The organism is Thiohalocapsa sp., assembly GCF_022340605.1.
Classification (GTDB): domain Bacteria; phylum Pseudomonadota; class Gammaproteobacteria; order Chromatiales; family Chromatiaceae; genus Thiohalocapsa.
The window spans coordinates 1-47,786 of the sequence record NZ_JAJDNQ010000123.1; the positions used below are offsets into that span (position 1 = coordinate 1).

General features: G+C 66.5%; 41 protein-coding genes and 1 pseudogene. 18 read left to right on the forward strand and 24 right to left on the reverse strand.

Annotated features, from left to right (window positions below):
* Nucleotides 1-42: 42 nt before the first annotated feature.
* Together LJE69_RS15785 and LJE69_RS15790 are read right to left on the reverse strand one after the other, a co-directional pair.
* Nucleotides 43-654 (reverse strand): SDR family NAD(P)-dependent oxidoreductase, encoded by a 612-nt coding sequence (locus LJE69_RS15785; RefSeq protein WP_296926848.1) that lies wholly within the window; start codon nucleotides 652-654, stop codon nucleotides 43-45.
* Nucleotides 655-1,197: 543 nt separating this feature from the next.
* A complete protein-coding gene (locus tag LJE69_RS15790) occupies nucleotides 1,198-1,953 on the reverse strand; it encodes a bifunctional DNA primase/polymerase (RefSeq protein WP_296926850.1) in 756 nt (251 codons plus the stop codon).
* 688 nt (nucleotides 1,954-2,641) lie between these two features.
* Here LJE69_RS15790 and LJE69_RS15795 point away from each other — a divergent pair.
* Entirely contained in the window at nucleotides 2,642-2,815 is a 174-nt protein-coding gene (locus LJE69_RS15795; RefSeq protein WP_296926852.1) for a helix-turn-helix transcriptional regulator, read from the forward strand.
* A 129-nt stretch (nucleotides 2,816-2,944) separates the two neighbouring features.
* Nucleotides 2,945-3,388 (forward strand): surface-adhesin E family protein, encoded by a 444-nt coding sequence (locus LJE69_RS21025; RefSeq protein WP_367114691.1) that lies wholly within the window; start codon nucleotides 2,945-2,947, stop codon nucleotides 3,386-3,388.
* Nucleotides 3,389-3,532: 144 nt separating this feature from the next.
* Here the strand turns inward: LJE69_RS21025 and LJE69_RS15800 are convergent, their stop codons facing one another.
* Nucleotides 3,533-4,108, reverse strand: coding sequence for an ankyrin repeat domain-containing protein (locus LJE69_RS15800; RefSeq protein ID WP_296926855.1), 576 nt, complete (start codon nucleotides 4,106-4,108; stop codon nucleotides 3,533-3,535).
* A 697-nt stretch (nucleotides 4,109-4,805) separates the two neighbouring features.
* On the reverse strand, nucleotides 4,806-5,396 hold the full coding sequence (locus tag LJE69_RS15805; RefSeq protein ID WP_296926857.1) for a DUF333 domain-containing protein: 591 nt from the start codon (nucleotides 5,394-5,396) through the stop codon (nucleotides 4,806-4,808).
* Between the two features lie 194 nt (nucleotides 5,397-5,590).
* Here LJE69_RS15805 and LJE69_RS15810 point away from each other — a divergent pair, with 194 nt between their 5' ends.
* The 4 genes from LJE69_RS15810 (at nucleotide 5,591) to LJE69_RS15825 (ending at nucleotide 10,193) form a co-directional block, all read left to right on the forward strand.
* Nucleotides 5,591-6,196, forward strand: coding sequence for a hypothetical protein (locus LJE69_RS15810; RefSeq protein WP_296926859.1), 606 nt, complete (start codon nucleotides 5,591-5,593; stop codon nucleotides 6,194-6,196).
* A gap of 797 nt (nucleotides 6,197-6,993) precedes the next feature.
* Nucleotides 6,994-7,383: a hypothetical protein gene (locus tag LJE69_RS15815; RefSeq protein WP_296926861.1), complete on the forward strand. Its 390-nt coding sequence runs from the start codon at nucleotides 6,994-6,996 to the stop codon at nucleotides 7,381-7,383.
* 884 nt (nucleotides 7,384-8,267) lie between these two features.
* Entirely contained in the window at nucleotides 8,268-8,921 is a 654-nt protein-coding gene (locus LJE69_RS15820) for a response regulator transcription factor (protein ID WP_296926863.1), read from the forward strand.
* A gap of 210 nt (nucleotides 8,922-9,131) precedes the next feature.
* Entirely contained in the window at nucleotides 9,132-10,193 is a 1,062-nt protein-coding gene (locus LJE69_RS15825; RefSeq protein WP_296926865.1) for a nitrilase-related carbon-nitrogen hydrolase, read from the forward strand.
* 236 nt (nucleotides 10,194-10,429) lie between these two features.
* Here the strand turns inward: LJE69_RS15825 and LJE69_RS15830 are convergent, their stop codons facing one another.
* The gene (locus tag LJE69_RS15830; protein ID WP_296926867.1) at nucleotides 10,430-11,974 is read right to left on the reverse strand and encodes an MFS transporter; all 1,545 of its coding nucleotides are present in this window, start codon (nucleotides 11,972-11,974) and stop codon (nucleotides 10,430-10,432) included.
* A 331-nt stretch (nucleotides 11,975-12,305) separates the two neighbouring features.
* Nucleotides 12,306-13,196 carry a phosphoribulokinase gene (locus LJE69_RS15835; RefSeq protein WP_296926869.1) on the reverse strand — a complete coding sequence of 297 codons (891 nt, stop codon included), beginning with the start codon at nucleotides 13,194-13,196 and terminating at the stop codon, nucleotides 12,306-12,308.
* Nucleotides 13,197-13,445: 249 nt separating this feature from the next.
* Between LJE69_RS15835 and LJE69_RS15840 the strand changes: the two genes are divergently transcribed.
* Nucleotides 13,446-15,602, forward strand: coding sequence for an ATP-binding protein (locus LJE69_RS15840; protein WP_296926872.1), 2,157 nt, complete (start codon nucleotides 13,446-13,448; stop codon nucleotides 15,600-15,602).
* A 100-nt stretch (nucleotides 15,603-15,702) separates the two neighbouring features.
* Here the strand turns inward: LJE69_RS15840 and LJE69_RS15845 are convergent, their stop codons facing one another.
* From LJE69_RS15845 to rsxA, 8 genes are all read right to left on the reverse strand, one after another.
* Complete coding sequence (locus LJE69_RS15845) at nucleotides 15,703-16,044, reverse strand: hypothetical protein (RefSeq protein WP_296926873.1); 342 nt, start codon at nucleotides 16,042-16,044, stop codon at nucleotides 15,703-15,705.
* On the reverse strand, nucleotides 16,041-16,373 hold the full coding sequence (locus LJE69_RS15850) for a hypothetical protein (protein WP_296926875.1): 333 nt from the start codon (nucleotides 16,371-16,373) through the stop codon (nucleotides 16,041-16,043). Before LJE69_RS15850 ends, LJE69_RS15845 begins: the two co-directional genes overlap by 4 nt.
* Before the next feature lie 46 nt (nucleotides 16,374-16,419).
* Nucleotides 16,420-17,133: an electron transport complex subunit E gene (locus LJE69_RS15855; RefSeq protein WP_296926877.1), complete on the reverse strand. Its 714-nt coding sequence runs from the start codon at nucleotides 17,131-17,133 to the stop codon at nucleotides 16,420-16,422.
* A complete protein-coding gene (gene rsxG / locus LJE69_RS15860; protein WP_367114692.1) occupies nucleotides 17,133-17,894 on the reverse strand; it encodes an electron transport complex subunit RsxG in 762 nt (253 codons plus the stop codon). The genes LJE69_RS15855 and rsxG overlap by 1 nt, the downstream gene beginning before the upstream one ends.
* Before the next feature lie 20 nt (nucleotides 17,895-17,914).
* Entirely contained in the window at nucleotides 17,915-18,973 is a 1,059-nt protein-coding gene (gene rsxD / locus LJE69_RS15865; protein ID WP_296926879.1) for an electron transport complex subunit RsxD, read from the reverse strand.
* A complete protein-coding gene (gene rsxC, locus LJE69_RS15870; RefSeq protein ID WP_296926881.1) occupies nucleotides 18,973-20,751 on the reverse strand; it encodes an electron transport complex subunit RsxC in 1,779 nt (592 codons plus the stop codon). Before rsxC ends, rsxD begins: the two co-directional genes overlap by 1 nt.
* 173 nt (nucleotides 20,752-20,924) lie before the next feature.
* Nucleotides 20,925-21,524: an electron transport complex subunit RsxB gene (rsxB, locus tag LJE69_RS15875; RefSeq protein WP_296926883.1), complete on the reverse strand. Its 600-nt coding sequence runs from the start codon at nucleotides 21,522-21,524 to the stop codon at nucleotides 20,925-20,927.
* Between the two features lie 123 nt (nucleotides 21,525-21,647).
* Nucleotides 21,648-22,229: an electron transport complex subunit RsxA gene (rsxA, locus tag LJE69_RS15880; protein ID WP_296926885.1), complete on the reverse strand. Its 582-nt coding sequence runs from the start codon at nucleotides 22,227-22,229 to the stop codon at nucleotides 21,648-21,650.
* 478 nt (nucleotides 22,230-22,707) lie between these two features.
* Here rsxA and thiM point away from each other — a divergent pair, with 478 nt between their 5' ends.
* From thiM to thiD, 3 genes are read left to right on the forward strand one after another with little or no spacing between them, the layout of a single operon-like run.
* On the forward strand, nucleotides 22,708-23,592 hold the full coding sequence (thiM, locus tag LJE69_RS15885; protein WP_296926887.1) for a hydroxyethylthiazole kinase: 885 nt from the start codon (nucleotides 22,708-22,710) through the stop codon (nucleotides 23,590-23,592).
* An 8-nt stretch (nucleotides 23,593-23,600) separates the two neighbouring features.
* The gene (gene thiE / locus LJE69_RS15890) at nucleotides 23,601-24,251 is read left to right on the forward strand and encodes a thiamine phosphate synthase (protein ID WP_296926890.1); all 651 of its coding nucleotides are present in this window, start codon (nucleotides 23,601-23,603) and stop codon (nucleotides 24,249-24,251) included.
* Nucleotides 24,248-25,072 (forward strand): bifunctional hydroxymethylpyrimidine kinase/phosphomethylpyrimidine kinase, encoded by an 825-nt coding sequence (gene thiD, locus LJE69_RS15895; RefSeq protein ID WP_296926892.1) that lies wholly within the window; start codon nucleotides 24,248-24,250, stop codon nucleotides 25,070-25,072. The genes thiE and thiD overlap by 4 nt, the downstream gene beginning before the upstream one ends.
* A 182-nt stretch (nucleotides 25,073-25,254) precedes the next feature.
* Here the strand turns inward: thiD and LJE69_RS15900 are convergent, their stop codons facing one another.
* Nucleotides 25,255-28,905 (reverse strand): sulfite exporter TauE/SafE family protein, encoded by a 3,651-nt coding sequence (locus tag LJE69_RS15900; RefSeq protein ID WP_296926894.1) that lies wholly within the window; start codon nucleotides 28,903-28,905, stop codon nucleotides 25,255-25,257.
* A gap of 383 nt (nucleotides 28,906-29,288) precedes the next feature.
* Between LJE69_RS15900 and putP the strand changes: the two genes are divergently transcribed.
* Nucleotides 29,289-30,818, forward strand: coding sequence for a sodium/proline symporter PutP (putP, locus tag LJE69_RS15905; protein ID WP_296926896.1), 1,530 nt, complete (start codon nucleotides 29,289-29,291; stop codon nucleotides 30,816-30,818).
* A 202-nt stretch (nucleotides 30,819-31,020) separates the two neighbouring features.
* Here putP and LJE69_RS15910 read toward each other — a convergent pair whose 3' ends face one another.
* Nucleotides 31,021-31,512, reverse strand: a complete 492-nt coding sequence (locus LJE69_RS15910; protein ID WP_296926898.1) for a rhodanese-like domain-containing protein — start codon at nucleotides 31,510-31,512, stop codon at nucleotides 31,021-31,023.
* On the opposite strand from LJE69_RS15910, the gene LJE69_RS15915 reads away from it, so the two are divergent.
* Nucleotides 31,499-31,819 carry a hypothetical protein gene (locus tag LJE69_RS15915; RefSeq protein WP_296926900.1) on the forward strand — a complete coding sequence of 107 codons (321 nt, stop codon included), beginning with the start codon at nucleotides 31,499-31,501 and terminating at the stop codon, nucleotides 31,817-31,819. The genes LJE69_RS15910 and LJE69_RS15915 overlap by 14 nt on opposite strands.
* A gap of 21 nt (nucleotides 31,820-31,840) precedes the next feature.
* Here LJE69_RS15915 and LJE69_RS15920 read toward each other — a convergent pair whose 3' ends face one another.
* Entirely contained in the window at nucleotides 31,841-33,007 is a 1,167-nt protein-coding gene (locus LJE69_RS15920; RefSeq protein ID WP_296926903.1) for a tetratricopeptide repeat protein, read from the reverse strand.
* Between the two features lie 581 nt (nucleotides 33,008-33,588).
* The gene (locus LJE69_RS15925; protein WP_367114693.1) at nucleotides 33,589-34,110 is read right to left on the reverse strand and encodes a tetratricopeptide repeat protein; all 522 of its coding nucleotides are present in this window, start codon (nucleotides 34,108-34,110) and stop codon (nucleotides 33,589-33,591) included.
* Here LJE69_RS15925 and LJE69_RS15930 point away from each other — a divergent pair.
* Nucleotides 34,003-34,419 (forward strand): hypothetical protein, encoded by a 417-nt coding sequence (locus LJE69_RS15930; RefSeq protein WP_296926905.1) that lies wholly within the window; start codon nucleotides 34,003-34,005, stop codon nucleotides 34,417-34,419. The two genes, LJE69_RS15925 and LJE69_RS15930, sit on opposite strands and share 108 nt — an antisense overlap.
* A gap of 595 nt (nucleotides 34,420-35,014) precedes the next feature.
* On the opposite strand, the gene fba is transcribed toward LJE69_RS15930, so the two are convergent.
* From fba to LJE69_RS15960, 6 genes are all read right to left on the reverse strand, one after another.
* Nucleotides 35,015-36,079: a class II fructose-bisphosphate aldolase gene (gene fba, locus LJE69_RS15935; protein ID WP_296926907.1), complete on the reverse strand. Its 1,065-nt coding sequence runs from the start codon at nucleotides 36,077-36,079 to the stop codon at nucleotides 35,015-35,017.
* Between the two features lie 48 nt (nucleotides 36,080-36,127).
* On the reverse strand, nucleotides 36,128-37,570 hold the full coding sequence (gene pyk, locus LJE69_RS15940) for a pyruvate kinase (protein ID WP_296926909.1): 1,443 nt from the start codon (nucleotides 37,568-37,570) through the stop codon (nucleotides 36,128-36,130).
* A gap of 155 nt (nucleotides 37,571-37,725) precedes the next feature.
* Complete coding sequence (locus LJE69_RS15945; protein WP_296926911.1) at nucleotides 37,726-38,907, reverse strand: phosphoglycerate kinase; 1,182 nt, start codon at nucleotides 38,905-38,907, stop codon at nucleotides 37,726-37,728.
* Between the two features lie 301 nt (nucleotides 38,908-39,208).
* A complete protein-coding gene (gene gap, locus LJE69_RS15950; protein ID WP_296926914.1) occupies nucleotides 39,209-40,210 on the reverse strand; it encodes a type I glyceraldehyde-3-phosphate dehydrogenase in 1,002 nt (333 codons plus the stop codon).
* Between the two features lie 133 nt (nucleotides 40,211-40,343).
* Nucleotides 40,344-42,356 (reverse strand): transketolase, encoded by a 2,013-nt coding sequence (gene tkt, locus LJE69_RS15955; protein WP_296926916.1) that lies wholly within the window; start codon nucleotides 42,354-42,356, stop codon nucleotides 40,344-40,346.
* A gap of 579 nt (nucleotides 42,357-42,935) precedes the next feature.
* Complete coding sequence (locus tag LJE69_RS15960; protein ID WP_296926918.1) at nucleotides 42,936-43,493, reverse strand: thioredoxin family protein; 558 nt, start codon at nucleotides 43,491-43,493, stop codon at nucleotides 42,936-42,938.
* 221 nt (nucleotides 43,494-43,714) lie between these two features.
* Here LJE69_RS15960 and metK point away from each other — a divergent pair, with 221 nt between their 5' ends.
* The 5 genes and pseudogenes from metK to LJE69_RS15985 form a co-directional block, all read left to right on the forward strand.
* The gene (gene metK, locus LJE69_RS15965) at nucleotides 43,715-44,884 is read left to right on the forward strand and encodes a methionine adenosyltransferase (RefSeq protein WP_296926921.1); all 1,170 of its coding nucleotides are present in this window, start codon (nucleotides 43,715-43,717) and stop codon (nucleotides 44,882-44,884) included.
* 557 nt (nucleotides 44,885-45,441) lie between these two features.
* Nucleotides 45,442-45,591: pseudogene (locus tag LJE69_RS15970) on the forward strand (type II toxin-antitoxin system prevent-host-death family antitoxin); the annotation flags it as partial.
* A gap of 136 nt (nucleotides 45,592-45,727) precedes the next feature.
* Nucleotides 45,728-46,192, forward strand: coding sequence for a PIN domain-containing protein (locus LJE69_RS15975; RefSeq protein WP_296926923.1), 465 nt, complete (start codon nucleotides 45,728-45,730; stop codon nucleotides 46,190-46,192).
* Between the two features lie 388 nt (nucleotides 46,193-46,580).
* Nucleotides 46,581-47,075, forward strand: a complete 495-nt coding sequence (locus LJE69_RS15980) for a transposase (RefSeq protein WP_296926930.1) — start codon at nucleotides 46,581-46,583, stop codon at nucleotides 47,073-47,075.
* A gap of 142 nt (nucleotides 47,076-47,217) precedes the next feature.
* Nucleotides 47,218-47,786 (forward strand): Uma2 family endonuclease (locus LJE69_RS15985; RefSeq protein WP_296926926.1); only part of this gene is annotated, 569 nt, incomplete at its 3' end.

The window sequence follows — 47,786 nt, forward strand, 5'->3', positions numbered from 1 at the left end:
TGATTTTCAGAAGCTCCCGACGTCGGGCGCCAGGAGGGAGGGCTAAACGGTTACGTCGGGGTCCAGGCACTGCGCCCGTCGCAGACCGAGCGTATCGCGTGCCCGCTCACTCCAGATGACGCCGTCGATGACCAGATGCGCCACATGGATACCCTGCGGACCCAGTTCCCGTGCCAGGCCGCGCAGCGCGAACTTCGCCGAGCCGAAGGCCGAGAAGGTGGCGCCGGCCTTGACCGAGGCGGTGGCACCGATGAACAGGAAGAAACCCCGTTGCCTCTCGAGCATGCCCGGGAGGACCCGTTGCGCTCCGTGCACGGCCCCGAGACACATGGTTCGCCAGAGCGATTCGAAAGTGCTCGGATCGGTGTCCGCGAAGGCGCTCATGTGAAAAGGCGCGGCGTTGTGCACGTAGACGCCCGCGGGTCCCCAGTGCGCCTCGACCTGCCGGATTGCCGCGTCCACCTGCGCGGCGTCGGTGACGTCACAGCTAAACGTCCGGAACCGATCCGGACCGAGCTCGGCGGTCAAATCCGGGGTCGCCGTTGTTCGGCGGGCCAATCCGGCCACGCGATATCCCGCTTCTGCAAGGTGGCGGCACAACGCCTGGCCCAGTCCCGGGCCGACGCCGGCGACGATGGCGGTGTCTGAATGCACTGTCATGTTGCTCCTCCGGCGGGCGCCGAGCCATGATCTGCCAAGTGACGGGAGGCGGCGCTGGTCCCGCGGGAATGGTCACCTCGTCGTCGGTCTGAGATTACGCTTAGCACAGGTTCCGCAGGCTGGCCGACAGACCTGCTGAACGGCCGCGACGCACGTCGAATCGGGCGCTTCGCCCTGCATCCTGCCGATGCAGACCTCGACGATACTCGCCGAGACACTGCTCTCCCAGGGACAGGCGCAGGCCCGCACTGGCCTAGCCCCGGGAGATCCGCCCGAGCAGATCGCAGCAGAAAGCGACTCGTGGACCGGCGATACGGTGCTTGTCGGCCACCTCCCCCATCTCGGACGGCTCGCAGCGCTTCTGCTCGCCGCGGCCCCCGATCTGCCGCTGCCCGCCTTCCAACCGGGGAGCGTGGCCTGCCTGGAAAGGGACGGTGACGGTCGCTGGGGGTTGGCCTGAATGGTTCGGCCGCAACTTATTGCACCGGATCGGGACTGAGGAGCCCGTTCCCTCAACACCGCGCAGGCGCGTCCGGGCTATTCGCCCTCACCCCGTTGATGGAGGCGCGTGATCGACTCGACGGTTCGCACCACCTCTTCCGGCTCCAACGGCGGACGGCAGCACGTCGCGTTCCATGTGAGCAAGAGTTCCGTTGCGATCTCTGGATCCACGCCGCGCCACAGCAAGTGTCCGGCCAGAGACGCGATCGTGTTGTTGCGCTCACCCGCTTCGACACCCTCCCGTAGCAGGTGACGCCAGTGAGACAACGGGTGTCCACGACGGCTCTGTAACTCAGAAGCCTCGACGAGCCAATCCGGAAGCTGGGCCAGCCGGCAGACCTCGGGGGAACGCTCCCAGCGATAGGCCTCGCCGCTGGCATGGACCGAGGGTGGAGCAACCACGTAACCGCCGTCGCCGCGCAGATCGACACCCGGCGCAATGCCGACCCGGTTGTGCACGACATCGCCAGCATGATAGAAGTAGAGGTGCCGCCCGCCGCCGCCGGTTCGGACCTCGACGGTTTCGGCGATGGCCCCACGGCGCCGCTCCAATGCCTCGAGGCCGGCATCCCCGCCGTGGCGCGGGTCGAGGTCCAGCACGACGAGACCGGAGACGGCGCCTGTGACAATGGCGAGGTTGGCGCCGGGCCATTGGCGGAACCACTCGGCCACTTCCGTCGCATGCGGCTGCCGATGCTGGTAGACCTGCCAATGCAGCAGGGGACGCTTGCCGCGGGACTCGATGGGTATGACCGACCAACCCAGCCGGCGATAATCGAGAGCGGCCTTCATGAGGAGGCCGCTTGCAGATCCGCTACGTTGCCGCTTGCGCCACAATTGCTGCTGAGACCCTTGTGTTGCCTACCTAACTTTGACCCCTTTGACGGCGGCCGGAAGGAAAGCGCACGCCGGGCAAGGTAGCCACTGCGACACAGCCTGCGTGCCCTCCCCGGTCCATACGGATGCAGGAATGTTCCAGATTGGCTCCGGCCTTGCTCGTTGCGCGCCAACTACATGTCACCAAGGATGTGCGTTCGAACCGCCTTTGTACCATCCTCGGCAACAATGGATAGCGCCGCCGTCTGCATAATCGCCGTTGCTTCGACCGCGTCCCAGTGCTCCAGAGAGCGCCCCCGTTCCGCCAGCAGGCGGCGGATCTTCTTTACAGAGAACCGCGCTCCGCGCCTTTCCGAAGGCCTGGTGTCGCATCCGCACTACGCCTGGTTCGATTGGGGCGCGGGTTTCCGCAACGCACCCGGCACAAGCGCCTCCCGACGCGTAGGATTCTAGCCAAAGCTCTTCCACCGCGGCCGAACACGCGGCGCCCGCGCCTCACACCAGCTTTGCGGTCAGCTTCCACCGCGTCATTCACACGACAAGCCCGTTGGGTAATCTCTTCGCGAAGACCGGGACCGCTTGTGGTCATCCGCAAGCCCTTCCTGGCTGGCATCGGCAACGCCACCCGCCGATAATCCGTACCATGAACGAGATCAGGATCATCCACCAACGCCTGCGCCAAGCGCGACTACCCGCCAAGATGACGCAGCAGCAATTGGGCGAGCGGATCGACCGCACCCAGTCTCACTCCAGCTGCTACGAGACCGGAGAGCGCACGCCGACCCTCGAGTCACGACCCGACTGGTCGCCGCCGTGAGCGCCACGATCCATCGGCAGTGCGGCGAGCATCGCGTGCATGGGCAGTTGCCAGCGGACATGCTCGGCAGCACAATCCGCCGGCTCCGTCGATGACCGATTGACGACCTCATCCACACCAGGAACAAAGATGTTCAGGACACTCCACGCAATTCCAACCGTGATAGCTACGGGCGCTCTACTGCTCAGCGCGTGTTCCAAGCTTCCCGGAGAAAACCCCTCCGCGACAACCACCACCCACCGGCCCCCGTCGGAATGGACGTATGTCACCAGCAGTGCAAAGGGGAACGACTACTTCGTGGACTTTGCTACGCGCCGCCGTATCACTGACCGTAAGCTATCGATATTGATCAAGATCAATTATGGTCACGAGAATTCCGTTAGCCCTCGTTCCGCTCGGGTGCGAGAGGAATTTGACTGCGCCAATAGCGAAAGCCGGATACTCTACAGCGCATTCTTCACTGAATCGGACCTTCGCGGAGAAACCACCAGTTCCGGACAGGCACTCGGCCCTTGGAGACCAGCCAGAACCGGTAACGCTAGACAGGCCCTGCTCGGCGCGGTATGCGAATAGACTTTCTTCTGCCGCTACTGTCGCCGGAAACCACTTATCGGCGATCCCGGCCAAGACTCTAGCGGCACCTCAATAGCCGGCCACCCTCACCGACGGGAAGCGCAGACAAATCCGGGCTTCCGCAGGAACGATTAGCCCCCAGCGTCATCGTTGTCGGCCCGCACAGATATCGGCCAAAGCCAGCGCATTATGGTTACTGAGCGCCTGGATCACGGACTCATTATCTTGCAAGACTGGCGCGTCTTTACCCGTATCTTTCCGGGGGAACGCTCTCGCAACATCCATGGCGGAGCGATACTTCTCTGGTTCGGCACACACGCTGTCGGCCACCCCGGGCAGGACATTTGCCTCGGCGCCAAAATTCAGCAGCATGACCACCAGATCCGGATCGTTCTTCGCAACGGCCAAGAGCAAGGGCGTTGCATCAGCGCCCGGTTCATGCAAATTTGGATCGGCACCGAAATTCAAGAGCGTCTGCACCATTTCATGTCCGATGCGCTCCGGCACGCCTTGCACTGCCACAACCAGCGGATAACAGTTACCGCCGCCACAGTTTTCCGCGTGATTCGGATCGACACCCATTTCCAGCATGCTGCGCACAACACTGATACGATTTTGCTCCAGCGCAGTCAACAGCGCCGTACTTTCTGCCGAACACACACCTGCGCCGCCGAAGCACGCCAACACCGCCATCAAGAACGTCGTAAACGTGGTACGCATTATCCATTCCTCATGCTCGGATGCCGTATAGCATCACAATTAATGCGGGTATGCACCATGGGCAGCGATGCCCAAACCTGTTAGCGCCTCCGACTGACGAGCTCGATGCCGCTCCGTGCATATCGAGGGAGGTCGGCGAGAACGCGTTGGTCGTACGTCCCTCCGGTGCTATGGGAGGGAAATCCCTGGCGCGATCGGCACTTCGTCGCGGCGAGGACCCGGTCGCACCGCGGGGCCTCTGGCCGAGGCTATGATCAAGGCCGGCGAGCGCGCCGGCCGGCTCTTCAATCGAAGTCGGCTCGCTGGGATCAGTCAGGCGCTGGGCTAATGGTCGCGCACGCTTATGCGGCACGCCTATACATCGAAGTCGTACTGACTTCTAGGTTTCGCGCAGAAGATATCATGGGGGGAGTCAACCACTGCTGCTACTCGCTTCTCCCGCTGTAGGTCGCAGTTCAGACCCCCGTCCAGAACCATGGCCGCGTGGGAGCGGCGTCCCCGCCGCGATTCGGCATCAATCGCGCCGAGGATAGCGCTCCCACGGCGGCGGCCCTACTGGTAATCGACGCCGAAGCGAACACTCGCGCGGGCAGTTCATCGTGGGTCGCCTGCAACGGCCGCCCCTGCTCGATGCGAACCTCGGTGCCAGCGGCGTAGGTCCATTCTCTCGCGATGCGTTGCCCGCTATCCGATACACTTACTCGCGACTCCCACCCAAGGGGCGCGCCGCCCTTACCTGCGACCCTGTTTCCGCGGCATATTGATCCGGCTTACACTCGCCACGATAGAACGACCACTCTTCGCATTCGCTACCGTCATCAAACACACAGATTCCGACCTGCCCCCCAGCATCATCAGCGCGTATTTCCAGCTTCCCGCCTTGTTGCGCACAGTACACCGACGCCGGATTGGCGAGGCCAGCTGCGTGCTCACCGGGTTGACACTCACCACGATAGAACGCCCATTCCTCACACTCGCTGCTGTCAGCGAATGTGCAAACGCCATACTGCCCGCCATCCGGGTCAGTCCGGATTTCAAGCTGCCCGCCCTGTTGCTCACAATACACCGACGCCGGGTTCGCCAGGGATGAATGCGCCATAGCGGAACTGACAGGTGCAAACATCGCCACCGTGACAAGTGAGGACATAATGACAGCGACATTTCTGATCATGGTTTTTTTTCTCCAGGTACGATCGAGGTTGCGTTGCTTGAGGAGCGTGTTGCACGGCATGCCGGGTGCCGCGGCTAACACCTGCGCGAGCACGACATGGGTCGTGTGGATATACATGCTTCTGCACGGCGGACAGGAGTCGGCGAGCCCAGACTTCGGCATCGTGGTAGGCCGGTTGGAGGCGCCACGAACGCCGCCTCGCGCCCTGCTATCATCGCCGCAGTGTCCGCGCATACCCAGCGGGGCGCCGGCATTTTCGGTTCTCCGCCAGGCCATAGGCAAATTCCTGAATCATCGACAGGGGGATAGCAGTGAGTTTCCGTTTGGCCTCATACCTGGGGTCCATTTCGCCGCCGCCGGGCATAACCCTCGCCCTCGCCGTGGTCTTGGCCGGCGGTTGCGCAACCGCCCCCAAGCCGCCGCACGAACCGGACGATGCCTGTGCAATTCTAGCCGAGAAGCCCAAGTGGGACATCGCCCTACATAAGGTACAGCATCGCTGGGGCGTGCCGGTAGAGGTGCAATTGGCCATCATCCGCAATGAATCCTCCTTTCGCCATGACGCCCGGCCTAGATCAGCGAGCGGCGAGTATGCTTCTAGCGCCTACGGCTATTCGCAGGCCATCGACGGCACTTGGGATTGGTATCGGAACGAAACCGGCAGGCGCTCGGCAAAGCGAACCAATTTCGCCGACGCCGCCGATTTCATCGGCTGGTACGCAAACGTCAGTCGGCAGCTGTTGGGTCTCGCGGTCGGAGATGCATACCACCAGTATCTCGCGTATCACGAAGGACACACCGGCTTCCGTCGTGGCACCTATCGGAAAAAGCCGTGGCTGCAGCGCTATGCACGCCAAGTCGCTCGACACGCACATACCTACCGCGTGCAACTCAGCCGGTGTCGAGTCCGTTCCTGACGACTAGCAACGCCTGGGGCCGACAGTGGATTTTCACGGCTTCTTATCCAGCCCGACCAGCAGCCGACAGAGTTCCCACTCCGCAATCGTGCACGCGCGGCGCCCCAAACGGGCCATTTCGCTCGCGTGACCGGGGGCGACGGTTCTCCACGGAGTAGTACCAAGGCCGCATCGCCTTTCCTTGGTTTCAGTCGGGCGCTCCAGTACGCCCGACCTCCTACCGTCAGTCGACGAGCGGCGCCAACCACAGCAAAGTTCTCACCAACGACGATCGAGTCCCGATAAGAGAGACGCCGATCAGTTGGCGTTTCCTTTGTGGAGCCCGAAACAATCGGCCGCTCCATGCGGGATCAGGCAACCGATTTACACGCCTTGTGCCCGACTGGGATAGAGACTTCCGGTGTCAATCAGCAAACCACCGGAACGCGATTCGGATGCCGGGTTGCGAGATTCCCCCATAGAGCCGTTTACTCAATTCTACGTAAGTAATACGCCCATGCCTTATGGGAGATTTTTTAAAATTTTGCAATACTGAAAGCATAGGCTTAATCAGGGTAAGGCTGACACCCTATCAGCAAACATGCGCAACATGTTCGGGAAATTGGCTCACCCGTGACGCTGGGATTCTGGCCCTTTTGGCGCGTGCCGCGCAAGGCTTTTTGCTCTCCCGTTTCCAGCGATGTGAGCCAATGGAACTTCGGGCGTTCCCAGGCCGCTGTTCGGCTCGCGTACAAATTTCGGCCGGGGCAGCCAAGGATCACCACCCACTCAAGTCATAGAATCAAGAGGGAGTCATCATGAAACTGAAGCAATCCTTGTTTCCGGTGTTCGCAGCGGTAGTTGTTGCAGCGCCAATGATCGCACCTATTGCATCCTACGCCGGGATCCCACCTCACGGCGCCAAGATCTACCGTAGCTGGTGCTCAGTTAACAACTATTACGGCGACCTAATGTGGGATGACGACCCGTACGAATTCTGGATGGATTTCGATCAGATGACTGGTGAGATTACCGCACACTGCAAAGGATGGAACCAAAGTGGGTACACCCCGTACTACAACCACGAGATCACCGACTGCGAGTTTAAGGTGCGTGATGAGGTAGTCCACGGATACGGTTGGGGCAAGGCGAAGTTCGGTGAGGGCATCGAAGTCAACTGCCACGGGTTTGTGCCGCCGAACTTCTGATTCCAGCTTGCTGCACATGCTGTTGCGCTGTAACGCGAAGCAGCCGCCGACGCGCGCGCGCCCTGGAGCGGCGACGGTTGGTTGACTGCTGCGCGTCGATCAGTGGCCGGTCGCGCTGACCCGTCTCTTGGCATCGGCGTTCGCAGCCTGCCTCGGTCGGCGCGGCCTCGGTCGCTTCGCCGTGATAGGCGCTGCCGGCCAACACTTGGGGATCGGTATTATCGGGTTCGAGCACGCCGCCGAGGACCCGACTTTCGTAGCCTCTGGCAGGCTGTCGCACGGTTCCAGTCGGTGGAAGCGCGCGAACCAGAGGGGGTCGCGGATGTGATACTCCACCACCGCGTCGGCCACGTTGCACGGCGTCTGCTGGATCAGAACCGGTCGTTAGGGCATCTCAAATAGTGCGATGGCCCCACTCGTCGGCTGGCGGTGGCCTTGATCATCGTTCCGGCCAGTGGGTCGTGACCCTTGCGTACTCAGGGCTTCCAGCCCTGACCGTGTCAGGCCAGGATGGCCTGACTACGCAGCGAGCCCGCTTAGGTGGCCGGAACCATGATCAAGACCCTGGCAGTAGAGTCTTGGACCGAGCAGCGGCCACAGTGGAGAGCCAATGCAGCCGGGGTTCTCCGATGTAGACAACCGCCTCTACCAACTGAAGCCATGCGAGCTTTTCGCAATGGATGCCGTGCCGACTGGGCAGCCGCCTGATGGACTTCCCTACCCCGCTTTCTACGGCGAACCTAACGGGCAATAAGCCCGGAAACGATAGTCGTGCCAGGGGCTCTTTGCCACCATACTTGCGACGAAGCGGACGCCAGGTGGAGACCCACCGTCTGCGGGTATTTGCGACTGTTTGGCATAGACGCACTAGCAAGGACAGTTCGATGTCTAATCGGCCCAGCCGACTTCTCGTTGTTGACGACCATCCAGTGGCGCGCGCCGGCTTGCGCAGCGTCATCAATGCGGAGCCCGATCTCGCCATCTGCGGCGAGGTGGAAAGCATTCGGGATGCTCTCAAGGTAGTACGCACTGAAATGCCCGATTTGGTGCTTGTCGATATCTCCTTGGAAGAGGGCGGAGGCATGGACCTCATCAGGCGTCTCAAGGTACACAACTCGGCCCTCAAGACGTTGGTATTCTCAGTGCGGGACGAAACCCTGTTCGCTGAGCGCGCGATCAACGCAGGCGCGCGCGGCTACCTGTGCAAACACGAGGGTACCGAGCAGTTGCTGGACGCGATCCGCCAAGTGCTGGCAGGCCGCATCTATCTGAGCGAGAAGGTGGTGGAGCGTATCATCGATGGCTTTGGCAGAAAGAAGCCGGACAGCGTCTCCAGCATCGCTTTTCTGAGCGACCGCGAACTGGAGGTCTTCGACCTGATTGGCCAGGGGCTGTCCACCTCCAAGGTCGCCGAACGGCTCCACCTCAGCGTCAAGACCGTAGAGACGCACCGGGACAAGATCAAGCGAAAGCTCGGGCTCGCCAGCGGCGGAGAGCTGGTGCGCCAAGCGGTGATTTGGCACGCGGAGCAGGCGTGAGGAAGGGCCGAAATACCCGGCGTTTCGCGCCGAGCAGGTCACATGACCCTGTTGCCGGAGAGACGCGCCCACTTCCAAAGCGATGGTGCGATTTCCGGGCGGGAGTCACGCTCCAAGCACCGTGGCGGCGGTTCTCTCGCCCGTTTCGCACTTGAGAAAGCGGCCGATCCGTCCCAACTAAGTTGTGGTCAGGCCTATCGGAAGGTTACCTTGATCATCCAAAGCTTTGTCAGCGACGAACTCCCGCAGACGCCGCATGTGCGCCTCGGTCTGTATCAAGGTTACGGTACGGCCGGCAACATGCAGGCCGTGCAGGCCAACCTGGACACGCTGAAGGCAGTGGCCGAGCGGGCCGTCGGGCACGGAGTGCACCTGCTGAGCTTCCCGGAGCTCTATCTGTCCGGCTATGACCTAACCGATGCTGCCTGCGCCCATCGGCTGGCGGAGGAGATCCGGCAACGGGGGGTAATGGATGCTGTCGCGGCATCCGCCAGGTCCAATGGCCTAGCCATCATCTGCCCTTATCCAGAGGCCGCAGACGTCGCGGGGGAGCGCCGCTACTATGACAGCATCGCCGTCTACGGGTCGGACGGCGAGTTACTGAAGAACTACCGCAAGACCCATCTCTGGGGCGGTGACGAACGCAACAACTGGTCTTTCGGCCATGTCTTCGCGGAGGAAGGCGAGGCCTACAGCGTCTTCGAAGTCAACGGTCTGCGAGTGGGGGTGCTGAACTGCTACGAGGCGGAGTTCCCCGAGCTGTGTAGAATCCTGGCGCTGAAGGGTGCGCAGCTCGTCGTGATTCCGACGGCGGCGGATGAGTGGACCTTGCTGCGCACCGGCGAATTGACCAAAACCCCCTATCCGGACGTGCAATTCCTGATCCGGGCCAATGCATACCAAAACAACCTGTTCTGCGCCTACAGCAACCGCCGCGGCACAGAGACGCTGAACGGCGAGACGGTTGGCGGCTACCTCGGCAACTCCTGCCTGGCCGATCCGCACGGTAATTTCCTCATCCCCGTCATACCGCTGCCACCGCAGCGTGATGACCAACCGGGCTCCGGCTGGAACGACCAGATGCTCCTGATCGCCGATTGCGTACCCGCCTTCTACGGTCCGACGCACCCCGAGACCAAGATCGGCGATAGCGCCGCCGCCACCCAGTACCTGAACGACCGGCGCTGGGACCTTTATGGCACGCTCACCTCCCGCGAGCGCATCGACCAGGCCACCGGCGAAGCTGAGCCCTACCCGCAACAGCCCGAGTAAGCGTCCACACAAACGCATCCCCTCAGCCGGTACACCCGAGCGATTCCCCGTGCGAAGACCCGGCAAAGAGACGCGACGGGGTGATGATCCGCGAAGGATCTCGACGCGCTGCTGATGCCCGCCGGCCTGCCGCGCCACGGTCCAGGCGTCGCTGAAAGGCCGGCATTCCGAGCCCGGCGCGGTTCGATCATCGAGTGCCGGTCCACCAAGGCGAGCCGCCGCCCAAACGCACGGCCTCAGCGTGCCTGGGCTCGCTCACCCGAGATCGCATCGTCGCGCTGTACCGTGCTCGCGCGGGTCTGTACAGCGCTGGCATGCCCGACGGTCTCCAGATTCACGCCGCTGGTTTCTATTCGCCACATCCAGGTAACGAATGCGCCGAGGAGAGAAGTTCCGACGAGGATGGCCAACAGATATTGGGTGCCGATGGCGGCCAGCAGGATGGGGAACAGGAAGGCCGTCGCGACCGCGCCGAGCTTGGCGAAAGACGCGGCAAAGCCCGCGCCCTTTGCCCGGAGGCGGGTCGGAAAGACCTCTCCGGCCAGCAGGTAGGTCTGGGCATTCGGCCCCAGGTTGGTCATGAAGTTGAACAGCATGAAGCCGCAAAAGAGCGTCACGGTCTGGAACTGGCCGGTCATGTTCATGGACAGGGCGGCCAGCGCGAGCCCCAGCGCGCAACCGAGGAAGCCGAGGATCTGCAATCGGATGCGTCCGGCACGGTCCACCAGCAGGACGGCCGCGATGATACCGATGATCAGCAGCACATCGAGCATCGCGGCGCCCTTCGCGGCGATCATATCGTTGAGCACCAGACCGGCGACGTTAAGCGGATGGTCATCCTGCGCGCCGACGGTAGCGGCCAGAATAGTGGGGGTAAAGATGCCGATGCCATAGGTCCCGAGATCTTGCAGAAACCAAGGGACCGAAGCCAGCAGCGTCGCCCGACGATGCTGTTTGGTGAACAGCATCCCCAGGTGCCCGCTGGGAACCTTGCGCGCGCCGCCCGCGCCCGTGGCGTACGGATCAACCAGCCGAACCCCCGTGGGATAAGGGGGCCGGCGGTCGAGGAGCCGAAGCAGCTCGCTGCCCGCATCGGCGAGGCGTCCTCTTGTCACGAGCCAGTGGGCGGACTCCGTCACGTAGAATCGCCCGGCGACGACGAGCAACGCGGGGACGATGGCGGTCGCATACATCCACCGCCACGCCCCGATGTCAGGGCGCGCGTACAGCACCAGAAAGCCGACGAAGGTGCCCACGAGCGCACCGACGGCCTGGAAGCCGAATGCGCCCAGCACCAGCCGTCCCCGCACGCGACTCGGGATACTCTCCGAGATCATGACGTGAGCCGTCGGGTAGTCGCAGCCCAAGGCAACCCCCATGCCGAATAGGAAGAAAACCAACAGCGGCAGGCTGGGGCTGACGGTCAGCAAGCACAGAAACAGGGCGAAGAGCATCATCTCGGCGATGAACATGGGCTTGCGCCCGAACACGTCCCCAAGCCCGCCGAGCGCGGTGGCACCGACCAAAATGCCAAACAGGGGGGCCGCTCCGACCAACCCCTTGTCTGCGGCGCCTAACCCGAATTCCTGCACGATCAACGGCAAGGCCACCCCGGTCATGAAGACCACCAAGCCCTCGAAGAACTTGCCCGCGGTGGCAAGACCGAGAATGCGCCACTGCATGGGGGTCAGCGGCGCGCCACTGACCGAAGTCCCGTCTACCCACTGAGGACGCTCATCGATATAACTTTGTACCGACTGTGCCGATCGCTGCTCGCTCACGAGTTCCTCCCAAGCCGCCAATGAACGCGTATGAGGATAGCGGGACTCTATATCACCTCCATGACCACGCGTTGAGCCGCTCGGGCCACGGGTGCCAATTCGGGGACGCGCCGTGCGTGCGAGGGGAAAAACGACGCCCGGACACCGGGGCCGCGCCTGATGCGGCCTTGGTATCCCGGAGTGCGTGATGCGCGCCGGTTGCAGCAACGGCTACAGCGCGCGAGTCGCCGGCTCGGTGTGGCGGCAGAAAGGCGTTGATCCCGATTCACACTGCAAGCGCAGCGAGATGGATAAGGCCGCGGGCCGGCCGGCCCGCGGCGGCGGGCTGAGGTCAGACGTGCCGCGCGTCCATCATGCGTTCGATGATGGGCTGCAGGATGACCTCCATCGCGAAGCCCATCTTGCCGCCGGGCACCACCATGGTGTTGCGCCGCGACATGAAGGAGTCGTGGATCATGCTGAGCAGGTACTGGAAGTCCACCTGCAGCTTCTCCGGCTCCTTGAAGCGGATGATAACGAAGCTCTCGTCCGGTGTCGGGATGTCGCGGGCGATGAACGGGTTGGAGGTGTCCACCGTCGACACGCGCTGGAAATTGATGTCGGTGAGCGAGAACTGCGGCGTGATGTGACGGATGTAGTCCGGCATCCGGCGCATGATGGTATCGACGATGGCTTCGGCAGAGTAGCCGCGCTCAGCATTGTCGCGGTGGATCTTCTGTATCCACTCGAGGTTGACGATGGGCACCACGCCGACGCCGAGGTCCACGTGCTTGGCAACATCGACGTCGTCCGTCACCACCAGGCCGTGCAGGCCCTCGTAGAACAGCAGATCGGTGCCTTCCGGCACGTCTTCCCAAGGCGTGAACTGGCCGGGATCGAGGTTGGTGCCGAGGCGCGCGTTGTGGTTATCCGCCTCTTCCTGGCTATGGATGTAGTAGCGCTTCTTGCCGGTACCGGACTCGCCGTAGGTGGCGAACAACTCCGAGAGCAGGTCGAAGCGGTTGGCCTCCGGGCCGAAGTGGCTCAGATTGCGGTGCTCCTCGGCGGCACGCGCCATCTCCGTCTTCATTTCCTGGCGGTCGTAGGCGTGGAAGCTGTCGCCCTCGATGACGGCGGCGTTGATGCCGTCGCGGTAGAAGATGTGCTCGAAGGCGCGCTTGACCGTGGTCGTGCCGGCACCGGAGGAACCGGTGACGGCAACGACTGGATGCTTCTTGGACATAATGAACTCCCCGTCTTATATGACTTCGGCGCCGGAACGCGTTGGCGGGCCGGCCTGCGGGCCGGCCTGCAGGCAGGCGCTGCGACAGGCGCGGGGCAGCGGGACCCGTCATCGGGAGCCCCCGGCCACCGTCGGAACGCCGGAAAGATGCAGATCTTCTAATATATCACGCCTTTAACACCTCAGGACGCTGCGGGAATGCGGCGTGCCTCAGCCAGCTAGCGCGCCGCAGCCGCAAGGTCATCTGCCATGTTCCCCGTCAGCCGCATTCCGTCCGGGTTGCGCGGTAACCCGGAGTTCCAGTCCGCCGTGGTCCGCATCGGGATCTGGGCCTTCGGCCTGGTCTACATCGGCACCGCGACCCTGATCGGCATGTTCCACGTCAACTATCTGGCGTTCGTGACACTGTTCGCGGGCTACCTCGTGCTCAACGTCGCGATCCTATTCAGCGTGCTGGTGCGGGCGCAGTGGAACGCCCGGCGCTACACCTCGCAGTTCTTCGACATCCTCGCCGTCAGCCTCGCCATCTATCTCACCGGCGACCCCGGGAGCCCCTTCTATCTGATCTACATCTGGATCTTCATCTCGGCGGGCACGCGCTACGGCCGCACGCACCTCGCCGTTGCCGCCTCGGCGGCGGTGGCGTCCTACAACATCGTGCTGGCGGTGCTGGGCTCCTGGGCCAGCGACCCCATGGACGCGGCGTTTCACGTATTGGTGCTGGTGCTGCTGCCGCTGTATCAGGACTCACTGCTCGTGAAGCTGCGCGAGGCGCGGCGCGCTGCGGAGCAGGCGAACCAGGCCAAGAGCGACTTCCTGGCCAACATGACCCACGAGCTGCGCACGCCGCTCACGGGTGTGCTCGGCATGGCCAACCTGCTGCGCACCACCGAGCTGGACACCCAGCAGCGGGAGTATCTCAACGCCATCACCAGCTCGGCAAACACGCTCCAGGCGCTCATCGGCGACATCCTGGACCTGTCCAAGATCGACGCAAAGAAGCTGCAACTGGAGCAAAACCCCTTCGACCTCCGCGATCCGGTGCGCGAGGTCTGCGACGTGCTGCATGCCCACGCCCTGGCCAAGGGGCTCGACCTGGTCTGCGACGTGACGCCCGATCTGCCGCTGCGGGTGGTGGGCGATGCGCTACGGGTGCGCCAGATTCTGTTCAACCTCATCGGCAACGCGGTCAAGTTCACCGAGTGCGGCCAGGTGGTGGTGCGCACCAAGGTCGACGAGGCGGCGCCGGATGACTCGCGCATCGGCGTGGCGCTGGAGGTGGAAGACACTGGCATCGGCATCGCGCCCGACAAGCTCGAGAGCATCTTCGAGAGCTTCCGTCAGGCAGACGACTCCACCACCAGGCGCTACGGCGGCACCGGCCTCGGCACCACCATTGCTCGCGACCTGATCCGCATCATGGACGGCCGCATCGGCGTGGAAAGTGAGCTCGGCCGTGGCACCCGCTTCCGGGTCTGGCTGCCGTTGCTCGGGCGGGACTACCCGATAACGCCGGCACCGCCGCAGCCTCACTTCGACGGCGTGCGCGTCCTCATCTACGAGGGCAACGCCGTCCAGCGCGACATCATCCACGCCACCTGCCGGGCACTCGGCATGCGCTGCTTTGCCGAGAACGACATCGGCCGGCTGGGCACCGTCATCCGGCGCGCCGGCGGCATCGATCTGCTAATCATCGGTGACAGTCCGGAGCCCATCGACCTGCCCGCATTGCTGACCACCTTCCGGCGTCTGCTGCACGCGCAAGTGCCCTACCTGCTGCTCATCTACGGCCAGCGGCGCGGCGAGCTGCGCGAGTACTGCCGCCATTGCCTCACCAAGCCGTTCCTGCGCGAGGAACTGATGGACGCCCTGAACCGGATTTTGGCGCGGGGCGATGCCCGATCCTACGAAGACACCACCGCGGCCGCCCCCGCGCCGCCGGCGCCGGCACCGCCGCCCCGCTCACCTGCTGCCGTCACCACCAAGGCCGCCCCCGCGCCGCGCGCCGAGGCGGAGCCCGACGCGAACGCGCCGCGCGTGCTGGTGGCCGAGGACAATGCGATTGCCGCCACCGTGATCCGCACCCTGCTGGCGCAGCAGGGTGCCGCGGTGACGCTCGTCTCCGACGGCGAAGCAGCACTCGAAGCCGCGCGGCGGGCGGACTTCCACCTCGCCTTCGTCGACCTGCGCATGCCGAAAATCGACGGCATCGATTTCACCCGGCGGGTGCGTACGATGGAGCAAGGCAGCCGGCGGCTGCCGATCATTGCGCTCACCGCCAACGCCGCCGAGGATGTCAGAGACCGCTGCCTGGAGGCGGGCATGGACGCCTTCCTGACCAAGCCCGTCAACACGGAGGCACTGAAGGCGATGGTGGCCAAGTACACGCCCAAGCCGGCAGCCTGAAGCCGGCCGCCCAGACCGGTCGCCTCCGCCCCCGGATTGGCCTCTTCGCTCAGCCAATCCGCCTTCCGGGCAGCCAGGTCCGCGGACGCTCAGGCGGCGATCAATCGCTTTCTTGCGCCGACGCCGCCTGCGGCTTGATGGTGACGCCACGCTGACGCAGTTGCTCGACCACCCGTCGGGCATTGGCATTGCCCTGCTGCGCCAGCCGCGCGAGGTCCGAGGCGATGCCGTCGAGCTGCACCCGCAGCGCCCGCGACTCCGCCATGGCCTTCTCCTGACCGGCCCGGACCCGTTTCAGGCTGCCGTGATCGCTCACGAGCTGCGTGGCCTGGAACACCAGCAGGGCAATCATGGCCAGTGCCAGCAGCAGCACCGGCCCAAAGGCGCCGCGGCCCGGCATGCTCCGCGCATCGGACGCGCCGTCGGCTTGCATGGTGCTCATTGCCTGCCTCCGAGCTGATCTCCGGCGGGGGCGGCGTCCGCGGACGCTCGCACCGTAATGTCGACGCCGTGCTTGTTCAGCAAGGCCTCGAGCGCGTCGTCGCCGGTTTTCACCGCCAGGGTCGCAAGGCTCTGCGCCAGTTGCTTGTTGAAGCGCCCGAGCTGCACGCTCTGATCGATGTATTGCCGGCGCTCTGTCACGTCCACCCGCAGCGCCTTGTTGGAGAGCGCGGTGGCGATATTGACGCACACCAGCACCAGCGCGATGACGCCGAGTGCGATGAGCAGCCAGTACTGGGCGTCACTGAGCCCGGAAGGTTTGGATGCCATGACGGGATGCTTCCGGTTGTATGCAGCCGCTCGCGGCCCGGGGGTGCTACTGCGTCGCGGGCTCGGCGGCGCCCGCCGCCATGGCCGGCTCTACCACGCTCACGCGCGCCGCCCTGAGCCGCTTCAGGCGCTTGTCGATGACGTTCTTGAGCGCGATCAGCATGCCGAGCGCGATGAAGGCCCCGGGTGGCAGGATGGCGAGCAGCGCGCCCTGGAACTTGTCGCCAAGCTCAAGTCCGAAGCCGCGGGCGCCCTCGCCCAGCAGCAGGTGAGCCTGGTAGAAGAGCGTCCCCTGCCCCAGGAATTCGCGGATGCCGCCCAGCACCGTCAGCACCAGCGTAAAGCCGATGCCCATGGCGAGACCGTCGAGAATGGCCTGGTCCAGCCGTGCCTTGGACGCGAACGCCTCCGCGCGGCCGATGATGGCACAGTTGGTGACGATAAGCGGGATGAAGAGCCCGAGCACCAGGTAGAGCTCGTAGAACACCGCCTGCATCGTGAGTTCCACCGCCGTCACGAAGGACGCGATCACCAGCACGAACACCGGCAGTCGCACCTCCGGCCGCACGAGGTTGCGAATCAGCGAGATGGTGCCGTTGGAGAGCACCAGCACCGTAGTGGTGGCGAGCCCCATGCCGAGACCGTTCGTGGCCGTGGTGGTCGTCGCCAGCATCGGGCAGAGCCCGAGCATGGCCACCAGCGCCTGGTTATTGCTCCACAGGCCGTCACCGATGATGCTGCCATAACTCTTCGCGGCCATCAGCCCGCCTCCCCGTTCGCGCTGTGCGTGGTGCCGGCCTGTGCCGGCGCGGTTGCGGCAGGGGCTCGAGTCGGAGTTGGACTCACAGTGGGATTCCCGGCTGGGCTCCCAGTCGAGGTCTCAGCCGGGCTCGCGCCCTGCTGTACCGGCGCGTAGAGCACGTCGCCCTCGCGCTGCACGAACAGCAGCGTATTCTTCACCGCCTTGACCACGGAGCGCGGCGTGATGGTGGCGCCGGTGAACTGATCGAAGTCGCCGCCGTCACGCTTCACCCCCCATTTCTCCAGCGGTGGGTCGCCAAGGGACTTGCCATTGAACTGCTCGACGATCCAGTCGGTCTTCTTCTCGTCGATCCGATCGCCGAGGCCAGGCGTCTCGTGGTGCTCCAGCACCCGCACACCGCCGAGGCTGCCGTCGTGGAGCACCGAAACAAGCAATCGGATCGGGCCGGCATAGCCATCCGGCACCACCGGCTGCAAAATCACCGCCACCGGGCCGTCTGCTTGGTCGCGCACGCGGAAGACCTCGGTCTGCTCGGCCCCGAGGAGTTCGGGATCGCTCACCTTGATGTTATCGGCGAGCGGGTCATTGGCGACGCGTCCGGCCGGAACGATGGCCTCGAGCTTGTCCAGCATGGCCTGGCGCTTGTTGGCCGCGATGCGCTCGGCGGTGAGGTCGTTGGTCATGGCCACGACGCCGACGCCGGCCACGGCGAAGCCGCCCAGGATCAGGCCGGCGATGAGAATGGGGGACTTGTTCATGACGAGTAACCGGGCTCCAACTAGACCCGCTTGCGCTGACCGAAGACGCGGGGCTGCGTGTAGTGGTCGATGGTTGGCGCCGCGATGTTCATCAACAACACCGAGAAGGCCACCGCGTCCGGATAGCCGCCCCAGGTGCGGATCACGAACACCAGAGCGCCGATCAGAAGCCCATAGACCAGCTGACCGCGCCTGGTGGTGCAGGCGGTGACCGGGTCCGTGGCGATGAAGAAGGCGCCCAGAATCGCGGCTCCCGAGAACAGGTGGAAGGCCGGGAACGGATGCGTGCTCGGCTCCAGCACCCAGAAGGCGCCGGCCGTGAGCAGCAGCCCGCCGAGGAAGGCCGCCGGGATGTGCCAGGTGATGACCCGCTTCCAGATCATGTACAGCCCGCCAAGCAGGAACCCGCTGGCCACCCATTCCCAGCCGCGCCCGCCGAAAACGCCCCACAGCGGGCTCGCGGCGCGGATCTGATCGATGGTCATGCCCTGATCGAGCCTGGTGCGCATCTCGTCCAGCGGCGTCGCGGCGGTGATGGCGTCCCAGGTGTGCTCCGGTGGCAGCGCACCGGTGAAGATGAGCCGCACGGAGTCCAGGAAGGACAGCGTGCTCAAGTCGTGCGCCTGCAACAGCTCCGGCACGTGCGGCGGCAGCCAGGAGGTCATGGCCACCGGATAGGAAATGAGCAGGAACACGTAGCCGGCCATGGCCGGGTTGAACGGGTTGTAGCCGAGGCCGCCGTAGAGCTGCTTGACGATGACGATCGCGAAGACGATGCCCAGCAGGGTCAGCCACCAAGGGATCGTCGGCGGCACCGTCAGCGCGAACAAGAGCGCCGTCACCACGGCGCTATAGTCACGAATGGCCGGCAGCACCGGGCGGCCGCGCAGCTTCACGACCGCGGCCTCGGCGGCGACGGCGAACACCGTCGCCAGCGCCATGTTGATGAGCACGCCCCAGCCGAAGAACCACACCAGGGCCGCCGTGCCGGGCACCAGCGCCAGGCACACCTGGAGCATCACCCAGTCGACACGGTTGATGCGCGCGCTATGGGGAGAGGAGATGAAGCCGGACTGCATCAGGCGTTACCAGCCGAGGCCCGCGGACCTTCCTGCTGCGGCGGTGTCGGCGGCGGGTTGGATGCCGCTGCCTGCTCCGCAGGTGACGAGCTCGCGGCATGCCCCCCCGGCCGCCGTGGCTCGGCGCTCGGGCTGCCGACGGCGGATGCCCCGGCGGTCGCGGTCTTGTCGGCGCCGTTGCCTTTGGCAGCGGCCGGCGTGGCGCTGTGCGCGGAGGCGCCGTCCGGGGCCGTGCGCTTTTGCGCCGCGCGCTCGCGTGCCGCCTTGATGGCCGCCTGCTTGGCATCGGCTCCGCCCGCGGCCGCAACCGGCTCCTTCTTCTTGCGCAGCTTGGCCTTGCGCTCGCGCTCCAGCCGCTCCAGACGCGCCTCGCGGGCGGCATGACGCTCGCGGGCATGCTCGGCGGCGCGCTTCTCGCGCTCGCGCGCCCAACTCTCGGTCTTGGCGTAGCGGTAGTACTGCACCAGCGGGATGTGCGACGGGCAGACATGCGCGCAACAGCCGCACTCGATGCAATCGAACAGGTTGTAGTCCTGCACCTTGTCCAGATCCTTGGAGCGCGCGTGCCAGTAGAGCTGCTGCGGCAGCAGGTTGGCCGGGCAGACCTCGGCGCAGCGGCCGCAGCGGATGCAGGCCTGCGGCTCGCCCGGGTCCGGGCTCTCGGCGGCGGTGAGCGCCAGCAGGCAGTTGGCGGCCTTGGTGATGGGCAGCGCGTCGGTGTCCACGCTGAAGCCCATCATGGGGCCGCCCACCACCAGCTTCTCGGGCTCGCCGACGAAGCCGCCGCTGGCGGCGATCAGCTCCGCGGCCGACGTGCCGATGCGCACGCGGTAGTTGCGCGGCTCGGCGACGGCACGGCCAGTGACCGTGACCAGGCGCTCCACCAGCGGGCGCCCGCGCAGCACCGCGTCCGCCACCGCGCAAGCGGTGCCGACGTTCTGGCAGACGATGCCGATCTGCGCCGGGATGCCGTGGCTCGGGACCTCCTTGCCGGTGAGGATCTTGATGAGCTGCTTCTCGCCGCCGCTCGGATACAGCGTCGGGATCTCGACCACGCTGATGCGCCCGGCCGGGTCGCCCTGCCGAGCGGCCTGCCGCATGGCGACGATGGCCTCGGGCTTGTTGTCCTCGATGCCGACGAGGCAGCGCTTGGTACCCAGGATATGCAGCATGACGCGGATGCCGTCGACGATGTCCGCGGCGCGCTCGCGCATCAGCAGGTCGTCGCAGGTGATGTAGGGCTCGCACTCGGCACCATTGATGACCAGCGTCGCGATGGGCTGGTCCGGCCCCGGGTTCAGCTTCACGCTGGACGGGAACGACGCGCCGCCCATGCCGACGATGCCGCTCTGGCGGATGCGCTCGCGCAGCTCGGACGGGTCGCGCTGCTCGAAGTCCGGGAGGGGCGCCGGCAGCTCGGCCCAGGCGTCCTCGCCGTCCGTCTCGATGACGACGCAGGGGGCACTCAGCCCGGACGGGTGCGGCACGCGGCGATGCTCGATGGCAACCACGGTGCCGGAGCTCGGCGCATGCACCGGCGCACTCACGTAGCCTTGCGGCTTGGCCAGCATCTGGCCCTTGCGCACGTGATCGCCCACGGCCACGCAGGGGTCGGCCGGCGCGCCGATGTGCTGTTGCAGGGGCACGGTGAGCCGCTTCGGCAGCGGCGCGGCGACGCTGGGCGCGCCGTTGGACAGCGTCTTCTCATCCGGCAGGTGCACGCCGCCGTGGAAGTGCCAGAGCCGCTGCCGATGTGGGTTCAGAACGGGAAACAGCATGGTTCGGACTTAAGCTCGCAGGTGTGATCGGAAGCCGATGCGATGTTCGGACTTGCGTGTCGGACGGCCGCCGCGGCGCCCGCGCCACGGCCGTGGTCCCCCTCTGCCGCCCGCGGTCCATTGGCGGCCGGTTGGCAGCGATGGGGCGACCGGCAATGGCGAGCGGCAGTGGGTCAGGCCGCTTCCTGGTCCAGCTCGGCCTCTTCGGCCGTGCGATGCCGGCCGGGGCGAGCGGAAGCGACACGCGGCATCCGCGGATAGGGCCACTTCCAGTTGGCGATCGTCTGAGGAATAGGCTCCATATTGATGCACCCCACCGGACAGGTTTGCACACACAGCTCGCAGCCGGTGCACTCCGCGCCCAGCACCGCATGCAGTTGCTTGGCGGCGCCAACGATGGCGTCCACCGGGCAGCTCTGCAGGCACTTGGTGCAGCCGATGCAATTGTCCTCGTCGATGACGGCGATGGATTTGGCCTTCTCGACCACCTCGCCCACCGCGATGGGCTCGCGCCCGAGCAGGTCCGCGATGGCCAGCATGGTCCCCTCGCCGCCCGGTGCGCAGCGATTGATCTCGGCCTCGCCCGCGGCCACCGCCTCGGCGTAAGGCCGGCAGCCCGGAAAGCCGCATTGACCGCACTGGCTCTGCGGCAGCAGCGCGTCCACCTGATCGGCGATGGGGTCGCCGTCGATGTGGAAGCGGATGGCCGAATAGCCCAGCAGCATCCCGAATCCGGAGGCCAACAGCCCAATGGCGCCGATGTCTGTCAACATGACCAGTTCTCCAGTGGTTGCGGCCGCCGCGAACGGCACGGACCGCTTGCCGTTACCTTTACCTACTCCGAGACGGCTGCGCGCCGCTTGTTCCGGCCCGCTCGCGCCGGGTCGGGGCGGCACTCACACCGACACAAGCCCGGCAAAGCCCATGAAGGCAAGCGACATCAGACCGGCGGTCACCAGCGCAATGGAGCCTCCCTGGAAGGGCTCGGGCACGTCCGCCACCGCGACGCGCTCGCGCATCGCGGCGAACAGCACCAGCACCAGGGAGAAGCCAACGGCCGCCCCGAAGCCGTACAGCGTCGCCTCCAGGAGGCCGCGCTGCTCCTGAAGGTTCAGCAGTGCCACGCCCAGCACCGCGCAGTTGGTGGTGATGAGCGGCAGAAAGATGCCCAGCACCTGGTACAGCACCGGGCTCGTCTTGTGCATGACGGTCTCGGTGAACTGCACCACTACGGCGATCACCAGGATGAAGCCGATGGTGCGCAGGTACTCGATGCCCAGCGGCTCCAGCAGATACTCGTTCAGCAGCCAGGTGGTCACCGACGACAGCGTCATGACGAAGGTGGTCGCGAGGCCCATGCCGATGGCCGTCTCCAGCTTCTTGGAGACGCCCATGAACGGGCACAGCCCCAGGAACTTCACCAGCACGAAGTTGTTCACCAGGACGGTGCCGACGAGGATGAGCGCGTATTCGGTCATGGGTACAACGGGCGTCGGTCAGCGTTTGCAATGGGACGGATCGGGTTGGTCGGCCTGAATGGGCTGCCGGGGAACTGTGGCGGGGCCGAATCTCGCCCCCGCCTATTACTTGGATTGATTAGGGTAATTACCCAATCACAACATCATAGACATTTTTGTGCAGTGCAACAAGACCCCACCCGACACGGCGGTGCCGGCTTCGACCTCGTGAGAACGCAACGCCTGCTCGCTCGACGCCCTGCTGCCAGGCGCGGACACTCTAACAACGGCACAAGGGGCCGGCGTTGACCGCCATCACCAAGCGCGCAGATACCTAGAGTCTTACTAGGGTAAAATGCGCACGTGTGCCGCCCCCGGCATGAGGCAACGGGCCGGCGACCGAGCCCCTACAATGTCCGCCGCTTGCGCCACGCCGCCGCCATCGCCGCCTGACCGCTGCGCGCTGCGGCTGCCGCGCTCCCCAGCCAAGGACCGAGCCATGTCACCACCCCTCGATGTCGATCAACGACCGCTGGAACCACCTGGCGCCGCACTGCGCCGGGTGCGCGCCCGCGCGCCGCTGGTGCAGAACATCACCAACTTCGTCGCCATGAACCCCGCGGCGAACATTCTCCTGGCGGTGGGCGCCTCGCCGGCCATGGTGCACGCCCGCGAGGAGGCCGGCGAGTTCGCTCGCATCGCCGACGCGCTCACCATCAATATCGGCACCCTGTCGCCGGTGTGGCTGGACGGCATGCTGGTTGCCGCCGCCGCGGCGGCGGACGCCGGCAAGCCCTGGGTGCTGGACCCGGTGGCGGTGGGCGCGACAGCACTGCGCCGTGACGCCGCGAGACGACTGCTGGAGCTCTCGCCGAGCCTGGTCCGCGGCAATGCGTCCGAGATCATCGCGCTGGCCCCCGCGACCCGCGTCGGCACGGGCGCCGACACCAGCGGCGGCAAGGGCGTGGACGCCACCGACCCGGTAGCCGCGGCGGAACTGGCGGCCGTGACGCTGGCCGAGCGCCAAGGCTGCGTCGTCGCCGTCACCGGTGAGATCGACTTCGTCACCGACGGCCGGCGTGCCGCCCACATCGCCAACGGCCACGTCATGATGCCGCAGGTGACCGCGCTGGGCTGTGCCCTCACCGGTGTCTGCGGCGCCTTCCTCGGCGCCGGCGGCGACCCCTTCGAGTGCACCGTGGCGGCCCTTGCCTACTACGGCCTCGCCGGCGAGCACGCCGCCCGCGGTGCCGACGGCCCCGGGAGCTTCGCGCTCTGCTTCATCGATGCCCTGTCCGGTCTCAGCGCCGACGCGCTGGACAAGGATGCGCGCATCGCACCCATCGCCGTGCCGAGCCCCCACGACGCCGGCCGCCAGTGGTGAGCGGCACCATGAGCCGCTCCCTGGACCTGTCCGTCTACCTGGTAACCGACCCCGTGCTGTGCGCCGCCCGCGGACTGGTGGAGACCGTGCTGGCCGCGGTGCACGGCGGCGCGAGCGTTGTGCAATTGCGGGACAAGGACGCGCCGGATGCCGAGCTCGTGGCGCAGGGCCGGGCGCTCAAAGCGGCGCTGGCCGGCAGCGGCGTGCCGCTCATCGTCAACGACCGCATCGGCGTCGCCGCCGCCATCGGTGCCGACGGCGTGCATGTGGGCCAGGCGGACGAGGGCATCGCGGCCACCCGCGCCGCGCTGGGGCCGGGCGCCATCGTCGGGCTGTCCATCCAAACCCCCGAGCACGCCCGTGCCACTGCGGGCCTGCACGTCGACTACGTCGGCATCGGCCCGGTGTTCGCCACCGCCACCAAGCCGGACCACGCCGCCCCCCTCGGCTTCGACGGACTCACGAAGGTGCGTGCCGCGACACCGCTGCCGGCGGTGGCCATCGGCGGGCTCACCGCAGCGCACGTGCCGGGCGTGCTGGACGCCGGCTGCGATGGCCTCGCCATCGTCTCCGCCATCTGCGCCGCCTCAGATCCGCAAGCGGCAGCCGCGGCGTTTCGTCAGGCCATTGCAAGCCATCGCGACGAGGACCGGGCATGACCGGGCCGGGCATCCGCAACGTGCTCAGCATCGCCGGCTCCGACCCCAGCGGCGGCGCCGGCATCCAGGCGGACCTCAAGGCGATCGCCGCCAACGGCTGCTACGCGATGACCGTCATCACCGCGCTGACCGCCCAGAACACCCAAGGCGTCACCGGCGTGCGGCTGGTGGAGGCAGACTTCGTCGCCGCGCAGATCGACGCCGTGTTCGCCGACATCCGCGTCGACGCCGTCAAGATCGGCATGCTCGGCAGCGCCGACATCGCCGCGGCCGTTGCCGACGCCTTAGCGCGCCACCGCCCACCGCAGGTCGTGCTGGACCCGGTGATGATCGCCAAGGGCGGCGACCGGCTGCTGGCCGAGACCGCCGTCCGCGTGCTGCGCGAGCGCCTGCTGCCGCTGGCCAGCGTACTGACCCCCAACCTGCCGGAGGCAGCTGTGCTGCTCGGCGAGCCGGAGCCCGGCACGCGCGACGCCATGCCCGCCATGGCCACCGCACTCAGGGCGCTCGGTCCGCCCGGTGGCAGCGGGGCGGTGCTGCTCAAGGGCGGCCACCTACCCGGCCCCGCGAGCCCGGATCTGCTGTCGACACCCCAGGGCGATCTCTGGCTGGAAGCCGAGCGCATCGCGACACAGAACACCCACGGCACCGGCTGCACCCTCTCCTCCGCCCTCGCCGCCCGCCTCGCCGTCACCGGCGACATCCGCCTCGCCGCCGAACAGGCCAAGCGGTACGTCGCTGCCGCCATCGCCGCAGCCGACCAGCTCGACGTCGGCCACGGTCACGGCCCGACCCACCACTTCCACGCCCTCTGGCCCTGACCCAAGGCCGCCCCTGAGGGCGTCGAGTTCCACTCGGCCCCGGCCGGGGGCAGGCGGCCTCATGTGCCACTCGCAAACCCGGCGCACGCCAACGCCAGCCATGGCGGCACATGGCACCCGCCGACCGGAAGTCGGCGACCCCAGACGCCGACTGAAAGTTGGCGCGCCCAGGGGCGCCCAGACTAGGCCACGGCGCGCAGTGGGCCGGGCTCGGCGGCGGTGGCGGGCAAGCCGAGCTCCAGGGTCTTGAGGTCGGCACCGGCGCGGCCGGCGAAGAGCTGGAGGTCGGCGGCGATGAGGGACCAGCAGTAGGGACCGATGCGCTCGGCGTGGCCGATGAGCTCGGTCTCCACGCGCACGCGCGGGGCGCGGTAGAAGAGCCGGATGCCGAGGCGCAGCGGCTCGCCACCGCCCGACTGCGGCTGGATCTCCGGCAGGCGCGGCCCGCGGCCGTCACGCCTCGCGCCGGGGTGGATGTCCACCGCCAGTTCCACCAGGTTGGTGGCGATGCGCGGGGTACCGGTCTCGACCCGTTGCAGGCAGCAGTTTGGGTCGCGGCAGCGCTCGCGCAGCGCATAGGTGAACTCGCGGTCGAAGAAGACGCAGAAGGCGTGCTCCACCTCGCGGAGCTGACGCTGCGCGCGCAGCAGCCGGCGCGGATGGGGTTCCTGATCGCGCATCTCGGCACGCAGCACCCGGCGCAGCCGGTCGAAGCCCTTGGGCAGGGCACCGGCATGGAAGCCGCGGGCCATCAGCCCGCGCACGCTCTCACCGTGCGGGCCGACGGCGGCAGGCTCCACCGGCAGTGGAGCCGCGCCGCCACGTCCATGCTCCAGCCCCGGCAGCATGTCCGGCCCGTGGTTGGCGGCGGCGAGTCCCTCGCGGTGGTTGGCCTGGTAGAGCTTCCAGTTTTCCTTCAGCTCCCAGACGAAGAAGCCGAACAGGCCCGGCAGCAGCACGATGGTGAGGGTCACCAGCGGATAGGCGACGACCTTGGGCAGGATCGAATGGCTGACGTCGACGAAGGCGGCGGTGATGGCCGGCAGGAAGGGCAACAACAGCTTGTGCCCGATGCTGACGATGGGAAAGTGCTTCACCGGGTTCACCTGCGGCTCCACGAGCACGGTCACGTAGAACTGGATCAGCGACTCGGCGAGGCGCCACACCGGGGTCACGAGCACCTTGAAAACGGCGCCCTCGACGCGCTCGCCCAGGTGGTGCATCAGCGCCTCGTCCACCCGGTACAGAAGCTGGGAGAAGCCGCGGTTGACCTCCTTGAAGAAGGTCAGCAGCGACTGGATCAGGCCGACCACCAGCGTCTGGTTGATACGCCGGAGATAGACGCCGACGCGCGTGCTCAGGTTATCGAGGAAGCGCCGCCCCGCCGGCGTATTGCGTGCGAGCGTGCCGAGAGCGAAGGCGAGCACGACGAGCCAGAAGCCGGGCTGGATGGGCACCTCCTCCACGAACACCGCCAGCATGTAGATGGGGATCAGCGGCAGGATGCCGATCAACAGCGGCTGCACCAGGTGGCGGCCGATGCCGCGCACCAGTCCGGTGCTGAGCAGTGCCGCCAGCGGCGGCCAGCGCAGGAGCTGGTTCAGGCCGTCGAAGAAGACGAAGCGAAGCGCCGCCACCAGCCCCCGCCACAGCACCAGCGCGATGTGCCGGCCGATGCCGGTGTGCATCACCAGGCTGCTGAGCCCGCCCAAGAGCACGATGTGCATGGGGATGGCGAGCTGAATGACCGCGGCGTCGTGCGGCAGCATGCCGATGAGCAGGTCGATGCTCTTCAGCAGCAGGTAGGCGGCGCCGAAGGGCACCAGCAGATAGCGCGACAGGATGCGCCCGAGCGACGTGCCGAACAGCGGCGCGCTCAGCTGCTGCAACCCCTTGATATAGATCTCGCCACGGCGATAGACGCCCGGCAGCGCCCGCGCCGCGGTGCGGTCGAAGCGCGCGAGGCGGTCGCCACGGAAGAACTCCGCCAGGGTCGGGTCCGGCAGCCTGAGAATGTTGCGCGCGACGATGTCGCGCACGTCGGTGAACTTGAGCGTTCGCCGCTGCTTGATGACGTCCAGCAGTTCCTGCTGCATCTTGTGCGCGGCGACGCGCTCGCGGTGGTCGCGCGGCACGAAGTCCGCCTCGCGCATGGCCTGCGCCACCCGCGGCATGAGCTGCGCGTCGAGTCTGGCCGTGACCCGCGCCCGCAGACTGTCCAGCACGCGGCCGAAGCGCTCCACGTCGGCGATGGGCCAGGGCATCTCGTCCAGCCGCGCACGCCCGGTGTCCATGGCCCTGAGCGCCTTGAGCAGCGTCTGGAACGGCAGTGGCTCGCTGAGGCGCTGCCGCCCGAGACTGAGCAACCAGTGCCCCAGGCGCAGGCGGTAGTAATCGCTGCGGTGCTCGGCGAGCGCCTGCTCGAGGTTCCTGAGCAACGTGCGCGCCGGCTCCGAGCCGAAGCGGCAGCGGTCCTCGGCGGCGAGGCGCCGGATCAGCGCCTCCAGCTCCTCCGCAGTGGCCGGGGTGAGCTTCCACTTGGCAGCCAGCAGATCCGCGAGGTGCGTCTCGGCCGCGGCCTCGCGCTCGGCGATGGCCTGTTCGATGGCCGCCGGGGCGCAGCGCGCCGGCCGGCTCAGGCGCTGCGCGAGCCGCCGTGCCTCGCCCAGGTAGCGCAGCGACGCGGCGAAGCGGCCCTCGAACTCCGCCCGCTGAGCACAACCGATGACGTACTCGAACAGCGACAGACCCAGGCTGTGCCAGTAGCCGGCGCTGCCGGGCGCGGGCGCGAAGCCGATGTCGTCGAAGCCGGGCAGCATCATGAAGCGGGCGACGAGCCGCCGCGCGGCGCCGGTCAGATCGTCACGCACCCGCTTGAGCCAGCCCTTGCGCCGGTGGATGCGCGAGCCGCGCTCCAGCGCCGCAAGATAAAGCCCCGCCAGGGACGGCGGCAGATCCTCGTCCAGGGCTCGCAGGGCCGGTGCCGGCTCGGCAGCGGTGTCGGCGTTGCAGCCGGCGGCGTCCGGCGCCTGCTCCGGCTGCCGGGCGCGGGCAGCCTCGGCGATGGCCTGCGGCAGATCCGGATCGGTGGCGCCGAAGGGCAGCCCGGTGGGCAGCAGCGGCGGCGTCGCCGGCAAAGTGCCGCGGCCGGGCCGGCTCTTCACCAGCAGGAGCGGCATGCGGCCGTCGCGGCGCGGCTGCGGCAGGTCCAGACCGCTGGACTCCAGCCAGTGGTCCACCGCCGGCCAGACCTCGATGGCCGGAAACAGGAAGCCGCGGGCACCGGGCGCGAAGTACCGCAGACGCACCACCATGGCGGCGAAGCTGCGGGTAATGACGTCGTCGTTCCAGATGGAGAGCGTGATGCCGTCGCGGTCCAGCACATCGCGCACCTCGGCGAAGGCATGCCCGCCGATGAGCGCGCGCAGGGATGCCGCGCCATAGCGCTCGGCGTCGTCGTTGTCGTCGCGGGCGTTCTGCCAGGCACGGGCCACCTCTGCCTCGAAGCCACGCGACCAATAGTCGAGCCGCACGCGCGCGAAGCCCCGCTCGCCCGTCATCGGCGACGTCGGACTCGGCAGCAGGATGACGAAATCGGGCAGCCGCAGCCCCTCGATGACCGACAGTGCCTCGGCGTTCTCGGTCTCGAGGCCGAACAGGAAGGCCTCGCGCGCCATCAGATAGTAGGGCAGGTTTGGGATGGGGACGCCGCGCACCTCGACGCCGAACTGCTCCTCGATGAGCCGCTCGATGGCGCGGGGGTGAAACAGAAACACCCCCTCGGCGGGCCGAAGTACCTGCTGGCGAAAGGCCTTGCTGCTGAGTGTTGGCATAACTGTATGAATTTGCGCCGTTTGCCCGCGGTTCAACGCGGCGCTGACGGGCACCGACGCGCATGGTAACGCCGCCACGCGCAGAAGGGGTATTGCGCTCTGAAACCGCGGTCTATTGCACGCGCGCCACGCAACGCAAGCCGCCGCCGGGCGCGCAAATGGCCGTGGCGGCACCGATGCAAGCCGTGGACGAGCATGTTAGGTTGCTTCGGGCCGTTGCGGCGGCAGCCGAGCCACGCGCGTTGCATGTTCTGCCCGCGGCGCGGCGCGACAGCGACGGGCGTCGTCGCAACGCCATCGCCGCGGCGCGCGACGCACGACTCTAGCCACAGCCACATTCACACCTCCCACCCACGAGCTGAATCCACGACAGGGACCGCTCCATGCCCGAATTCGACACCGCCATCACCGCCACCTTTCTTCTTTACCTGGTCCTGATGCTGGCCATCGGCGCCTGGGCCTACCGCAGCACGAAGGACTCATCGGGGTACTTTCTCGGCGGTCGCACGCTCGGCCCCTGGCCCGCGGCGCTGTCGGCGGGCGCGTCGGACATGAGCGGGTGGCTGCTGCTGGGGCTGCCGGGGTTCGCCTTCACCTCCGGTCTGGAGTCCTTGTGGCTCGCCGGCGGGCTGCTGCTCGGCACCTGGCTCAACTGGCTCCTGGTGGCACGACGGCTGCGCGCCTACAGCTACGCCGCCGACGACGCCCTGACCATCCCGGAGTTCTTCGCCAACCGCTTCGGCGATCCGCGCCACGTCCTGCAGGCGGTGTCGGCGTTCTTCGTGCTGTTGTTCTTCCTGTTCTATACCAGCTCCGGCCTGGTGGCGGGGGGCAAGCTGTTCCAGACCGTGTTCGGCTTCGACTACCGCGTGGCGGTGGTCGTCGGCACCGTCTGCGTGGTGTCCTACACCCTGTTCGGCGGCTTCCTGGCGGTGTGCTGGACGGACCTGGTACAGGGGCTGCTGATGGCCGCCGCACTGCTCATCGTGCCGGTCTGGTCCATCAACGCCGACGGCGGCATCGGCCCGATGCTCGCCACCTTGAGCGAGCGCAATCCGGAGTTGCTGACCCTGTGGCAGAACAACGCGGGCAAGCCGCTCGGCATCATCGCCATCGTGTCGCTGGCGGCCTGGGGGCTCGGCTATTTCGGCCAGCCTCATATCCTGGTGCGCTTCGCCGGCATCCGCTCCGGCGCGGACGTGCCGACGGCGCGACGCATCGCGGTGACCTGGTCCGCGCTCAGCATGGGCGGCGCCGTGCTGGTGGGGCTCGCCGGCGCCGTCTGGGTGCAGGCCCACGCGGGCGGCGAGCTGGCGGACCCCGAGACCATCTTCATGGTGCTGGTGAACGCCCTGTTCCACCCCATCATCGCGGGCGTGCTGCTGGCGGCGATCCTGGCGGCCATCATGTCCACGGCGGACTCGCAGCTCCTGGTGTCGTCGTCGGCACTAGCGGAGGACTTCTACCGCAAGCTGCTGCGCCCGCGGGCGAGCCAGTGGGAAATCGTGCTGGTGGGCCGCGGCGCCGTGCTGCTGCTGTCCGTGATCGCGCTGCTGCTGGCCTTCAATCCGGACAGCACGGTGCTGGGCCTGGTTGGCTATGCATGGGCCGGATTCGGCGCCGCCTTCGGGCCGGTGCTGCTGCTGAGTCTGTACTGGCAGCGCATGAATTGGGCCGGGGCGCTCGCCGGCGTCATCGTCGGCGGCCTCACCGTGGTGATCTGGAAGCAGCTCTCCGGCGGGCTGTTCGACCTCTACGAGATCGTGCCAGGCGTCGTCTTCGGCGCCGCCGCCATCGTCGCCGCCAGCCTGCTCACGCCCGCGCCGGCAGCGTCGGTGCGCGAGGGCTTCGAGCAGTTCCGGTTGGGGCTGCGGCAGGACGAGCCGGCGTCCTACGCCCCGGCACGGTCATGACCTGCGGGCACCCCGTCCGTCCCGCGGATCTCGAGCACTGATCATCAATCCCGCCAGCGCCCTTCTCCTTGTGGGAGCGGCGTCCTCGTCGCGCCGGGGACGGCGCTCCCACGGGGGCAGGCGAAGTGCCGATCGACGCCCGGTCGCGACAGCCGGATGCCCCCGCGGGCGGATGCATCCATGCCTATGGACGAGCGCCGTCTCAGCGAGTGGCGGCCGCGGGCGGTGCGTTCGCGGTGATGGGGTCCACATACGCGTTCAACGCGGTGAGCCCGCCCTTCAGGACGTAGACATTGTCGAAGCCGATCATGCGCAGCCCGGTGCCCGCGGCGGCGGCCCGAATGCCGGACTTGCACACCACCACCACCATCCGGTCGGTCGGAATCCGTTGCAGGTTACCGGGCATGAACAGCTCGCTCAGCGGGATCGCCATGGTTCCGGGCAGCGACATGCCGAAAATGTCCGCCTCGGCCGGGGTGCGGATATCCAGCGCCATGATGGGCTCGCCCGCGCTGACGCGCGCCACGAGCTTCTCGGCCGTGATCAGATGCAACGCGGCCCCCGCCTTCTGCCCCTGCACGGGCTCCATCATGGCCGCAAAGGCCCGTGCCAGGTCGCTGTCGTAGGCCAGGCTCGCCGGCGCGAACAGCAATGCCACGAGCATGGCGGACAGCAACAGCGTGATCCGTTTCATCGCTCAAGTCCTCCCTCTCGCAAACCGCGGCCACCTTCCTGGTGACCTAACACTTTCCCTTGGTCCAATTATAGTTTTCACTAAGATTTCAGACCCGGTTGCCGGCCTGCTCGAGCACAACCTCATCCTAGCACCCCGTTTCAGGCAATTTTGCAGGGCGCCAACCAAGGTGGGGCTGGAGCCGAGAAAACAGGTCGAAGTCTCTGCTCGTGGTCGTTTTCGTCATCGTGGTCGTGATCGGATACTCGATAACGACAACGACAACGACAACGACAACGACAACGACAACGAAGGCAAAGTTAGGTGAAACGCTGCACTAGGATCATGGCTAACGGGCGCTCGGTCTTGCCGGCGCGACGGGCATTGCGCTCGGCGGCGCGGCCCGCACCAGCTCCGGCCGATCCGGCGCCACCGAGCGCACGCGGGCGATCCGCTCCGCCCGCGCCGCATCGTCCGCTGCCTGCTCCAGGTAGTAGCTCACGAGGTGTCCGGCGGCGGGGTCGTTTGGGCGCAACTCGAGCGCCTGCAACAGTGCCGCCTCGAACCCGGCCGCATCAGCGGCAGCGGCACGGGCGTTGGCGAGTTGGAGATAGCCCAGCGCGTCCGGCGCGAGAGCCACGCGACGGCTCAGGCTGCCGACCGCGGCTCGCGCGTCGCCGGCACTAAGCTGCAGCAGGGCCAGCACGGACCAGTACTGCGGCTCGGCATCGAAGTGCTGCTGCACCCGCTGCAGCCGCAACATGGCCTCCTCCCCGCGCCCGCGCTCCCGGTAGAAGCTCACGAGTTTGAGGTATGCGCTCAGGCGCCGCGGGTGGGCATCGATGGCGCGCTCCAGCAGCGCCTCGGCGGCGGCGTCGTTGCCCGCCTTCTGCTCCAGTCGCGAGAGCTTGTGCAGCGTCTGTTCGTGACCAGGTTGGTGGAATAGCACCTGCATGTAGTAGCCCCGAGCGACGTCGATGCGCCCCTGGCGCAATGCGATGGCGGCCAGATTCCCCGCCGCGGCCGGGTCACCGGGATGCAGTGCCAGCGCCCGCTCCAGATCGTCCTGAGCGCCATCGAGATCGCCGAGCCTCGCCCGGGCGATGCCGGCCAGTGCCCAAGACGCATCGCTGTCGGGATATTGCTCGGTCAAGGCAAGCGCGGCAGACAGCGCCTCATCAACGCGTCCCTCGCGCAGCAGGGCGGCGGCGGCGAGGATGTCCGCGAACAGGTTCGCAGCCTCCGGCGGCGGCGCTTGTTGCCCTTCCGCAATCGCTTTCGGATCGCGCTGACGCGGTCCCGGCGTCGGTGTCGGCGCCCGGGGCGCGGTGGCGTCTGCCGGCTCTAGCGCTGCAACGCCGCGATGGTTGGACCGGTCACGAGGTCTGTCAGACACGCCATCGCGGACGTGGCCCATCAGCCGCGGCGACTGATCCGCCGGGGCTTCTCCCGCCCACGCCAGCATCAGCAGGACCGCAGAAACCGTCAGGACCGTCCAGTTCGCACCCGCTCGCATGCCTCCCTCCCCTGCTCCTCGACTCCGAGGTTCCGATGAGCTACAGACATGAATGCATTCTCATTAGAGTGAACTGGCAGCGCGATCAGCTAAACCCTTATCCGTGTACCGGCGGAGCTACCCGCCGGGTCTCAGCGAAACGGGCGCAACGCAGCACCGCGGTCGGAGCGCGGCGTCGCCGTTGGGGACCAGTTCGGTGTTGCTGCGGGGGAAGTGCCGGACGGCTCCACATTGGGTCGGGCCGCCGAAAGCCGACAGAAACGAAGCACAAACCGCGTTTTCTCCCCCGTCCCGAGTTCAGCTACGCATAGCCAATTCCGCCATCCCGACCGAGACGGAGCCCCAAGAGCGCGAACGGAATGCGGCTGTTGACTGGCGTCTACACCGGGTCATCGAACACCTACGCCTGCAAGGCCATTGCCGACGGCTTCGGAATCCACATGGCGACGGTGGAACGCGTCGTCCGGCGAGCACGGCAACATTGGGCGCCCCTGCGCCCCCGCACTAGTGAGCAGCACCGCCCGCCCGTAAAGAGTTCTAACGGTGCAAGGGTGCTTGATTGCAAGACCCCAAGTAGTGCTCTAGGGCCTTTCATCGTATTTCGGAGCTTGCGCCAATTTGAGCCCGGCCCTGCGCAAGTCGCCGAGGAAGCGCTCCAGGTAGTCCGGATCGCGAATGGGATAGACGCGGCGGATGTGCGCCAGCGTGAAATCCGGGTTCAGGGCCATGGCCTCGGCGGCCTGCCAGCGGGCATCGTCAATGCGGCCCGACCCGGCGTAGGCCGCCGCGAGCCAGAGCTGGAGCATCTGGAAGGTGGGGTTCATCGACACGGCCTGCTCCAGGTCGTCGATGGCCCGGGCGTCGTCGCCTTGTTCATAGTGCAGCGCACCGCGTACGAACCGGTAGATGGACGGCACCCGCGGATTCAGGCGGATCGCCTGCGCCATGGCGTCCAGCCCCCGCGCCGGCCTGCCGGCGAAGTGCAGTATCCAGGCTTGCAACGCATAGGCGTCGGCATAGCCGGGCGCGAGGCCGATGGCATGCTCGATCTGGCGGATGGCGTCGGCCAGACGGCCACGGTACAGGGCGATCTGGCCCTGGATGAGCTGGCGCCCGCGCTGCCGCTGCTGCCCGCGGCGTCACGTGCCACCTGCACCGGCGATGCGCCGGAAATGGGCGACATCGGACCGGCCTCGGAGCTGGTCTGTGCCGACCTCGAGCGACGCTTCGCCGGCGCCACGCTGGCGGTCGAGGACCGATGGATCCATTCGCCAACCGCCGTTTCGGTGCAGACAACGGTTGATGGCGCCCCCGTACCGATGCGCTATGAGCTCATCGGCCACCGCTGGCGCCTGGATGCCGGCAGCGCCGCACCGGCTGGGCTGCAAGCGCGCCCCTGGGCAGGGCGATAGCCGCTCGGCATCGCTGCGTAGGTCACTGGCCCGCCCGGATCATCGGGCGGGTGCGATTCCGGGGACAGTCAGCAACGATCTTGAAACCAGGCGAACACTGCGACCGGACGCTCGTCGCGCCGAGGACGGCGCTCCCACAGAGGCATCAAGCGCGTGAGCCGGCAGCGCCCGACTGATTCGGGACGGGTCAACGGCGATCGGTCGGGACGGGCGCTGGGCTCGATGCCGCGCGCGGTTAGGATTTGCAGGTTGAGCCAGAAGTCGGGCGTCGTTCCGAAGCACTTGGCGAGGTGCAGCGCCGTCCTCGGGATAACGCCCCGGCGCCGGTTGATCAGCTCGTTGAAGCGCTGGTAGGGGACATGAAGGCGGTTGCGAGCTCGCGCCGGGTGATGCTTATGGGCAGTAGGAACGCCTCAATCAGCATCTCACCCGGGTGCATCGGGGTCTGCCGGTCGGGACTCCGATCATAGGCAGCTCCCCTGGTGGTAGTCGGTGATCTCAACCCTGCAGCCGGGGCTGCCGGGCCAAAAAAAGGGCGCCGAAGCGCCCTTCTCTCTTCCTTGTATCTGGATTTCCGCGATAGCGAAAATCCAGATTAGTTGACCTTGGGGTCGAGCTCGCCCTTGGCGTAGCGGTCGGTCATGGCCTCCAGCGACAGGACCTTGATCTTGCTGGCGTTGCCGGCGGTGCCGAAGGCCTCGTAGCGCGCCTTGCAGATGTCCTTCATGGCCTCCGTGGCAGCGATGAAGTACTTGCGCGGGTCGAAGTTCTTCGGGTTCTGGGCCAGGTGACGGCGGATGGCGCCGGTGGAGGCCATGCGCAGGTCGGTATCGATGTTGACCTTGCGCACGCCGTTGCGAATGCCCTCGGCGATCTCCTCGACCGGGACGCCGTAGGTCTCGCCCATGGCACCACCGAACTCGTCGATGATCTTGAGCCAGTCCTGCGGCACGGAGCTGGAGCCGTGCATCACCAGGTGGGTGTTGGGGATGCGGGCGTGGATCTCCTTGATGCGCTCGATGGCAAGGATGTCGCCAGTCGGCGGACGGGTGAACTTGTAGGCGCCGTGGGAGGTGCCGATGGCGATGGCCAGGGCGTCCACCTGGGTCTTCTTGACGAAGTCGGCGGCCTCCTCGGGGTCGGTCAGGAGCTGGCTGTGGTCCAGGGTGCCCTCGGCACCGATGCCATCCTCTTCACCGGCCTGGCCGGTCTCCAGCGAGCCCAGGCAGCCCAGCTCGCCCTCGACGGAGACGCCGCAGGCGTGGGCCATGGCGACGACGGTCTTGGTGACGTCGACGTTGTACTCGTAGGAGGTCGGGGTCTTGCCGTCCTCGCCCAGGGAGCCGTCCATCATGACGGAGCTGAAGCCGAGTTGGATGGAGCGCTGGCAGACGGCCGGCGAGGTGCCGTGGTCCTGGTGCATGACCACCGGGATGTGGGGCCACTCCTCGATGGCGGCCAGGATCAGGTGACGCAGGAAGGGGGCACCGGCGTACTTGCGGGCACCGGCGGACGCCTGCACGATGACCGGCGAGTCGGTCTCGTCGGCGGCCTCCATGATGGCGCGCATCTGCTCCAGGTTGTTGACGTTGAACGCCGGCACGCCGTACTGATGCTCGGCGGCGTGGTCCAGCAGCTGGCGGAGTGAAATCAAGGCCATTGGGGCTCTCCTCTGTCGCTAGAGTGAATTGCTGACGGTTGGGTATTGTCAGTCGTCGGCCAGCAGCCGGTGCTCGCCGACGCGCATGATCTTCATGATGTTGGTCTGTCCTTCGACGCCGCCGCGGTCGCCCTTGGTGATGATGACCAGGTCGCCATCGACGACGGTGCCCTGGCGCAGCAGCTCTTCGATGACCTCACGGTTGACCTCGTGGATGTCCGTGCTCGCGACATCGAAGTTTATCGGGTAGACGCCCCGGTAAAGGGTCGTTTTTCTGCGGGTATGGACGGAGCGGGTCATCGCGTAGATGGGAATGCCGGTGTTGAGCCGGGACATCCACTTGACGGTGCTGCCGGACTCGGTCAGCGCGGCCACTGCCTTCACACCCAAGTGGTTGGCCGCGTACATGGCGGACATGGCGATGGCCTCGTCCACACGCTTGAAGCGGGTGTTGAGCCGGTGCTTGGAGACGCGGCGATAGTTCTCGGACTCGGCGCAGATGCGGTCCATGGCCGCCACCACCTTGGCCGGGTACTTGCCGACGGAGCTCTCCGCCGACAGCATCACCGCGTCGGTGCCGTCCAGCACTGCGTTGGCAACGTCGAAGACCTCAGCGCGGGTGGGCATCGGGTGGTCGATCATGGACTGCATCATCTGCGTCGCGGTGATGATGACGCAGTCCAGGTCGCGGGCTTCGCTGATCAGGCGCTTTTGCACCGCCGGCAGCTCGGCGTCGCCGATCTCGACGCCCAAGTCGCCGCGCGCCACCATGATGACGTCGGACGCCTTGATGATGTCGGTGGCGTGTTCCAGCGCCTCGGCACGCTCGATCTTGGCGACAACGCCGCCCTTGCCGCCGGCCTGCGTGAAGAGCTCGCGGGCGAGGATCACGTCCTCGGCGCTGCGCACGAAGGAGACGGCGAGATAGTCCGCCTCGACTTCAGCCGCGAACGCGATGTCCGCCTTGTCCTTGTCCGTCAGCGCCGGCGCCGACAGCCCGCCGCCGCGCTTGTTGATGCCCTTGCTGTTGGAGAGCTTGCCGCCGAGCAGGACCTCGCAGGCGATGCAGCGCCCGCGGATCTCGGTCACCTGAAGCTCGATAGCGCCGTCGTCGAGCAGGAGCTGATCACCCGCGGCGAGGTCATCGGCGAGGTTCGCATAGGTGCAGCCGACACGGGTCTGGTCGCCCGAGTCCAGCGGGCAGTCCAGATCGATGCAGAAGCGCTCGCCGGCGGCGAGCTCGATGCTGCCCTGCTGGAAGCGGCCGATGCGGATCTTGGGCCCTTGCAGATCGATGAGCACGCCGAGTGGCGTCTTGGTCGCCTTCGCGACGGTGCGTACCCGCTCCACCCGCTGGCGCTGGCGGTCGTGGCCATCGTGGCTCATGTTGAGCCGGGCGACGTTGAGGCCAGCGGCCACCATGCCCTCCAGCACGCCCGGGGCATCGGTGGCGGGGCCGAGGGTGGCGACGATTTTTGTTCTTCGTGGCATGGGTTGGTTACTGGTTTTACGCTGCTCGGGATTAGGCTTTGGGGCCGTTGGAGGCTCACCGTACGTTGTGCTGAGGTACCAAGCCCGGCGGGCGCTGTATCGTCATCCGCCCGGCGTCGGGCCTCCTAACGTCGGCCCGGCCTACCCGCCGGCACTCAGTCCTTGGCGCGGGCTTCCAGCATCGCCACCGCGGGCAGCGTCTTGCCTTCCAGGAACTCCAGGAAGGCGCCGCCGGCGGTGGAGATGTAGGACACCTTGTCGTAGATGTCGTACTTCTGGATGGCTGCGATGGTGTCGCCGCCACCGGCCAGGGTGAAGGCGTCGGTGTCGGCAATCGCCATGGACACGGTCTTGGTGCCCTCGCCGAACTGATCGAACTCGAACACGCCAACCGGGCCGTTCCAGACCACGGTGCCAGCTTGCTTGATGATCTCGGCCAGCTCATTGGCGCTGTCGGGGCCGATGTCGAAGATCATGTCGTCGTCGCCAACCTCGTCGACCTTCTTCTGCACCGCCGGCTCGTTCTCGTCGAACTTCTGGCCGACCACGACGTCGGTGGCGATCGGGATGGTGGCGCCACGGGCAGTCATCTTCTCCATCAGGGCCTTGGCGGTGTCGACCAGGTCGTTCTCGCACAGGGACTTGCCGACGTTGTGGCCGGCGGCCTTGATGAAGGTGTTGGCGATACCGCCGCCGACGACGAGCTGGTCCACCTTCTCGGACAAGGACTCCAGCACGGTCAGCTTGGTGGAGACCTTGGAGCCGCCGACGATCGCGACCATCGGGCGCTTGGGGTCGGCCAGGGCCTTGTTCAGGGCGTCAAGCTCTTCGGCCAGCAGCAGGCCGGCGCAGGCCACCGGCGCGAACTTGCCGGCACCATGGGTGGAGGCCTGGGCGCGGTGGGCGGTGCCGAAGGCGTCCATGACGTAAACATCGCACAGAGACGCATACTGCTTGGACAACGCCTCGTTGTCCTTCTTCTCGCCCTTGTTGAAGCGCACGTTCTCCAGCAGCACCAGCTCGCCGTCGGCGACCTCGGGGGCCATCTCCAGGTAATCCTTCACCAGCCGCACCTCGCGGCCCATCTTGGCGCTGAGGTCGGCGGCAACCGGCGCCAGCGAGTTCTCCTCCGAGTAGACGCCCTCCTCCGGGCGGCCCAGGTGGGACATGACCATCACCTTGGCGCCGGCGTTCAGGCAGTGCTCGAAGGTGGGCATGGACGCCGTGATGCGGGCATCGGAGGTGACCTTGCCGTCCTTGACCGGAACGTTGAGGTCGGAGCGGATCAGCACGCGCTTGCCGGCGAGGTCGAGGTCGGTGAGCTTGGTGAAGGACATGTGTTCTGCCTCATTCAATGGTGTCGTGTTGTACAAGCCATCTGGAAAGCGCTGACGCGCTTTCCAGATGGCTCGGCTACCGGGTAGCCGAAAACGGCGAATGCGCTTCGCGTATCCGCCCTACGCCAGTCCCTTACTCGGTAGGTCGTAAACGAACCGTCCGGGACAACCCGCCGTCGTTATCGTGGTCGTGGTCGTGGTCGTGGTCGTAATCGATCACCGATACGACTACGACCACGATTACGACCACGACAACGACTGGCTTCGACAAATCTGCCGTGCTGAACTAGCAGCTAGCCGATTACTTCCCGACGTGCTCCACCATGCGCAGCATGTTGCAGGTGTAGCCGTACTCGTTGTCGTACCAGGAGACGACCTTGACGAAAGTCGGGTCCAGCATGATGCCGGCGCCGGCGTCGAAGATGGACGGGGTGTTGGCGCCGCGGAAGTCGGTGGAGACCACCTTGTCCTCGGTGTAGGCGAGCACGCCAGCGAGGTCGCCGGACTCGGAGGCCGCCTTCATGGCCGCGCAGATGTCGTCGTAGGTGGCTTCCTTGCTCAGCTCGCAGGTCAGGTCGACCACGGAGACGTCGGAGGTCGGCACGCGGAAGGCCATGCCGGTGAGCTTGCCATTGAGCTCCGGCAGCACCTTGCCGACGGCCTTGGCGGCGCCGGTGGAGGACGGAATGATGTTCTCCAGGATGCCGCGGCCGCCGCGCCAGTCCTTCTTGGACGGGCCGTCGACGGTCTTCTGGGTGGCGGTGGCGGCGTGGACGGTGGTCATCAGGCCGCGCTTGATGCCCCAGGTGTCATGCAGGACCTTGGACACCGGCGCCAGGCAGTTGGTGGTGCAACTGGCGGCGGAGATGATGGCCTGACCGTCGTAGCTTCCGTGGTTGACGCCGTAGACGAACATGGGCGTCGCGTCCTTGGACGGGGCGGACTGAACGACCTTCTTGGCGCCGGCGGCGATGTGCTTCTGGCAGGTCTCCTCGGTGAGGAAGAAGCCGGTGCACTCGATAACCAGCTCGGCGCCGATGTCGTCCCACTTCAGATTGGCCGGGTCCATCTCGGCGGTGAGGCGGATGGCCTTGCCGTTGACAATCATGCTGTTGCCGTCGACGGCAATGTCACCCTGGAAGTTGCCGTGGACCGAGTCGTACTTGAGCATGTAGGCCAGGTAGTCGGGGTCCAGCAGGTCGTTGATGCCGACCACCTCGATGTTCGGGAATTCCTTGGTGATCGCGCGGAAGGCCATGCGGCCGATGCGGCCGAAGCCGTTGATGCCAACTTTCAGGGTCATGTTTCGAATACTCCGAGCTGGAGAGTGGTTGGAAAAAGTGATTTGGGCGGCGCCAAACGCTCGTGGAGGCGGGTGGCCGGGAAGCGTCGTTTCCGCCCCCTAGCCCCTAGCCCCCAGTCCCTAGCCCCTCATTTCAGAGGAGGCTGTTGACGGCCTCGGCGACGGCCTCGGCGGTAACGCCGAATTCCTTGTAGACCTCCGGCGCCGGCGCGGACTCGCCGAAGGTATCCACGCCGATGATCTTGCCGTGCATGCCGACGTACTTGGGCCACAAGTTGGAGACGCCGGCTTCCACGGCGACACGCACCGGCACGCTCTCCGGTAGCACCATGGCCTTGTAGGCGGCGTCCTGGGCGTCGAAGACGTCCATGCTGGGCATGGAGACGACGCGCACCTTGCGGCCCTGCGCGGCGAGCTGATCGGCGGCCTGCACGGCCAGCTCCACCTCGGTGCCGGTGCCGATGATGATGGCCTCGGGCAGCCCGTCGCAGTCCTTGAGCACGTAGGCGCCGCGCTCGATGGCGCGGATCTGGTCCTCGCTACGCGGCATGTGCGGTGCGCCCTGACGGGAGAAGATCAGCGCGGTGGGGCCGCCCTTGCGCTCGATGGCGAGCTTCCAGGCGACGGCGCTCTCCACCGCGTCGCAGGGGCGCCAGGTGGACATGCGCGGGGTCAGACGCAGGATCGACACCTGCTCCACCGGCTGGTGGGTGGGGCCGTCCTCGCCGAGGCCGATGGAGTCGTGGGTGTAGACGAAGATCGGGTTGATCTTCATCAGCGCGGCCATGCGCACCGCGTTGCGGGCGTATTCCATGAACATCAGGAAGGTCGCGCCGTAGGGCTTGAAGCCGCCATGCAGCGTGATGCCGTTCATGATGGCGGACATGCCGAATTCGCGCACGCCGTAGTAGAGGTAGTTGCCGGAGGCGTCCTTCGGGCCGATGCCCTTGCAGCCCGACCAGAGCGTCAGGTTGGAGCCGGCGAGGTCCGCGGAGCCGCCGAGCAGCTCGGGCAGCATCGGGCCGAAACCGTTCAGGGCGTTCTGCGACGCCTTGCGGGTGGCGATCTTCTCGGCCTTCTCGTCGACGGCCTTGATGAACTCCCAGGCCTTGGCGTCGAAGTCCTGCGGCAGCTCACCGGCCATGCGGCGCATGAATTCGGCGGCCTCGGCCGGGTACTCGGCCTTGTAGGCGGCGAACCTGTCGTTCCAGGACTGCTCGGCGGCCGCACCGCGCTCTTTCGCGTCCCAGGCCTGATAGATCTCGGCCGGCACCTCGAACGGCGGGTGGGTCCAGCCCAGCGCCTCACGGGTCAGCGTGATCTCATCGTCGCCCAGCGGCGCGCCGTGGCACTCCTCCTTGCCCTGCTTGTTTGGCGAGCCGTAGCCGATGATGGTCTGGCAGCAGATGAGCGACGGCTTGTCGGTGACGGCGCGGGCCTCCTCGATGGCGGCCTTGATGGCCTCCGGATCATGGCCGTCCACCTTCGGGATGACATGCCAGTGGTAGGCCTCGAAGCGCTTCGGCGTGTCGTCCAGGAACCAGGCCGGGGTCTCGCCGTGGCCGCGCACTTCGCCATCGATGGAGATGTTGTTGTCATCGTAGAAGGCGATCAGCTTGCCCAGACCCAGCGCACCGGCCAGCGAGCAAGCCTCGTGGGAGATGCCTTCCATCATGCAGCCGTCGCCGAGGAAGACATAGGTGTGGTGATCGACGATCTCGTGCCCCGGCTTGTTGAACTGCGCGGCGAGCGCCTTCTCCGCCAGAGCCATGCCGACGCCGTTGGTGATGCCCTGGCCGAGCGGGCCGGTGGTGGTCTCGACGCCCGGCGCGTAGCCGTATTCGGGGTGGCCCGGGGTCTTGGAGTGGAGCTGGCGGAACTGCTTGAGGTCGTCGATGCTGAGATCGTAGCCGGTCAGATGCAGCAGGGAGTAGATCAGCATCGAGCCGTGACCGTTGGAGAGCACGAAGCGGTCGCGGTCGGCCCAGTGCGGATTCGCCGGGTTGTGCTGCATGAAGTCGTTCCAGAGCACCTCGGCGATGTCGGCCATGCCCATGGGCGCGCCCGGATGCCCGGACTTGGCCTTCTGCACGGCGTCCATGCTGAGCGCGCGGATCGCGTTCGCGAGTTCTTTGCGTGAGGACATAAGGATCTCTCCTCGGTCAGGTTGTCGGTTCTTGAGTGGCGAATGCTCTTGGATCACCCGCGCAGGCTGTCCGTCGGGCCGACGGCCCGCGGGCGATTTCGTGGTGATGGGCAACAGACCTCGCGGCAGAGCTGCAACCGCGTCCGAGCCGTGGCTGAGGCACCCGCCTACGGCCGAACACGAGTGATTCGGACGATTGCGGCCCGTCGCAGGCGCCTGGATCGGCGCGTCGTGACGAAGGCAATGGGCCGCGTATTCTTACGCAAAATGCGCGGTTTAGCCAGATCGTGACCAGTTCGGGGCGCCGCCCGCGACGCCGCGTCGTTCATAACTTACTAATATTAAGTATTTCGGTAAGCTTTGGGCAAGCGCAACCGACCGGCGCGACCAAACCGGGCTCCGGCGCGCCCGGTCGCGGGCACCACTCAGCGCCCGTGAAGCAAACCGCCACAGGTCTGGTGCGGGAGCGAAGCCCGACGCCGCGCTCGCCATAACCGCCTGATTGTCGGGCGTCCTTTGCCGGCGCAACGGACGACAGCCGGGTGACGCGAAGCCGCGATCGGTGTTCTTGACATCGGCTCAGCCTTGCCGCCACTTGATGGAGCAACCGACGCTCGGGATCTGCTCTGCCGGGCCATGCCCGGTCTCGGCCACCTGCTGCATGCCTAAGAACAGATCGCGGCGCACGTCCGCCGGCGCGGTCTCTTTGCGGCTCTCGTCCAACCGACCGCGGTACTGGAGGCCGAGGCTCGCGTCATAACCGAAGAAGTCCGGCGTGCAGATGGCGCCAAAGGCCTTGGCGACCGCCTGGCTCTCGTCGAACAGGTAGGGGAACGGGAAGTCGTACTCGGCGGCCACCCGCTGCATGTTCTCGAAGGAGTCCTCCGGGTAGTCGGCCGGGTCGTTGGACATGATGGCCACCGAGCCGATGCCGAGCCCGGCGAGCTCGCGCGCGTCGCGAATGATGCGCTCGCGCACTGCCTTCACGTACGGGCAGTGGTTGCAGATGAACATTACCAGGAGCCCGTTCGGCCCCTTGCACATGTCGCGGGTCCAGGTCTTGCCGTCCACGCCGGGCAGGGAGAAGTCCGGGGCAGGCTGACCGAAGTCGCACACGGGGGTTTCGAGAGACACCATCGCCGCCTCCTGGTAAGCGTTGGGGGGAATGCTGATTCCGCTGAAAAACAGTCGGGTATGGTAACCCAACGCGCGGGGCGGCGCCGCGCCCGGACACCTGTTCAATCGCGGTCCGGCTCGGTTACCATGGTGAACTTCCAATCGCCGCAGTCCCACGCGGTGCCGTCATCCCATCCCACCCGAGCCACCAAGAGCGCCCAAGCGGCGCCCCAACGAGTGCTATGCCAAACGAAATCCTCTTCACGTCCGAATCCGTCTCCGAAGGCCATCCCGACAAGGTCGCCGATCAGATCTCCGATGCCGTGCTCGACGACATCCTGGCCAACGACCCGAATCCGGCGCACGCCCGCGTTGCTTGCGAGACCCTGATCAAGACCGGCGCCGTGGTCGTCGCCGGCGAGATCACCACCGACCACTGGGTGGACTTCGATACCCTGGTGCGCGGTGTCGTCAACGACATCGGCTACACCAGCTCGGACGTGGGCTTCGACGGCAGCACCTGCGCGGTGATGTCGCTGATCGGCAAGCAGTCCGCCGACATCGCCCAAGGCGTGGACCGCAAGAGCCCCGAGGAGCAGGGCGCCGGTGACCAGGGCCTGATGTTCGGCTACGCCACCAACGAGACGGACGTGCTGATGCCCGCCCCGATCACGTTCGCGCACCGCCTGGTGGAGCGCCAGTCCGAGATGCGCAAGAGCCACGTGCTGCCCTGGCTGCGCCCGGACGCCAAGAGCCAGGTGACCATGCGCTACCGCGACGGCCAGGTGGTGGCCGTGGACGCGCTGGTGCTGTCCACCCAGCACGACCCGGACGTGGACTATAAGCACCTCTACGAGGCGGTGATGGAGAACATCATCCTGCCCGTCATCCCCAAGGAGTGGATCCACAGCGACACCAAGATCCACATCAACCCCACCGGCAGCTTCGTCATCGGCGGCCCCGTCGGCGACTGCGGCCTCACCGGGCGCAAGATCATCGTCGACACCTACGGCGGCATGGCCCGCCACGGCGGCGGCGCCTTCTCCGGCAAGGACCCATCCAAGGTGGACCGCTCCGCCGCCTACGCCGGCCGCTACGTCGCCAAGAACATCGTCGCTGCCGGCCTGGCGGACCGCTGCGAGATCCAGGTGTCCTATGCCATCGGCGTGGCCGAGCCGACGTCGATCAGCGTCGAGACCTTCGGCACGGCCAAGATCGACGAGTCCCGCATCGCGCTCCTGGTGCGCGAGTTCTTCGATCTGCGCCCCTACGGCCTGATCCAGATGCTGGACCTGGTCAAGCCCATCTTCCGCAAGACCGCCGCCTACGGCCACTTCGGCCGCGAGATCCCGGAATTCACCTGGGAGCGCACCGACAAGGCCGAGGCACTGCGGGACGCGGCCGGGCTCTGAGGCGCGTGCGCGGCTTTGCGGCGCGTGTTGGGCTCAGGGCTCACGAGAAGCCGCGAAGCCGCGAAGGAAGACGCGAAGCGGCGCCGTCGGGGCCTCAAGCCCCCACGTGCTGCGCAGACCGGGAAGTTATCCGGTGTAGGGCGGACAAGCGCAGCGCATCCGCCGTCTGCGAGCACGTAAGCCACTGATCTTGCTGCCGCCTGGCTCCCACGCTCCAGCGTAGCACGGGCAGACGCTCCAGCGTCGCGTCGCGGGTCCGGGGATGTCCGCCTCCCTGCATCCGGGCTCCAACGTCCACGCACTCGTGCCGAGCCTCTGCCTCGGCACCAGACGGAATCCGCTGGGCCACACCGGTCTCGACGATGCAGCCATTGCCGCGATCACCGGCCTGCTTGCTGCCGAGATCGCCGCGCTCCGTCGGCGACGTGCCAGCCGATCAAGAGGGCTTTGGTCGTTGTTGTCTCTGGGATACCGTCGCCCCGTCGCGGGTGCGCCGAGCTTTCCTTGCGCTAGGCTGTCGGTACTGTTTTGGGTACCCTCGGCTTCGGTGGCAGACGATGAAGACGATACCCGCGCAAGAGATCAAGCGCCGCGGCATCTCCGCGGTGGATGAGCTGCTGCGAGATGGACCGGTTGAGGTGATCAAGCAAAACCGGCCCCGCTATGTCGTGATGAGCGTCGACGATTACCGGCGCCTGGCCCGCGGCCAGCCCGAATCCGCGGCAGGCCCAGCGCCTGGGACTGGCTCGACAAGCCCGCCGCGGGCCGCGCCCATCCGGCGCGATCCAAGGCGGACATCGACGCCGCGCTGGCGCGCGAGCGCGACGCCTGGGACGGCGACGGGTGATCCTGTTCCTGGATGCCTGCGCGGTCATCTACCTGATCGAGTCGGAGGCCGCCTTCCACGCCCGCGTGGCGGCAACCGCCCGCGTGGCGGCAACCCTGCGCGAGCTGCGCGAGCGCTTCCCCGACGCGCGCCTAGCCGTCTCGCGGTTGAGCCTGCTCGGATGCCTGGTCAAGCCGATTCGCGACGGCGCCACCGAGCTGATCGCCGAGTACCGCGCCTTCTTCGCTGCCGGTGACCTGCTCGTCATCGAGCTGGACGCAGGGGTCGTGGAACAGGCCCTGACGCTTCACGCCCGCGACGGGCTGCGCACACCGGATGCGCTGCAGGCCGCCAGCGCCTTGACACTGCCGGCGGATGGGCATCGGTTCCTCACTAACGACCGGCGTTTTGGGCGGGTTACGGCACTCGCGGTCGTCGACCTCGGGGACGCGGGTCCACCTGAGGCTGGAGCAGGCGCCTGACGCCGCGGCGGCGCGTCACAGCCGGATGGCGCTCCCACGGCGCGCTCGGCCGTGGCGACGCTTGCGGCCGCGATGCCGTCGACTTAGGACGCGGCGCGCTGCCTGCGCCAGCGGCGGATGCCGAAGGCACCGGCGGTGAGCAGGGCCAGCGTCGGCGGGCGAATTACGAATTACGGTGATACTTTACCATTTCCACCGTTTCCCTCTCGGCTTACGCTCGGCGCATGTCTCGGCTTCCACGAATCACCGTACCCGGCATCCCCCACCATGTGACCCAACGTGGCAACAGGCGCCAACGGGTGTTCATGGAGGATGACGACGATGCGCTTTACAGAGATGGCTAGCCCAGGCATGTCGGTCAAACGGTGTCAAAGCCTGGTCCTACTGCCTGATGTCAAACCATGTTCACTTGATTCTCGTACCCTCCGACGAGATGGGGTCGTCGCGCGCCGTCGGCGAAACATATCGTCGATACAGCGGATACATCAACGCAAGATTGCGGGTCACAGACCATTTGTTTCAAGAGCGGTTCGGCTGTGTCGCAATGGATGAATCTCACTTGATGGCAGCTTTCCGCTACGTGGCTTTGAATCCCGTCAAGGCGAGGCTCGCTGCGACGCCTGCCGATTGGCCTCGGTCCAGCACGCCCGCACATCTCCGGCGCCAAGACGACGGCTTGGTGACTGTTCGACCTCTACTGGAACGCGTCGAGAATTTCGCGGCGTTCTTGGATATGCCGGTGGACCCTGAACCGGTTGCCGGGCTCACAAGGGGTCGGACCATCGGGCGACCATTGATGGGTGAGCATGAACTCGCCGAACTTGAGAAACGTCTCGGCCCAACTCTTCGTCCTGGCAAGCGTGGTCGGCCCTCTTCCAAGTAGAATGACCCAAGAGAACTAGAATTGGTGTAAATGGTAAAGTGTCACCGTAATTCCAGCTCGGTTGCCACCACCGGTTCCGCGCCTGCACGCCCGTTGGTCTGGTAGTCTTCTGCCGACACAACACCCCAGAGGGGACCCCATCGTGCTCGTCCACGACCTGCACAGCCCAATCCACCGCATCAGCGTGGAGCAGTTCCACCGGATGATCGAGGCCGGTTGCTTCGGCGACGGCGACCGGGTGGAGCTCATCGACGGGGAGATGCGGGACATGACGCCGATCGGACCGCCCCATCAGGGCACCACGGACAGCCTGACGATGCGATTCGCGACAGCCCTGGCGGGACGGGCGATCGTCCGCGTCCAGGGGCCGGTGGTGCTGGACGACGGCACCGAGCTGTATCCGGACCTGTCGGTGCTGCAGCAGCGCGAGGACTTCTACCGCAGCGCCAACCCCACCGGCGACGACGTGCTGCTGGTGATCGAGGTGGCCGATTCCAGCCTGGCCCTGGACCTGGGCGTAAAGCTCGCGAAGTACGCCCGCGCCGGCATCCGCCGCTATTGGGTGGTGGACCTCCGCCACCGCACGCTGCACGACTACCGCGACCCGGACCGATTCCAGGGCCGCTACCGGCAACTGCATTCGCTGACCGGCGGTGCCCTCGACATCGATCTCGCCGGGGTGCCGGTGGCGCTGCCGATTGCGAGCCTCTT

Excerpts from the sequence above, each read along its gene's own strand:
- fba (WP_296926907.1), bottom strand. The coding sequence starts at position 36,079 with ATGGCCTTGATTTCACTCCGCCAGCTGCTGGACCACGCCGCCGAGCAT.
- gap (WP_296926914.1), bottom strand. The coding sequence starts at position 40,210 with ATGACCCTGAAAGTTGGCATCAACGGCTTCGGCCGCATCGGCCGCATG.
- LJE69_RS15835 (WP_296926869.1), bottom strand. The coding sequence starts at position 13,196 with ATGTCCAAGAAGCATCCAGTCGTTGCCGTCACCGGTTCCTCCGGTGCC.
- LJE69_RS15850 (WP_296926875.1), bottom strand. The coding sequence starts at position 16,373 with ATGGCATCCAAACCTTCCGGGCTCAGTGACGCCCAGTACTGGCTGCTC.
- LJE69_RS15920 (WP_296926903.1), bottom strand. The coding sequence starts at position 33,007 with ATGCGAGCGGGTGCGAACTGGACGGTCCTGACGGTTTCTGCGGTCCTG.
- pyk (WP_296926909.1), bottom strand. The coding sequence starts at position 37,570 with ATGCCACGAAGAACAAAAATCGTCGCCACCCTCGGCCCCGCCACCGAT.
- rsxD (WP_296926879.1), bottom strand. The coding sequence starts at position 18,973 with ATGCAGTCCGGCTTCATCTCCTCTCCCCATAGCGCGCGCATCAACCGT.
- rsxA (WP_296926885.1), bottom strand. The coding sequence starts at position 22,229 with ATGACCGAATACGCGCTCATCCTCGTCGGCACCGTCCTGGTGAACAAC.
- LJE69_RS15900 (WP_296926894.1), bottom strand. The coding sequence starts at position 28,905 with ATGCCAACACTCAGCAGCAAGGCCTTTCGCCAGCAGGTACTTCGGCCC.
- LJE69_RS15840 (WP_296926872.1), top strand. The coding sequence starts at position 13,446 with ATGTTCCCCGTCAGCCGCATTCCGTCCGGGTTGCGCGGTAACCCGGAG.
- tkt (WP_296926916.1), bottom strand. The coding sequence starts at position 42,356 with ATGTCCTCACGCAAAGAACTCGCGAACGCGATCCGCGCGCTCAGCATG.
- LJE69_RS15855 (WP_296926877.1), bottom strand. The coding sequence starts at position 17,133 with ATGGCCGCGAAGAGTTATGGCAGCATCATCGGTGACGGCCTGTGGAGC.
- LJE69_RS15845 (WP_296926873.1), bottom strand. The coding sequence starts at position 16,044 with ATGAGCACCATGCAAGCCGACGGCGCGTCCGATGCGCGGAGCATGCCG.
- LJE69_RS21025 (WP_367114691.1), top strand. The coding sequence starts at position 2,945 with ATGTTCAGGACACTCCACGCAATTCCAACCGTGATAGCTACGGGCGCT.
- LJE69_RS15815 (WP_296926861.1), top strand. The coding sequence starts at position 6,994 with ATGAAACTGAAGCAATCCTTGTTTCCGGTGTTCGCAGCGGTAGTTGTT.
- putP (WP_296926896.1), top strand. The coding sequence starts at position 29,289 with ATGCCCGAATTCGACACCGCCATCACCGCCACCTTTCTTCTTTACCTG.
- LJE69_RS15945 (WP_296926911.1), bottom strand. The coding sequence starts at position 38,907 with ATGTCCTTCACCAAGCTCACCGACCTCGACCTCGCCGGCAAGCGCGTG.
- LJE69_RS15790 (WP_296926850.1), bottom strand. The coding sequence starts at position 1,953 with ATGAAGGCCGCTCTCGATTATCGCCGGCTGGGTTGGTCGGTCATACCC.
- rsxB (WP_296926883.1), bottom strand. The coding sequence starts at position 21,524 with ATGTTGACAGACATCGGCGCCATTGGGCTGTTGGCCTCCGGATTCGGG.
- LJE69_RS15795 (WP_296926852.1), top strand. The coding sequence starts at position 2,642 with ATGAACGAGATCAGGATCATCCACCAACGCCTGCGCCAAGCGCGACTA.
- LJE69_RS15960 (WP_296926918.1), bottom strand. The coding sequence starts at position 43,493 with ATGGTGTCTCTCGAAACCCCCGTGTGCGACTTCGGTCAGCCTGCCCCG.
- rsxC (WP_296926881.1), bottom strand. The coding sequence starts at position 20,751 with ATGCTGTTTCCCGTTCTGAACCCACATCGGCAGCGGCTCTGGCACTTC.
- thiD (WP_296926892.1), top strand. The coding sequence starts at position 24,248 with ATGACCGGGCCGGGCATCCGCAACGTGCTCAGCATCGCCGGCTCCGAC.
- LJE69_RS15820 (WP_296926863.1), top strand. The coding sequence starts at position 8,268 with ATGTCTAATCGGCCCAGCCGACTTCTCGTTGTTGACGACCATCCAGTG.
- metK (WP_296926921.1), top strand. The coding sequence starts at position 43,715 with ATGCCAAACGAAATCCTCTTCACGTCCGAATCCGTCTCCGAAGGCCAT.
- rsxG (WP_367114692.1), bottom strand. The coding sequence starts at position 17,894 with ATGAACAAGTCCCCCATTCTCATCGCCGGCCTGATCCTGGGCGGCTTC.
- LJE69_RS15910 (WP_296926898.1), bottom strand. The coding sequence starts at position 31,512 with ATGAAACGGATCACGCTGTTGCTGTCCGCCATGCTCGTGGCATTGCTG.
- thiE (WP_296926890.1), top strand. The coding sequence starts at position 23,601 with ATGAGCCGCTCCCTGGACCTGTCCGTCTACCTGGTAACCGACCCCGTG.
- LJE69_RS15805 (WP_296926857.1), bottom strand. The coding sequence starts at position 5,396 with ATGTATATCCACACGACCCATGTCGTGCTCGCGCAGGTGTTAGCCGCG.
- LJE69_RS15800 (WP_296926855.1), bottom strand. The coding sequence starts at position 4,108 with ATGCGTACCACGTTTACGACGTTCTTGATGGCGGTGTTGGCGTGCTTC.
- thiM (WP_296926887.1), top strand. The coding sequence starts at position 22,708 with ATGTCACCACCCCTCGATGTCGATCAACGACCGCTGGAACCACCTGGC.